The following is a 57,671-nucleotide window of genomic DNA, read 5'->3' on the forward strand; positions in this document are numbered from 1 at the left end:
GACATGACTGAGGGATTAATCCTCTAATTTAGCGATTTCTTCGCCAAACTCTCGAATGTCTTCAAAGCTGCGGTAAACAGAAGCAAAACGGATGTACGCAACTTTGTCTAATTCTTTTAATTGGCTCATGACTAGGTTGCCAATCATTTCGCTTGGAACTTCACGCTCACCTGTTGCACGGAGTTGTGACTTAATATTACTGATAGCAAGTTCAATCGCATCAGCACTCACAGGGCGTTTTTCCAGAGCACGTTGCACACCACCAACCATCTTATCTTCATTAAACGGTTCGCGGTTTCCATTCGACTTAATGACTTTCGGCATCACGAGTTCTGCCGATTCGAACGTAGTGAAACGCTCGCTACATGCAAGGCATTGACGGCGACGACGAACCTGATGGCCATCAGCAACCAGTCTTGAATCGATTACTTTAGTGTCGTTCTCTGAACAAAAAGGACAATGCATATCACCTCCAAATAATTGATTGTCAGTGTAACGGAATTGCCAAACGTTAGGAAAGAAAAAGGGCCAATTAAGGCCCTTTTGTGTGCTGATTCATTGATTATTGCTACGCGATAGCAATTTTTAAAATGAGCTGCAGAGTAAAGCTAACGAGAAACGTTAACCGCGAACGAGATAATTCGCTTTGCCCACCCACTTGTAGCTGGTCAGCTCTTCTAAGCCCATAGGACCACGAGCGTGCAGTTTCTGAGTAGAGACTGCTACTTCGGCGCCTAGACCAAACTGTGCGCCATCAGTAAAGCGAGTTGATGCATTAACATACACTGCTGCAGAGCCTACCGAGTTAATGAAACGCTCAGAGCTTTCTAAACTATTAGTCATGATCGCATCTGAATGGCTCGCGTTATGTACGCGCATGTGGTCAATCGCTTCCGCAACATCCGCAACCACTTTTACGCCTAGTGTGTAGCTTAGCCATTCGGTGTCAAAGTCGCCTTCAACCGCATCACGTTGGTCTTCAAAACCCGCTAGCAGCGTTTTTGCACTGGTATCAGCAACCAAGGTTACCTTGCCTGTTAAACGCTGTTTCAGCTTAGTTAGGAAAGCTTCAGCAACCGCTTCATGCACTAGCAGTGTATCTAACGAGTTACACGCTGATGGACGTTGAACTTTTGAGTTTTCAACCACATCGACAGATTTCTCAAGATCAGCGCTTTCATCAACGAAGATATGGCTGATACCAAAGCCGCCGATGATAACTGGAATGGTACTGTTCTCTTTACACATCTTGTGCAAGCCAGCGCCGCCACGAGGAATGATCATATCCACGTAGTCATCCAGTTTAAGCAGTTGAGAAACGAGTTCACGATCAGGCTTCTCGATGTACTGAACAGAAGCTGCAGGAAGCTCTGCTTTCTCTAATGCAGACTGGATAACTTTAACCAGTTCCATGTTCGAGAAAAACGTCTCTTTACCGCCACGCAGGATACTTGCGTTACCTGTTTTCAGACACAGTGCAGCAATATCAATGGTTACGTTCGGACGCGCTTCATAGATAACACCCACCACACCAAGCGGTACGCGGCGGCGAGACAATGACATACCGTTTTCCAGTACCTTACTGTCGATTTCGCTGCCCACAGGGTCATTCAGGCTAATCACGTTACGAACGTCATTAGCAATGGCTGTTAAGCGCTCTTCGTTGAGCAACAGACGATCTAATAGTGCATCAGTTAGACCGGCTTCACGGCCAAGTTCTATATCTTTTGCGTTCGCTTCTAGAATCGTTGCAGCGTTTGCTTCTAGCTCATCAGCGATGATCGCCAATGCTTTATTCTTTTGCGCCGTAGATGCGGTCGCTAGGTGGAAAGCAGCGTCTTTTGCTGCGATACCCATGTTAGTTAAATCCACGTTTAACTCTCCCTAAATTCTGTCTGTCTTTGGATGCAAAAAGGCGATTCGCCTTATCATCACGAGCTACTCTTGAATCACAACTAGGTCGTCACGGTGAATGACTTCTGACCCATAATCGTATCCAAGGATGTCGCCAATATCTTTACTGTGCTTGCCTGCAATTTTTGCTAGGTCTTGGCTTGAATAACTGGCGATACCACGCGCAATTACTTTGCCTTTGCTGTCGGTGACTTGGGTAACTTCACCACGAGAGAATTCGCCTTTAACTCGAACAACCCCTTTCGCCAACAAGCTACTGCCTTTAGTGTTAACTGCGTTTACTGCGCCGTCGTCAACCACTATGTCACCTGCTGAAGCAGGGCCCGCTAAAATCCAGCGTTTACGGTTTTCAAGCGCTTCCGCTAAAGGCAAGAAACGTGTGCCTTGTGGGTTGTCACTGAGTGAATCAAACACCACATTTTCAGCACTGCCCGCAGCAATAATCACTTCGATGCCTGCGCGACGAGCAATGTCAGCCGCCTGCAGTTTTGTCGCCATGCCGCCGGTACCTAATGTCGTACCACTGCCGCCTGCGATCTTGCGCAGTGTGTCATCAATGGTTTTCACTTCTTTGATGAGCTCAGCATTTGGGTCTTTACGAGGGTCAGCCGTAAACAGGCCTTTTTGGTCTGTTAGTAGCAAAAGCTTATCAGCGCCGCACAAAATACCCACTAAGGCCGACAAGTTATCATTGTCGCCCACTTTAATTTCGTTGGTTGCTACTGCGTCGTTTTCGTTTACTACTGGAATAATATCGTGCTCAACCAGTGCGTTGATCGTGTCACGTGCATTAAGAAAACGCTCGCGATCATCGAGATCAGCACGAGTCAGTAGCATCTGGCCAATCTTAAGGCCATAGATAGCAAACAAAGACTCCCAAACTTGAATCAACTGGCTTTGCCCAACTGCCGCAAGCAACTGTTTGCTCGCCATTGAGTTGGGAAGTGCGGGGTAACCAAGGTGCTCACGTCCTGCTGCAATTGCGCCAGACGAAACCATAACCACAGAGTGGCCTTGTTTTTTTAATTCAGCACATTGACGAACCAGCTCAACCATATGAGCGCGGTCTAATGCCAATGTTCCACCAGTTAAGACACTGGTACCCAGTTTAACAACGACAGTTTTACGCTGTGTTGTTGTCCCGCTTTGATGATTTGTTGTCATGAAGTCTTTTATGGATAAAACAAATAAGAGGTGATGTTTTAGCAATCAAAAGGGGAATTCACAAGCAGAAAAGGTGCGAAATCGCACCTTTTTGCTTTATATAGAAGAGTAACCTTTAAAATTAGACGAATTCGACAGACTCTTCGTCTAATTGGATACTGATTTCAAACTTACTTTGAAGTTCATCAACCAGTTTCTTGTGGAAGGCTTCTTGAGTTCGAGAGACCTCAGCGACCGCCTTTTTAGGTAACGGCAAAGAATCCCAGTTACCATCAATGTTGTACTTACCGATATTGTACTTCGCCGAATATCCCTCTTCCGACTTATCCAATTCCAGCCACCAGCCCCAGAACTCGCGTTCTTCTGGTGATTTTTTATCGTTCACACATACAGACAAGCAATCAAAGATGTAGTGGCCTTCTTCTGATTGCGGTTCCCTTAAGTAAGGCCCGATCGCCTTTAAAACATTCAACAAGCGGTAATGCGTAGGTTGTTGTGTCACTTCTGACATATTGAATCTCCATTTTCAATGTTAAGAATGACGTTACTCAGACTGTTATACGTAGAAACTACGCATTTGGATTTTATAAATTATCCCTGAGTATCAGATACTTAGTTTGTACACTTTTCATGCTTAACTAATTTAGGAGAAATGTCATCTAAATAATTCATCCTCAAGCCACTTTATCGCTAATTCGAGGGATTGCTCATAACCTTGTGTAATTGATTTAGATTTGATTTTCTTTGCCTTGCCGTAATCACTGTAAATAGCAACCAGTTGATTATCCATTGGCGGTGACACAGGATCCCCTTCTAAGGCTAACGCTAAGATAGGAACGCTGGTTTTACTGTTCGCTAACAGACCTTGGACCTTCAAAGACCACGCCATCAACTGACCAGAAAGACTATTGATATCAACAGCACCTTTACCTAAACGAGAAGCCAGTACATCTAAATGCATCTTCGGCATCTGCTTTAGTTTATCGGCATGCACAAAAATATCGTGAATTGGCGCACCAAGAGAGATACACGCTTTGACCTTCTGTTGCTCGATAAACGACAGCCTCACCATCGCATTGCCGCCAAAACGGAAACCAAACAAGCCCACTTTATGATGATCAACCCATGGGATATTTGGCAGCTCGTTCAATACCGCTTGGTGCAGGCACGAAGAATCTTCGGTTAACGGCCAATGAGAGCTGTGACCTATCGATGGCATATCGACGGTAAGCATCGCAATGTTCTTTGGCGCCAGATAATCCCTAAACAAACGCCACATGTCCGTTTGCAAGCTATCCAAACCTGCACTCACGATCACAACTGGTTGCGGTTTGTCGGTTTTCGCTAGGTGTAGGTTGGCTTTGATTTTCTTGTTCTGATACGGCACCTCAATCTGCTTAACAATCAGCTTGGTATGCTTAATTGCTTCAGAATAGGCTGCGTTTGCTAATACTTGGGCCTGAGCCGCCAAATTGTCATTCTTTAGGTGCGGGTAACCTGCAATGCTGAAACATAAAGACGCCGAGAACAACTCTTCAGCCACCTCTTCACCGCTTTTGTCGTTGGAACGGTTCTGATGCAACATGCCCAACTTGGTCCACTCATAGGCCCAGTTACCACTGCGGTATCCCATCACGGTATCTAGCCACTCATCGGTAGTTCGAGAGTTGTCTGACGACGCAATACGAGCTAATACAGCTTCTTGCTCAATAGGGTTCACGCCTTGCCATACCCACTGAAGACGCCTTAAGTTTCGGTACCACGATGAGTTTTGCTGTTCACGCTTCTCATCCAATAACGCTTCAGAGCTTGGCATGTATTGTGTCAGCATTGAGGTCTCTTTGGCCTGCTTGTGTTTTACAAACAAGGTTTCCGAAAGGTTCGAGCTCGTTTCTTCTGATTCAGACATTGGGACACTTAATAAGAAATGATTTTGACTAATAATATAAAAAAAAATGACCCTATAAAGGGTCATTTCTCAAAAAACTAAGTTTACGCTTATTTTGACTTACGATTTACTGGCTCAACGTAGCTTAGGCTTGTATCCCAAGGCTGCTCGATCCATGTGTCTTGAGCGATATCAACAATGTACTCGTCTAGTAGGTGCGCGCCTGAAGGCTTAGCACATACCGCGATCAGTTTTGCTTTAGGGTACATTTCACGAAGCTTACGTGCAGTGTCACCACTATCAACAAGATCTTCAACGATTAGGAAACCTTCGCCGTCACCTTCAGGTGCTTTAACGACAGTCATATCACGTTGGTGATCGTGGTCGTAGCTAGAAATACAAATCGTATCTACGTGACGAATACCCAGTTCACGAGCCAAGATTGCACCAGGAACCAAACCACCACGGCTTACAGCCCAGATACCTTTCCACTGCTCTGCTGGCATTTGCTTTTCTGCTAGTTGACGGCAGTAAGTCTGCATGTTGTCCCAAGTGATAACGAATTTGTTGCTCATAGTATAAAACCTAATAATTTTTCATGTTATTAGAGGCTATGCCAAACATAGCCTCTTCAGCGTTTAAGCAGAAATCTAGACGATTAAGCGAAAATGTATTTAAGAATAAAGATTACCGACATGATCCACACAGCAGGTGAAACGTCGCGACCTTTACCACTTAGCAGCTTAATTGCAGCGTAAGCGATGAAACCTAGTGAGATACCCTCAGCAATAGAGTACGTCAGCGGCATAAGTAGACATGTTACCACGACTGGTGCTGCTTCCGTAAGATCACGCCAATCAATGCCAACTAGGCCTGACATCATCAGAATTGCTACATAGAAAAGCGCGCCTGATGTTGCGTACGCCGGAATCATACCTGCAAGTGGTGAGAAGAAAAGAGCAAGAAGGAAAAGTACGCCCACGACAACAGCCGTTAGACCAGTACGACCACCTTCAGCAACACCTGAAACACTCTCTACATATGAAGTCGTGTTCGATGTACCTAGAAGAGCACCAATAGACGTTGCTGTTGAGTCAGCAAGCAGTGCTTTGTTCAGGCGAGGTAGTTTGCCATCTTCTTTAATTAGGTTCGCTTTTGTAGCAACACCCACTAGCGTACCCGCTGTATCGAATAAGTCGACGAATAGGAAAGCAAATACAACAGAGATCATACCGATTTCAAATACTGCAGAGAAATCAAGCTGCATGAAAGTAGGAGCAAGACTTGGTGGTGTAGACATGATACCGCCGTACTGAACGTCACCAATGATAATGCCAAGAGCTGTAATAGCTAGAATTGCAATCATTACTGCGCCTTTCACACCGCGGTGTACAAGGGCAATAGTAAGGAAGAAACCAAGAGCACCAAGGATAGGAGCAATAGCAGTAATGTCGCCAAGTGATACTTTAGTTGCAGGGTTAGAAACCACGATGCCAGCATTGCTAAGTGCGATAAACGCTAGGAAAAGACCGATACCCGCAGAGATACCTACACGCAAAGACATAGGAATCGAGTTGATAATCCACTCACGGATCTTAAAGATGCTCAAGAAAATGAAGATCACACCCGAAACAAACACTGCCGCTAGCGCAACTTGCCACGTGTAACCCATGCCCATTACAACCGCGTAGGTAAAGAAGGCATTCAGGCCCATACCTGGAGCTTGAGCAATTGGGTAGTTAGCAACAAAGCCCATGATGAAACAGCCAATAGCAGCCGCTAAACAGGTTGCTACAAATACAGCGCCGTGGTCCATACCAGCATCAGCTAGGATCATTGGGTTTACAAAAATGATGTAAGCCATTGTTAGGAAGGTTGTTAGACCTGCGATGATTTCAGTGCGCACATTGGTGCCGTTTTCACTGAGTTTGAATAGCTTTTCGAACATTATCGAATCCTATAAGGGTAAAAAGTAAACGGTTGCGTAATCGATTGGCTGTGGATTATAAAGTTATCAAATAACAAATTCCAGATAGAATTAAGGCTCTAAATAATATTTATCAGAATGGCGTATGAAACCAAGCGATTAAAAATCACATCAAAAAAGAAAAATACACATTAAAAACAATAGACTAAAAACAATTTAACGGTCGTATTTATTTGATTACTTTTTCAACCATCAATTATTTTCATTAAGAATCTGGCGCTAAATTTGCCAATTCAAACCCACAAGAGTTGTCCGATTTTCAACAGGATCGGTAATAAGGCTCAAATTGATATTTTGCTGTTTAAAAAACAACCGAGCATAGTTGTAGATAGATGACGAATCACAGCTGGGGATAAAGTAGCAGGCAAAAAAAACGCCACTCAAAACTGAGTGGCGGTAGAATCTGTCAACCAAGAGGGTTGTAAGAGAATTCCAATATATAGGGGTGAACAAAACTGTTCGAGTTACATGCTTATAGTATTAGTAACCAAAGCTTGTAGGGTATGCAAAGTTGCTAGTGTAAACAGAGTTGTTAAGCCAGAACATTGCAGATGGTAAACCTTTCATAACTATCACCTTAATAAATCAATAAAAAACGAATTTGATTTCTCGGTTCCTTGGAGGCGATAAACGGACTCATCCTTTGAGCATTTACTCTTCACTTCAGAAGTTGGTTATAAATATACCCTAAAGAAAAAAGATTACAAGTATTTTTTGCTTCAGGTCACACTTTTGACCAATAACGGTTATTTTGCAAACTTAATTTCGTAATAAAATTACAAAACAGACTTAAACAAACGTTTGCTTACATCTTTATAAGCATCAGAGCACTTATAAAAGATCAAATGAACAAGATGGCGTTCAAAATTTGAAGCATTTCAGGTTTAGAAGCGCTACTCGTCAAAACACTCTAATGGTATGCTGTCGGCATCAAAACAGACCTATATTTTAGGTTTTTGCTCTATGTTTACACCCATAGAGAGCCTAAATATATGGTTATCAAATAAAAAAGGAGTCATCCGTGTCTGAATTCCATTCTGAGATCAGTAAATTATCCCCTGCCCCTATTTGGCAGTTCTTCGATAAGATTTGCTCAATCCCACACCCTTCTAAGCATGAAGAAGAGCTTGCTCAATACATTATTGCTTGGGCAACAGAGCAAGGGCTAGATGTACGCCGTGACCCAACGGGCAACGTATTCATCAAAAAGCCTGCGACGCCGGGCATGGAAAACAAAAAAGGTGTTGTGCTACAAGCTCACATCGATATGGTTCCACAAAAGAACGAAGATACGGTTCATGACTTCACTAAAGACCCAATCCAACCGTACATCGACGGTGAGTGGGTTACTGCAAAAGGCACAACGCTTGGCGCAGATAACGGCATGGGTATGGCATCATGCTTAGCGGTTCTTGCATCAAACGAAATCAAGCACGGCCCAATCGAAGTTCTACTAACTGTAGACGAAGAAGCAGGTATGACAGGTGCATTCGGTCTTGAAGCGGGTTGGTTAGAAGGCGACATCCTTCTTAACACCGATTCAGAGCAAGAAGGCGAAGTGTACATGGGTTGTGCTGGCGGTATCGACGGCGCAATGACATTTGATGTTGCTCGTACTGCAATCCCAGCAGATTTCGTGACTCGCAAGCTTACGCTTAAAGGTCTAAAAGGCGGTCACTCAGGTTGTGACATCCACACTGGTCGTGCGAACGCGAATAAACTACTTGCTCGCTTCCTGGCTGGTCACGCAAAAGAGCTAGACCTACGCATCGTAGAATTCAAAGGTGGTAGCCTACGTAACGCGATTCCTCGTGAAGGTTTCGTTACTGTTGCTGTTCCAGCGGCAAACCAAGAAAAACTGGCTTCGCTATACAACTACTACACAGAGCTACTTTCAACAGAGCTAGGTAAAGTAGAAGACAGCATCGTGACTTTCAACGAAGAAGCTTCAGTTGAAATAGGTGCACTTGCAGCTGCTGACCAAGCTCGCTTCATCGCAGCACTTAACGCGGCGCCAAACGGCGTGATTCGTATGAGTGATGAGATTGAAGGTGTTGTTGAGACATCTCTAAACGTGGGTGTTATCACGACAGAAGAGAACTCAATCACTGTACTTTGCCTAATCCGCTCTCTGATCGACTCTGGCCGTAGCCAAGTTGAAAGCATGCTTCACTCTGTAGCAGAGCTTGCGGGTGCGAGCATCGAGTTCTCTGGCGCTTACCCAGGTTGGAAGCCAGATGCAGATTCAGAAATCATGCACATCTTCCGCGACATGTACGAAGGCATCTACGGTCACAAGCCAAACATCATGGTTATCCATGCTGGCCTTGAGTGTGGTCTATTCAAAGAACCTTACCCGAACATGGACATGGTTTCTTTCGGCCCTACTATCAAGTTCCCTCACTCTCCAGATGAGAAAGTGAAGATTGATACGGTTGAGCTATTCTGGAACCAAATGGTTGCGCTACTAGAAGCAATCCCAGAAAAAGCTTAATTAGATAAGCTACGTTTGTTCAATAAATGGTGTTTACAGTAAACACCATTTATTCAGACAAAATAAAACAGGTACTCAATGAGTACCTGTTTTTGTATCTAATCTTTGCAACCAGCTAAGACATTAAGCGCGTGACGCTGCGTAGCTCTCTAGCTCATCAATTGACGTTTGTGCAACGACTTCGCCATCGATGAAGTACGTTACCATCTCGCCATCACGAACACCGATTAGTGTCGCTCGCTCACCAGACTGGTAAGTGATATCCATTTGGATAGTGTTTTCATCAATCTGCTGCATCTGACCTTTTTCGATCATATTTACATTAGTGATTGGACCTACAGGCGCTTCCGTTAGAGACGGATCTAGCTGATGGTTGATATCAATGTAAGTATCCACCTTAGTATCAAAGATATGCGGCGCACCCGTTAGTGGGTTGCTACCAGTCCAGAACTCTAGTGAGTTGAATACCAAGTAATCCGCTGCAACCGTTAGACCGTATGCCGGTGCCAACAGTAAGTTTAAGCCACCACGTGCGTAACGGTTATCAACGGCTTTAAGGTTGAACTTCATTAGGTAACCCGTTACTGCGTTGCTACCAACACAGCCAGATAAAGCAACAGATACCACTGCAAGTGCTACAACTTTTGAAATTGTTTTTTTCATTTTCATCTCGATATTTGAAATTGGCCGCCAGAAAATGGCGATGGATAATAGCAAGTGCGAGAAACACAATTATCAGAGTTAAATCAATAAATTGTCAGAAACCTTACAAATAAAAAGCGTATTCCAAAGGGGGCGCCATACATGGAATACCGTTCCCGATACGCCTCCACAAAAAAGTTTTGTCGTTACCGTAAACCGATTGATTCGTACTAAAAATCAACGATTGCTACATTCCGTGTTAACGAATTATCACCATGTTGAGAACAACCTAAATGGCAAGACTAAAACCTAATCAACCATTCGAATTACTTGGTTCTACTGTTCAGCCAGGACAGCGAATGGAGATTGAACTGCAAGCAGCTCAGCTTTACACGCACTCTCCACTTTCAATCCCGATTGAAATCATTCACGGTCGCCAAGCAGGTCCAACACTGATGGTAAACGCAGCGATTCACGGTGATGAGTTAAATGGTGTTGAGATTGCTCGACAACTGACGAACGCTATCGATCCAAAGAAACTGAAAGGTACCTTGATTGTCGTGCCGATCGTTAACGTGTTCGGCTTCATCCATAAGTCTCGTTACCTACCAGACCGTCGCGATCTAAACCGTTGCTTCCCAGGTAGTGAGAAAGGATCGCTAACATCACGTATCGCTTACACTTTCTTCGAGAACGTGGCTAAGCACTGTGATTTCATTCTGGATCTACACACGGGTGCGATTCACCGTACGAACTTGCCACAAATTCGTGCGAACCTTTCGAACCCAGAAACCATGCGCATCGCAAAAGCATTCGCGACCCCAGTGATCATCGACTCACCTCTACGTGATGGTTCACTACGAAGTGAAGCGGAAAAGTTGGGGATTCCAGTACTGACATACGAAGGTGGTGAGGCACTGCGCTTTGATCACCTAGCGATTCGTGCAGGCTACCTTGGCATTCACCAAGTAATGAAAGAAATCGGCATGCTGCGTCCGAACCGTAAGAAGCTGCCAGAACCAGTATTGAGCAAATCCACCAGCTGGATTCGTGCAGAATCAGACGGTATCTTGCGTAACATGGTGAGACTGGGCGAACAAGTTGAAGCAGGACAAACTCTTGCCTACATCAGTTCTCCACTGGGTCATCAAGAGAGCCAAGTTATCACGACTAAAGGCGGTATCGTGATTGGCCAACAAACGCTACCTTTGGTGAACGAAGGTGATGCTGTGTTCCACATCGCTTACTTCAAGCAAGACGATGAAGAAGTGGGACAAACAGTAGAAAGCTACATTGAAGAAGTAGCAGAAGATGATTGGCTAACTGCGCTGAATAACTGATTAAAGCTTAGGAGATCGGCGTTAAAAGCAGAAGCCAAAACCGTCGGTCTTAAGCAAAATAGAAACGAACTCCACAAACGAAAAAGCCCCAACATAGGTGACTATATTGGGGCTTTTTTTTATGGTCCCTTATCTTAAATTAAGGGACCTATAAATTAACCGTGCACCGAATTACTCAGCGTCTTCTTGCTCTTCTGCACGAGCTTTAGCGCGTGCTTCACGTGCTTGCTCAGCTTTAAGCTCTTTAGCGTGACGTAGTTCGTCGCGCTCTTTACGTTGTTCCGCTTTACGCTCGTTACGTTCAGCTTGGTTTGCGATGAAAGATGCTAGCTCTTTCTCAGCCCACTCTTGTGCAAGCGCTTCTGTTTCAAAACCAGACTCACGCTTAGATACTGTTGTGCTGCGAGACGTTACTTGACGAGTAATCTCTGCACACCAGCCGTTGCGTTTTTCTGTAAGGCGGATATCAAATTTTTTGTTCTTAGACATGTTCTATTTTTTCCTAAGGGAGATCATTAAGGGATCGGTCAACTTTGATAACTCCATCTAAGTGAGCATCTTTTAACACCATCCCTTGGTAAGCGCGGTATTAGAGCACAAATCAACGAATATTGCTGCAAATATTTGCAGCGGATCACACTCCAGTGCTGCAAATCGTTTGCGGATCATTTCAAAGCCCTCAACAGCCTCTAATCTCTAACAATTTCAACCTCATTTCATCGACAACCATCAAATGAACTATGCTCAAACAGAGATAAATGAGTCGTCTAACCCGTAACCTTGGTTGGCGCTAATTATCTCCCTTACTCCGCCCATAATTAAAATAGCTAAGGAGTTGCTATGGATAGCTTCATCAAAAATTTACCGAAGGTTGAGCTGCACTTACATATTGAGGGCACACTAGAGCCCGAACTGATGTTCGAACTGGCCAAGCGCAATAACGTGTCGATTCCCTTTGAGAACCCAGAGCAAGTACGAGATGCCTACCAATTCCACAATCTTCAGTCCTTTCTCGACATCTATTATCAAGGCGCCAATGTACTGATTCATGAACAAGACTTTTACGACCTCACTTGGGCCTACCTATTAAAATGCCAACAAGACAATGTGGTTCACACTGAGATTTTCTTCGACCCACAAACCCACACCGAGCGCGGCATCGCCTTTGACACTATTATCACTGGCATCACTCGTGCACTCGACCAAGCTACAAATGAACTTGGGATAAGCAGCCAACTGATCATGTGCTTTCTACGCCACCTTGATGAAGACAGCGCGTTCGAGACACTCAAACAGGCTCTGCCTTACAAAAATAAAATCATTGCGGTTGGTTTAGATTCATCGGAACAAGGTAACCCACCCGAGAAGTTTAAGCATGTATTCCAAGAAGCGCTCAACCAAGGCTTCCTGACTGTCGCACACGCCGGAGAAGAAGGCCCTGCGCAAAACATTATCGATGCATTGAGTTTGTTAGGTATTACACGAATTGATCATGGCGTTCGCTGTGTTGAAGATAAAGAACTGATGGAGCAACTAATAGCCAAACGTACTCCACTGACGGTTTGTCCACTATCGAATACCAAGCTAAAAGTCTTCGATACCATGCAACAACACAACATTGTCGAACTGCTGAGAAAAGGACTCTGTGTCACCATCAATTCCGATGACCCAGCTTACTTTGGTGGCTACATGAATGACAATTTCCTCGCGGTTGCCAATGCCCACCCAGTCACCCATCAAGAGTTAGCCCAGTTCAGTATTAATGCCGTGGAAGCGAGTTTCATCTCCCCTAACTCCAAAGAGGACCTGATTACGCAGGTACGTCAATACTTGATAGCGAACAGTCAATAAGTTGATAAGCGTTAATTTCAATCAAAAAAGGGAAGCTCAATGCTTCCCTTTATAATCAAGATACTGAAATCAATTTACCCCGGATGACCATCCACTCGTGGGGTAAGTAACATCATGCCGAATTTCCAAATAAACAGACCAAACGCCAACGTCCATAAGCCCGCGCTTAGGTTCACCATCTCAAACAAGTAAGCAGGGAAGAAGGTGACACCTAAGCTCCGTACTAGCGCTGCCACAAAAATTGCAGAGAATGCGAGCGCCATGCTTGGTCCTTTGTAAATCGCACGACCAGTGTGTCCCATTGTCACTCGGGTTATCATCGCCAGAATCAAACCGCTCAAGCCACCAATTGCGAACAAGTGCAGCATGTTATGACTGGCAAATGGGTTATCTAACAGGCCACGTAACAACAAGCTTAGAGGAATACACAAGTAAGCCGCATGCAGTGACCACACCAAAGGCTCAGACAAGGTTGTCCAAGGCTTCCAACGGATAAAGCGTACCAGTTGAGCAACACCGGCAAAAACCATTAATCCGCTGCCCATTTGAGCAAAGGCCAGAGGGAAGAAGCTCAAGATAAACAGTCCAACCAAAGGTAGATTCGCTAACCATTCCAACCACACTAATGGCTGCGCTTTTTCAAAGTTAAAGCGACGAGCGGTAAAGAATGGAATTACTCGTCCACCCATTACAGATAGCAGTAAAGTGAACCACCACAGCATGGCTTGCCATACCGCTGACGAAGGAAACGGCGGCATACCCTTAATGGTCGCGTAACTCGCAAAGTTCGCCACAATCGCCAGTATAAACAGTGGAACGAAGAATAGATTTTTCCATCCTTTCGACTGCACGACTCGAAAGCCAATCTCGTAAGCAGAAAAAGCCAAAAATAGCGCTTCAATCGACGAAATTAGCCATAGCGGTGCCGGTGTCCAAAACAGAAGACGAGGTGCTAACCATAAACCGACTAGCGCGGTTAATCGATAATGCTTGGTGCCATTGACGCCTGTCCAGGTTTGCACTGCAGTGAGCACAAAGCCGACAACAATCGCCATCGAAAAACCAAACAGCATCTCATGCACGTGCCACCACAATGCGGGAACGTTTAAAATCTCTGGCTGACCGTTTTGGAACATGATGACCCAAGCCACAATCGCAATCACGGCATAGAGACTGCCTAAAAAGAAGAAAGGTCGAAAGCCTAAACGCAGGTAGGCTGGAATCGCGTCTTCTACACTTTTATCTGTGATATTTAACAAACTCGCTCCTAATTCTCAGATAAGCGGTCAAGGTATTACCTAAACCAAATTTGGTGTGCATCAAATTCGATGCAATATAAAGCTCACATTGCATGAAACGCGCCAATTAGATAAAGTCAGTAAAAACAGTGACTCACGAGATCAACAAGCCAGTAAACAAGTCAAAAAAACACAACCCAAAGAGTCATAAAGACATATAGATGTGTAAATAGAAACTTACTGACTTTTGCCATCTCGCCACATATAGTAAGACTAGTCTCAAATACAAAAGAACAGACAAGGAACGCGATGTATATTTTTGGTTATGGCAGCTTGATCAACTCATCTTCACGTCAACTCACAGGTCAAACAGGTCAAGCAATCCCAGCGATTGTTCATGGCTTAGTGCGCCATTGGAGTAAGATCGATGACAGTTACGTGTTATCCCCTTTGATCGTCAACCTTGGTGAAGGGCAAGTGAATGGTGTTTTGCTTGAAGTCGACGAGATAGCGCTTGCTGAGTTTGATCATCGTGAACGTGGCTATCACCGAATCGAACTCAAACCCGAGCAGATAGAGAGCCAAACTGACTTTAAAACAGATCAATCGATCTGGGTATACATCAAAGACGAGATTGAAGCGCCTTGTGAGAACAGCCCTATCGTTCAAACCTATGTCGATACCGTTATAGCTGGGTGTTTAGAGGTGTCTGAAAGCTTTGCGGCACACTTTGTAAAACATACACAAGGTTGGCACCACCCATTAGAAAATGATCGCCACCAACCTAAATATGGCAACCTTGCGGGAGTGTCTGAGCACCACCACAGTGTAATTGATGGTTTGATATTGAGTGCGCGCGGCTAACCTTTAAATACTTAGGTGATGTTGAAGCTGCAATCATTTGGATCTTTGGTCATTTTGGAGCTTTGAGAACATAGAGGTCGGTGAGCTTATAACAAATAAGCTCACCGACTAAGTAGACCGCTTAAACTACTCGAATACCCGCTGGCATCGCGCGTTCTGGTGTCAGCAATACGCTTTCAGATTCGTCATCGGTTTCTGCACACAGCAGCATGCATTCAGAAGTGTGGCCTCTCATTTTGGCTTTCGCTAAGTTACATAGCACCACGACCTGTTTACCCATTAACTCCTCTTCTGTGTAGTAAGGCACTAGGCTAGTCACTGTTTGCAGCGTCTTTTCACCCACATCGACTTGCACGATGTAAAGCTTGTCCGCATTTTCATGACGTACAACCTCGATGATCTTACCCACTCGCATTTCTAACTTAGCAAAGTCACCATAAGAGATAGTATCCATTTCTCACTTCCTATATTGATTGATTTTTTACCTACCAACATTTACTAAAATTAAGTAAAATGTAAATGTTTACACTAGCACTAAGTTCAATAATTACAAGCGGTAAAGATCTCAATAATAGAAGTAAAATAAGAGTTTCATTGCCTTGCTCTCATTGTCGGTGTTAAATAAGCACAGCAATCAAATGAGGTTAAAAATGGCGACAATCAAAGATGTAGCAAAGGAAGCTGGTGTTTCTGTTGCAACCGTATCTCGAGTGATCAATAAATCCCCTAAGGCGAGTGCTAGCTCTATTGAGTCAGTAACTAAAGCGATGTCTAAGCTTGGCTACCGTCCCAACGCCAATGCTCGCGCCCTGGTAAGCCAAAGCACCAATACCATTGGCGTACTCGTGGGTGATATTTCGGATCCTTTCTTTGGCACGCTCGTTAAATCGGTCGACAACGTGGCAAGAGAAAACGGCAAACACATCTTAGTGGGCAACGGCTCTCATGACCGTGAAGAAGAGAAGCAAGCCATTGAACTGCTGATCAATAACCGCTGCGATTCACTTGTGATTCACTCAAAAGGTCTAACCGATGAAGAGCTGATTGGCTACGCCAAAGAAGTGAAAGGCTTGGTACTGATCAACCGCTATATCGAAGAGATTGCCGAACGTTGCATCTTCCTTGATAACAAGAAAGGCGCCTTCCTCGCGACTGAATATTTGATTCGTCATGACCATAAAAACATTGCCTGTATCGCCTCTTCTTCAAGCATTGAAGATGCAAATGAACGTGTTGAGGGCTACCAAGCCGCTCTGAAAGAGTACGGCATTGAGCTATCTGAAAGTTATATTGAGCACGCCCAGCCAACCAGTGATGGTGGCGAGTATGCGATGACCAACCTGCTGACCAAATCCCTACCGATCACCGGTATTGTGGCCTACAACGACTACATGGCCGCGGGTGCTTTGTCTGTGCTTGACGAGAACGGTATTCAAGCACCGGATAACATGTCGATCATCGGCTTTGATGATGGCTTAATTGCCCGCTATGTTCACCCGAAACTAACGACCATTCGTTACCCTATTCAAATGATGGCTGAGAAGGCAACACGACTCGCTTTGAGCTTGGCAAAAGAGGAAACAACTTCGGCAGAGCCTATGATGTTCTCTCCTACTTTGGTTCGCCGTAACTCGGTAGAAAAAGCCTAAGCGACCGATTGACAAAACGCACTAAAAAACAAAAAAAAAGCCCTAACAGAATCACTTCTGCTAGGGCTTTCTTACCTTACTCAAGTACCCAACACTCACTTCCTATTTAGACAAAATGATTGCTAGGTGCCGCTTTGGTTCATCTCCCCCAGAGGCACATGACAAGTCACATATCTCTATTCATCAATAAACAAAAGCAATGGCATCACCGCTTTGAGCTAGAGCGTACTAGTTTGAAGAATCCCCCGAAAATTCAAACTGGTAACAGGTACGGTAGCGGTATTCTTGTTCCGGCTGGAGAATACAACTGTCCTGCTTCCACTCTGGGTGGTTAGGAGAGTCAGGTAAGAACTGGGTTTCTAATGCCAACCCTGCGTAATCTTCATAGCTACCACCACTGCGGTTTGGTGTACCACCAAGCCAGTTTCCGGTGTATAGCTGCATCGCAGGTTTAGTTGAAAATACTTTTAAAGTGACGAGCGCATCTGGCGAAGTCACGGTCGCAGCACATTGAGTCCCCTTGCAACCGTCAGCCAACAAGAAGGAGTGATCGTACCCCTTGGCGGCTTTCTGCTGCTCATCCCCCAATAGACGCTCGGAGATCATCATAGGCTGATTGAAATCGAAGCTGGTTGATTTCACCGACTTTAGGTTACCTAATGGAATGCCTACCGAGTTAGTCGGCAAGAACTGAGACGCGTTGATACTCACAATATGTGACAAGCAATCGTGCCCAGCTTCTGCACCCAGTAGATTGAAGTACGCATGGTTGGTCAGATTAACTGGCGTTGCTTTATCTGTAGTTGCTTTGTATTCAATAGAAACTCGATTGTCTTCGGTGAGCTCATATCGAACCGACACGTTCAACTTCCCCGGAAAGCCTTGGTCGCCATCAACTGACGCTAAGCTAAACGCAACCGAAGCTTCAGTCTGCTCTGTAATACTCCAACGACGTTTATCAAAGCCATTCGGACCACCATGTAAGGTGTTGCCCGCTTGGTTTGTTTCCAGCTTATAAGTCTTGCCATCAATCTTGAAACGACCATTAGCAATGCGGTTAGCATAACGACCAACTGTCGCCCCCAAATAGCTGGCTTGCTTGTCGAAATTCTCCATTGAGTTCACACCCAATAGCACTTCTCGTCTGTTTCCTTTTACTGGCAAAATACAGCTCAACCATGTGGCACCAATATCCATGAATGTCACTTCCATGCCATGTACATTCGACAGCGTGACAAGCTGAGCGGGCTGGCCATCATAGGCTTGCGTTGCTGTCATGGATTGATGCAGGCTCTGCGCTTGTGTCATTCTAAATTCCTTGTGCTGCCAGTAATAAAGCCCTTACCTTAAGGTAAAGGCATTAGTATTTGGCCTACCATGAACTTTTTGCCTGATAAGCCTTTTCTCTGTCGGTTAGATTACTTCAACTAGACCAGCGCCGTCTTTCGCTTGGCACACATAAATCGATTCTTTTAGTCCGGTCGCTGCTTGATATTTTTGCTCTACTGTTGCTTTGATTTCATCGACTAAAGCAGGTGGAGCCAACGCCACAATACAGCCACCGAAACCGCCGCCCGTCATACGCACGCCACCTTGATCGCCAATCACTTCTTTAACCATATCCACTAGCGTATCGATCTCTTTGACTGTGATTTCAAAATCATCACGCATTGATGCATGTGATTCAGCCATCAACTCACCCATGCGTTTCATGTCATGAGTACGCAGAGCTTGAGCCGCTTCAACTGTACGATCATTTTCGGTAATCACGTGGCGAGCACGCTTAGCGACCATCTCATCCAGCTCAGACTCTTTCGCTTTGAACTGCTCAATCGTTACATCACGCAAAGCTGGAACACCGAACAAGCGAGCCGCTTCTTCACACTGCTCACGGCGCGTGTTGTATTCACTGTCGACCAAACCACGTTTCTTGTTTGAGTTGATGATCACCACCGCCATGTCTTCTGGCATTGAAACTGCTTGAGTTTCTAGACTACGGCAATCCAAAAGCATCGCGTGATTCGCTTGCCCTTCCGCCGAGATCATTTGGTCCATGATGCCACAGTTACAACCAACAAATTCGTTCTCGGCTTGCTGGCCGTTTAGTGCGATTTCTGCCTGTGGGATCTCTAGGTTGTAAAGCACCTTGAACGTTTGACCAATCACCACTTCTAGCGCCGCCGATGAACTCAAACCAGCACCTTGAGGTACATTGCCTGATACTGAAATATCTGCGCCGTTGAATTGGTAACCGCGAGCCAGTAAACACTTAACTACGCCACGAATGTAGTTCGCCCACATCTTGTCTTGTTGGAAGGTAATCTCTTGCGTGATATCGAATTCGTCTACCGCATTATCGTAGTCAACAGACACAACTCGTACCATGTTGTCGTCACGCTTTGCGGCTGCAACAACGGTTTGGTAGTTAATGGCACACGGTAGGACAAAACCATCATTGTAGTCAGTATGCTCACCAATTAGGTTCACACGACCTGGCGCTTGAACGATGTGAGTCGCTTGGTAACCAAGGACTTGCTCAAAAGATGTTTTCACGTTTTGGATTAGATCAGACATAAGTAAACTCTCTGCTTAAACTCTTTGTTCAAATAGTTGTGGCCCCTTCTCGGCACCACTTTATTTCTTTGAGATTCCCTATCTCGTTCGCCTCTCACGGTAGGGAATGACAACATCGGCTGCTAAGCTTCTAAACTCGAAGGCCCAAAGCTCGAACTTCTGGGCTTCTCATCTGCCGTCATTCCAGAATCGAGGGACGAGATATCAGGAATCTCATTTGTTACCTAAGAAGCTGCGTATTACTGCTCTTTGTAGTGAACGTCGCTCAAATCACGAAGACGTTGCGCCGCTTGCTCCGCCGTCAGGTCACGTTGCGATTCTGCCAACATTTCGTAGCCCACCATAAACTTACGAACTGATGCGCTGCGCAGTAGCGGCGGGTAGAAAAGCGCATGCAGTTGCCAATGGTCGATGTCGGTGCCCTCTTCAAAGAACGGCGCATAGTGCCAACCCATCGAGTATGGGAATGAACATTGGAACAAGTTGTCGTAACGGCTAGTCAGTTTCTTGATCGCAAGTGCCAAGTCATCACGTTGTTCGTCAGTCAGTTCACTCATTCGGCGAATGTGTGTTTTTGGCAGCAACATGGTTTCGAACGGCCATGCAGCCCAGTAAGGCACTACAGCAATCCAGTGCTCGGTTTCAACCACAGTACGTGAGCCGTCTTTCATTTCTGCTTCAACGTAATCCACTAATAGGTTTGAGCCTTGTTGTTTGAAGTACTCTTTTAACAGCTTCTCTTTACGCTCAATCTCATTTGGCAGAAAGCTGTTCGCCCAGATTTGACCGTGCGGGTGTGGCTGAGAGCAGCCCATGGTCTCGCCCTTATTTTCAAACGCTTGAACCCATAGGTAATCTTTTCCTAGCTCTTCTATCTGCTCATTCCAGGTATCAATCACACAACGAATTTTGTTCACCGGTAGTTCCGGCAATGTTTTGCTGTGATCTGGCGAGAAGCAGATAACGCGGCTCAGCCCTCGAACACCTTGAGTCTTAAATAGAGGATTGTCAGACTCTGGAGCGTCAGGCGAATCAGGCATCAACGCCGCGAAATCGTTACTGAACACGTAAGTTCCGTCGTAGTCTGGGTTCTCATCACCCGAGATACGCGTGTTAGTTGGACAAAGGAAGCACTCTTTGTCGTACGCTGGCAGTTGCTCAGTGGATGGCTTTTCATCTTGGCCACTCCACGGGCGTTTCGCACGATGCGGCGAGACTAAGATCCACTGACCCGTTAGTGGGTTATAACGACGGTGTGGGTGGTCTACTGGGTTAAATTCAACTTTTGACATACTTACATTGCTCTTAATTTTTGTGTCTTGGCACTTTCACCAAGATAAGTAATTCTTCTGCGAGGAGATTCCCTATCACGCTCGTCCCTCGAATCTGGAATGACGTTTGATAAAACTCAGTGTCTAAACCTCTATGTTTAGACGTTTTTCCAGAGCTCTATAGCTCGGTGCATCAGCTAATAGCCTATAGCGCTCAAGAACCTTTAACTCACCCGTCATTCCAGAATCGAGGTACGAGATATCTGGAATCTCTCTTTTCTAATCTCTTACCGCTGCATTCCCCAAAGAAGTTGGAGTTACAGCTTTCAATTACATCAAGTTAATAGCCATTAGGGTTATTCGACTGCCAATTCCACGTATCCGCCGTCATCTCCATCACGCTGCGAGTCGCCTTCCAGCCAAGTTCACGTTCCGCCTTTTCCGTGCTTGCCCAACATTCCGCAATATCACCAGCACGGCGTGGACAGATTTCATAAGGAACCGGCTTACCTGATGCTTCAGCAAAAGCTTGCAGCATTTCTAGAACACTCGATCCCTTACCTGTCCCTAGGTTGTAAATGTGCAAACCTGCCTTTTCGCCGACCGCTTTTAGTGCTGCGACATGGCCATCGGCCAAATCCATCACGTGGATGTAGTCACGAACGCCAGTTCCATCCGGTGTTGGGTAATCGTTTCCAAAAATAGAAAGCTTCTCTCTACGACCGACAGCAACCTGCGCAATGAATGGCATTAAGTTGTTTGGAATACCTTGTGGGTCTTCGCCCATAGTGCCTGAGGGGTGCGCGCCAACCGGGTTGAAATAACGCAGTAACGTCACGCTCCAATCATTTTCAGCGTTGAATAAATCACTCAAACACTCTTCAACCATGTACTTACTTCGACCATAAGGATTAGTCGTTGCACTTGTTGGAGAGCTTTCGGTGATTGGCACAATCTCAGGGTCACCGTAGACAGTCGCTGAAGAACTAAACACGATACTTTTCACGCCCGCTTTTTTCATACAGCGAGCAAGAACCAATGAGCCATTAACGTTGTTATCGTAGTATTCCAAAGGCTTAGCGACCGATTCACCCACCGCTTTTAGGCCTGCAAAATGAATCACAGCTTGGATATCATGCTTGGCAAACACGCCATCTAAAAACGACTCATCACGGATATCACCTAAATAAAATGTTGGTGTTTGACCGGTTAGCGCATTGATTCGCTCCAGTACTAGCTCTTTGCTATTGCAAAGGTTGTCTACAATGATTGGCTCCATACCTGCCTGCATCATTTGGATGCATGTATGGCTCCCGATGTAACCCATACCGCCTGTAACCAGTACTTTCACAATCAACCTCTCTTCGCTGTCATTCACGATTTAATCTGCCCCAATACGCTGCGTATTGGTTCGTTGTTGCGGAAATAGTAGCAGCCAATTTGGCAATATTTCTGTGATCAGAACCACGAAGTGTAAACGTTTACACAAAGTTACACACAGCTCGTCGATTAAGTTATAGAAAAAATAAATCGATATAGACATCTAATTCATTGAATTTAAATGAGATATTTATAGATAGTTAGATTTGAGACATCACAGAGGAGTTGAGCATTTATTTTACTAAAAGTTAATGCAATGACTTTCAGTTTGATTACAATAGGTCTGTACAATAAAGAGGTGCATTGCTTTTTTTACTAAAGACAAATTTCAAAGCAGCGCAATGTTCCAAGAACAGGAAGTGAGTATGGCAACGTTAAAAGATATCGCGACTGAAGCTAATGTTTCATTAGCTACCGTTTCTCGGGTTCTCAATGAAGATCCTACATTAAGCGTCAAGGAAGAGACCAAAAGGCGTATCTTTGAAATTGCAGAGAAGCTGGAGTACAAAACGAGCAGCTCACGTAAAACGGTTAGCAGCAAAAAGCAGCACCACCACTTCCTTGCACTGTATAACTACAAGCAAGAAGCGGAAGTTAACGACCCTTACTACCTATCAATTCGTCACGGTATTGAAACCCAGTGCGAAAAGATGGATGTCGACCTAACCAACTGTTATGAAAGTAAAATACAGACCAACTCAAGCCAAGTTACTGGCATTTTGCTCGTAGGAAGAATGACTCAAGAAGTTATCGAGCAAGCGAAAAAGCTTACGGATAACATCTGTTACGTTGACTTCACTGATCACTCAGAACCTTATGATTCTGTTGATATCGATCTCGCTCGTATCAGCAAAGAAATCACCAATTTCTTCATCAACCAAGGTTATGAGCGCATTGGTTTCATCGGCGGCCAGGACGATATCAACACCTCTGATATTCGTGAGATCGCCTTCGCAGAATACGGCGGTTTAAAGAACGTTGTGAGCGAACAAGACATCTACCGAGGCGACTTCTCTAGCTCTTCGGGCTACAAACTAGCGAAGAAGATGTTAGAAAGTGGCGACTACCCAAAAGCGATGTTTATTGCATCAGATTCAATTGCAATCGGTGTTTTACGTGCAGTTCATGAGCATGGATTAAGCATTCCTGATGATATTGCGCTCATCAGTGTAAACGACATCCCAACAGCTAAATTTACCTTCCCATCTTTATCAACCGTTCGTATTCACTCTGAACTGATGGGAATTCAAGGTGTTAACTTATTGATTGAGAAATCTCGTGACGGCAGAACCATCCCATTACGAGTGTATGTACCGAGCAAACTCAAACTAAGAGACACAACAAAATAACTATAACTTTCAATTAGATAACTAAAGGCCACCAATATGTCGGGTGGCCTTTTTTATGCATACCACATCACTTTTCATTCGCATTCTCCCTTGTAAAATCCGCCGCCTAAAGCACCCAATAGCATTATTTTAAGTGGATCACACAGCACTGTAAAAAGCCCCTAAAAAACGTGATGGAGTTAAAGTAAAACGTTTTCACCAATTTCATTTAGTAAAACTTTTACCAATAATTACCTCAGTCCAAAAAATACTCGTATTCACTACGACCCAATTACGCATAAGAACGTCGGCTAGCATTCAAATAGGCCGAGAGAGAGGCAACGTGAACAACTGGGAAAACTTCCTGAACTTACATGAGAACCGTATGGCACCACGTGCTTACTTCTTCTCATACGCATCAGAAAAAACCGCTAAAACATTTCAACGTGAACTAAGCAGCCACTTCCAACTACTAAGTGGTCAATGGAATTTCAGCTACTTCACTAACCCGCTCTTGGTTCCTGAAGAGTTTTACTCTCAAGAGATGAGCGATTGGGGCCACATTACGGTGCCAAACATGTGGCAAATGGAAGGCCACGGCGATCTTCAATACACAGATGAAGGTTTCCCATTCCCGATTGATGTACCTTTCGTACCGTCAGATAACCCGACAGGTGCATACCAACGTTCGTTCTTCCTTGGCGACAGCTGGAACGAGAAACAAACCATTATTAAATTCGATGGCGTAGAGACCTACTTCGAAGTTTACGTAAATGGTGAGTACGTTGGTTTCAGCAAGGGCAGCCGCCTCACCGCTGAATTCGATATCTCTAGCCACGTAAAAGCGGGCAACAACCTACTTTCTATTCGCGTGATGCAATGGGCAGACTCCACCTACATTGAAGACCAAGACATGTGGTGGACAGGCGGCATCTTCCGTGATGTTTACCTTGTTGGTAAAGAACAACTTCACGTTCAAGACCTAACGGTTCGTACTGATTTTGACGACGCTTACCAAAGCGCGACCCTTTCGTGCAACGTTGCTCTAGAAAACCTAGCAGCAGCGACTAACGCAACTATTGAGTACGCATTGCTTGATGGCAGCCAAGTTATCTCCCAAGGCTCAGTAGATAACTTAACTGTTCCTAACCAACAGACTGGCGGCAATGCGAACACTCAATTCTCTATCGATGTCGTGAACCCTGTTCAATGGAATGCTGAAAACCCATACCTTTACCAACTGTTGCTGACGCTAAAAGACACAGACGGCAAAGTGCTAGAAGTGATTCCACAGCGCGTTGGTTTCCGAGACATTAAAGTTCGCGATGGTCTGTTCTACATCAACAACAAATACGTGATGCTGCATGGTGTAAACCGTCACGACAACGACCACCTGAAAGGTCGCGCTGTCGGCATGGATCGCGTTGAGAAAGACTTGGTGTTGATGAAGCAACACAACATCAACTCAGTACGTACTGCGCACTACCCGAATGACCCACGTTTCTACGAACTGTGTGACATCTACGGCCTGTTCGTGATGGGTGAAACCGATGTCGAAACTCACGGCTTTGCTAACGTTGGCGACCTAAGCCGCATCACTAACGATCCAGCATGGGAAGCGGTGTTTGTTGAACGTATCGAACGTCATATCCACGCTCAAAAGAACCACCCTTCTATCATCATGTGGTCTTTAGGTAACGAATCAGGCTACGGCTGCAACATCCGCTCTATGTACGATGCGGCAAAAGCAATTGATGACACCCGCTTGGTTCACTATGAAGAAGACCGCGATGCTGAAGTGGTCGACATCATTTCAACCATGTACTCACGCGCTCAACTGATGAATGCCTTCGGTGAATTCCCACACGAAAAACCACGCATTATCTGTGAATACGCACACGCAATGGGTAACGGCCCAGGTGGCTTGACCGAATACCAAAACGTGTTCTACAAGCACGATGCAATTCAAGGCCACTATGTTTGGGAATGGTGTGATCATGGCATTCTAGCGCGTGATGAAGCGGGTACTGAGTTCTATAAGTACGGCGGTGACTACGGTGACTACCCGAACAACTACAACTTCTGCATGGACGGTTTGATCTACCCAGACCAAACACCAGGCCCAGGCTTAAAAGAGTACAAGCAGGTTATCGCCCCAGTGAAGATCCGTGACTTCAATACTGAAGACGGCACCTTCACCGTTGATAACAAACTTTGGTTCTCAAACATCGATGACTACACCATCACTGCGGAAATCCGTGCTGAAGGTGAAACCATCGCTGTGCAACACATCAAGATTGAAGAACTGGCAGAAAACTCGAGCCGTGAACTGACACTTAACTTGCCACAACTTGATGAGCGCGAAGTGTTTGTGAACTTTACCGTGCGCAAGGATTCTCGTACGCCTTACAGCGAAGCGAACCACGACATCGCGGTGTATCAATTCCAAGTGAAAGAGAACACAGCACAGCTAGAAGCCTTCACTAACAACAATGCGACAGCACTGAATGTGGAAGAGTCTCGTTTAGCTTACCTAATCAAAGGCCACAACTTCGCACTGAACTTCTCGAAAGTGAACGGCAAGCTGACGTCATGGTTGGTCAATGGCGAAGAGATGATTAAGTCAGAACCACGAATCAACTTCTTCAAGCCAATGATCGATAACCATAAACAAGAGCACGATGGTTACTGGGAGCCTGCACACTTGCAAATTATGCAGGAGCACTTCCGTAGCATTGACCTTGAATGCGTTAACGTTGAACAGGTAAACGGCAAGGTAGAGATCACCACCACCAGCATCATTGCTCCACCAGTATTCGATTTCGGCATGCGTTGTGAATATCGCTACCAAGTTAATGCTGAAGGCCAATTGAACGTTGAGCTAAGCGGCGAACGTTACGGTGAGTACCCTCATGTAATTCCTGTGATTGGTTTTGATATGGGCATTAATGGCGACTTCGACCAAGTTCAATACTACGGTCGCGGCCCTGAAGAGAACTACCAAGACAGCAAGCAAGCCAACATGATTGATGTGTACCAATCAACCGTTGCAGACATGTTCGAGAACTACCCGTTCCCACAGAACAACGGCAACCGCCAACACGTTCGTTGGGCTGCGCTTTCAAGCCGCGCGGGTAATGGTATTGCAGTAAAACCACAGCAAGAAATCAACTTCAGCGCGTGGTTCTACACCAACCAAAACCTGCACCAAGCACAACACACCATTGAGCTAGAGAAAAGCGGTTACATCACGTTAAACCTAGATCACCAAGTGATGGGCTTAGGCTCTAACTCTTGGGGCAGCGAAGTGCTCGATTCTTACCGCGTTTACATGGACGAGTTCCGCTACGGTTTAACTCTGATTCCATTCCAAGCAGGCGATTGCGATGCGCAGCACCTAATCAATCACAACTTTGGCGATGAGTTTTTTACGGTGGATGCACCAAAAGCTCAACCACAACTGAACGAGGCATAAGCGATGATCGTTTTAGAGAACTTAGAACAATTTAAAGTCGTCTACCGCGATGGTCGTAAATGGCAACGCTGTGTAGAAGCGATTGAAAACATCGGCAACATCAAAGATGGCGTGATGTATTCCATTGGTGATTCACTGGCTTACATGATTGAAGACGGTGTGGCTCGGAACACAGAAAACTTCACAGGTAATCGTCGTTACTTCGACGTGCACTACTACCTAGAAGGCCGTGAAAAGGTTGAATTCGCAGCGAAATCAGAGCTAGAGCAGATCCAAGCTTATAGCGATGAAACCGACCGCGAACACCTAATGGGGAACGGTGAAACTCGTGAGCTAGCTGAAGGCCAAGTGGCGATCTTTGACAACAATCAGGCTTACCGTTTCCACGGTGATAACCGAGTTCGAAAAGTGGTACTGAAAGTGACCATTGAAGACGGTTACTTCCTCAATAAATAAACAATAACGCTATCTATTCACAGTATGTATCGAGCCTTGCCGTTCAAGGCTCCAACATGCTGAACAAAGCCTCAATGCTTCCTCCCTACAAGGAAGCATTGAGAAATAACGACTATAATTACGTGATTCCTCGGAGGACACTATGTCTGAATCTGTACGCGGTAAGTTAGGCAAATTTGCCCTGCTTTCCATGACATTTGCAGCGGTATTTAACGTTCGCAACATCGTAAACAACAACATCGAATTGGGATTAAGTTCTGCTCCTATCTTTTTGCTTGCGACCCTTATTTACTTCATTCCGTTCGTATTCATTATTGCTGAATTCGTATCAGCAAATAAAAATTCTGAGTCAGGCATGTACGACTGGCTCAAAAAACCACTCGGCTCTAAAGCTGCTTATTTAGGCTCATTTTTATACTGGTTCGTAAACCTGTTCTGGTTTGTATCTCTGCTACCAAACGTCATTGCTTACGCCTCTTACGCAATGCTGGGCTACGAATACGCTTTCTCTCCGCTAGTGACTTCGGTGATCTCAATTGTTCTGTTTGCTGCTGCAACGCACATTTCAACTAAGGGTGCGAGCTGGCTAGGCAAGATCTCTGAAATCGTGGCTTACGGTGTATTCGCACTATTCGCTATCTACGTTATCGGTGCACTAATGGCGCTAGGCGGCGACCACGTACCAGCTGAGCCAATCACGCTTCAAGCTATGTCTCCGACCATTAACTGGGCAACGCTAGGCATTATGTGTTGGATCTTCCAAGCTGCTGGCGGTGCTGAAACAGCAGCAGCTTATCTAAACGATGTAAAGGGTGGCCACAAGTCTTTCATTAAAGTAATCATCGGTGCAGGTATTGCTATCGGTTCAATGTACGCCATTGGCTCACTACTGGTAAACGTGTTCGTTGCTCGTGAAGACCTAACGTATGCAGGTGGTATGGTTGAAATCTTCACTGGTATGGCTCAGTTCTTCAACATCTCTGAATCTATGACGGGTCGCTTCGTTGGTATCGTTCTGTTCGTTGCTATGTTTGGCTCAATGATGATGTGGACAGCAGCACCTGTGAAAATCCACTTCTCTGAAATTCCGAAAGGCGTTTACGGTGAAAAAACAACAGAGCTAAACGAACATGGTGTGCCAGTTCGTGCAGCATGGTGGCAGTTTGCGTTCGTATTCGTGATGCTTGTGGTTAACGGCTTCGGCTCTGAATCAGTACAAGACATGATGAACACAGCAATCAACCTAACAGCTGGTACCGCAATGCTACCGCCTATCTTTATCATGGTGGCGTACTTTGTGTTCCGCTTGAAGCATGACGATACACCGCGTGATTTCCGTATGGGTACTCGAGTTCAAGGTATGGCAGTAGTATCAGTACTTATTGGTATCTTCGTTGTGAGCATGACAGCTTCAGCCTTCCCAACAGGTGTAGACCTAGTTCAAGCCTTCTTCATCAACGTATTTATGACAGCGGTATTCTCTGGCATTGCATGGTGGTGGATCTCTCGCTTTGAAAAGAAGCAAGCAGGTAAAGAAGCTAAGCTAGAAACGGCTAAGCAGTCGTAACCTTAGTTAACCTTCAGTATTTATAAAAAAGCGCCCAATACGGCGCTTTTTCTATTTAAATCAATAAATTAAAATAGAAAAAACAATAATAAAAACGCCATTCCGTCAAGTGTAAACCTCTCATAAACACCGATAAATCGCCAAATAAAACAGCTACAAAAACCAAGGTAAAATATTAACTAAATATATTTACTCAAGGTCACATATTTGATCAATTTCGATTAACTTCCCGCCGCTTAATCTTTAATCTTCTTGCTGAAGAGACAAACTGATTCATATAAAGAAAGTGACATATAGCCCCTACAAGCTCCATAAAAACGTCGCCTATGAAACAAGTAATCTCTTTGTAGAACACATTAGTATCTGCCTCTTGATGTCGGTAATAAATTTACTGAAATCAATAAAAACCAATGCTTATGTGTCCGATCGTACATCGAATAAAAATAACAACGAGCCAACCCTGACAAAACAAAGCAGGTGTTTGCCAAACCAACATAACAATAAAAGTGCGGCCTAGATTCACCCTGTCTAGGACCAAGTTATAACGATCATCAACGTGATTCACCGGAGAACATCATGTCCGATAATAAACGCAGTACGATAGGCAAGTTTGCCCTACTGTCTATGACCTTCGCGGCGGTATATAGCTTCAATAACATCATTAATAACAACATCGAAATCGGCCTCTCCTCGGCTCCGATGTTCTTTTTAGCAACCATCTTTTATTTTGTTCCTTTCTGTCTGATTGTTGCTGAGTTCGTATCCCTGAATAAAGACTCAGAAGCGGGTGTTTATTCATGGGTTAAAAGCTCTCTAGGCGGTCGCTGGGCGTTTATTTCAGCTTACACATACTGGTTTGTTAACCTATTCTTCTTCACGTCTCTACTGCCTAGAATTATCGCTTACGCGTCTTATGCGTTCTTAGGTTTCGAGTACATCTTCACGCCAATGACCACCGCGATATTGAGTACCATTTTGTTTGCGGTCGCGACGCATATTTCTAACAACGGCGCGAAACTATTAGGCCCTATCACTTCATTAACTTCGTCATTGATGCTGCTTCTGACCATGTCTTACATTCTGCTGTCAGGCGGTGCCTTGATCGGTGGTATCGAACCGGCGGACCCAATCACCATTGAAGCAATGACTCCAAGCTTTAACTGGGCATTCCTAGGCGTCATCACTTGGATCTTCATGGCCGCTGGCGGCGCAGAGTCGGTCGCAGTTTACGTAAACGACATCAAAGGCGGTCACAAGTCTTTCGTTAAAGTGATCATCATTGCGGGTATCTTCATTGGTGCGCTGTACTCGGTGGGTTCAATCCTGGCTAACGTATTCGTATCTCGCGAAGAGCTTAAATTCACTGGTGGTTCAGTACAGGTTTTTGAAGGCTTAGCACTCTACTTCGGCTTACCTGAAATTCTTATGAATCGCTTTGTGGGCATCGTTTCTTTCACTGCGATGTTAGGCTCTCTACTGATGTGGACAGCAACACCGGTTAAGATTTTCTTCTCTGAAATCCCTAAAGGTATCTTTGGTGAGAAGACAGTCGCCCTGAACAAACAAGGCGTACCGGAGCGTGCAGCCTGGGTTCAGTTCTTCATCGTGATTCCGTTGATGTTCATCCCGACGCTAGCGTCTGACACGGTGCAAGATTTGATGAGCACCATCATCAACATGACTGCAGCAGCTTCAATGCTACCGCCACTGTTCATCATGATCGCGTACCTACACTTGCGCCTGAAACTCGATCACCTACCACGTGATTTCCGCATGGGCTCTCGCCCTGTTGGTATCGCTGCGGTATCGATTCTTATCAGCATATTTACCGTGGGTTTCTTCGCATCGACCTTCCCAACAGGTGCTGACATCATGACTATCATCTTCTATAACGTCGGCGGCATCGTGATCTTCTTGGGTTACGCATGGTGGAAGTACGGTCAATACGAAAAAAGCTTGTCTCCAGAAGAGAAAAAACTAGAAGCAAAACCAGAGCCTGCGAACGCTTAAGTTAGCCTTGCACTCTCGTTAAACCCCTCAGGCACTCTCGTTAAAGCCCTAAGGCACTCCCCCATTTGGTGAGTGCCTTTTTATTTACCCATCCAATTCTTCCATCAGATTTCAATTCACAAACCAAATATATCCATCACCAGCCATCAGCGTACAAATTCAACTAAAAACCAAATTTACGCCAAGGTAAATATTTACTAAAAACAGATCACACTTTTAGAGTGATTTAATTTTAAACACGAAAATAATCATTAATATCGGTTTTGCGATCGTAAGTGAGCTGACCGTATACGCCTTGAAGAGCACCCCATATTAGAAGTCAGAACAACCTACGAAGCTTCATTTATCAACCCGAAACAGAAGTGAATAAAATGAAACGTAGTTTTACTAAAACCACTCTTATTACAAGTTGTATTCTTGCTGCTCTAACGGCGAATGCCCACGCTAATGAAACCGCTGCTAACCACAGCGACACTCAGCCCCCTAAAACAGAATCCGAAACGCTTTTTAACTTCTATGGTGAGCTTGGCCTTGGTGGTCATGTTGCTCTAGAAGGTGACGACAAAGGCCGCTACGCCGACGGCACTTACATTGAAGCTGGCTTGGCTATCGAGCATGGTAATTGGTTTGGTCTTGCTTACATGGAAGGCTGGACAGTTCAAGCCGATGACGAAGGCAATGCATGGGCTACTGGCCACGGTTGGGGCGGCTTCGAAGGTGGTTTTAACCGCTTCTACGCTGGTTACCGCACTGATGCAAAAACAGAATTTATTGTCGGTCGTATGGACTCGTCTCTGGATGACGTTCAATGGTGGGGTGACCCAACGGTAGAGTACGGCTACGCGATCTCAAACACTCGCGACGTACACGTTGGTGTGAAGATCCAAAACCTAGAAGGCAAGCTGCGCTACAGCGTTTCCTTCGCTCCTGAATCTGATTTCTCTGAAGACGATGCGCTGATTCACTTTGGTAAATACGACAACTTCGCAGATCAATGGAAAGACAAAAACGCCATGGTCAACGGTTATGTCCAATATGACCTGACTGACGACCTAACCCTAATGGGTGGCGGTGAAGTTCGTAATAACGACGGTGGCGAACTTGTACTACTAGGTGCTGAATACAAGAACTTCGCTACGCGTGTGTGGCACGACACCGATAAAGGTAACCAAGAGTCTTTCGGCAGTGAGTCTGGTATTCAAACTAGCGCTTGGTACGAAGCCGCACAAGGCGTTTACCTGTCAGCAGCCTACAACTACGCCAACTTTGATGGCGATAACGGTGAAAAAGAGATCACCTCTTACATCAACGCCGGTGTTTGGTACGAATACGGAAACGGTGCATTTGCGACCGCTTTCGATAGCCGCTTTGGCGTAGGTAGCGACACTGAAATTGGCGACGCACAAGTGTTCGCAATGCAATACTTCTACTGGTAATAACAGGAACTCACTATGAAACTGAACAAATCATTCGCAGCTATCGCTATTGGCGCAGCACTTGTTGTTACTGGTTGCGCATCAAATACAGGCTCTGAAGAGCTTCAAGCAAACCAATTTAAAAACGTTATCGACCGCACTGGCTCACCAGAATACATGCGTGACTACGACTTCGATGACCATCAACGCTTTAACCCGTTCTTCGACCTAGGTGCATGGCACGGTCACTTGTTACCAGACACAGCTGAAGGCATGGGTGGCTTCCCGGGAACAGCGCTGCTTACTGAAGAATACATTAACTTCATGGCTGATAACTTTGACCGCCTAAGCGTTTATAAAGATGGCAAAAAAGTTGAATTCACAATGGAAGCTTACAGCCTACCGGGTGCATTGATTCAGACGCTAAAGTCTGACGATGTAACGGTAGAGATGACAATGCGTTTTGCTTCTAACCGTACTTCTCTGCTAGAGACTAAAATCACCACTGACTCGCCAGTTGAGTTAGTGTGGGACGGTGAACTGCTTGAAAAAACACACGCGAAAGAAGGCGTAGCGCAAACCGATAAAACCATCGCCGAGACTTACCCTGACTACAACCGCCAAATCGTTGCAACCGAAGACGGTCTAAAGGTCACTTTCGGTAAAGTGCGTTCAACCTGGGATCTACTGACTTCAGGCGAGTCTGAGTACCAAGTTCATAAATCGATCCCAACCCAAATCAAGGTCGATGGCCTAACGTTTACTTCAACGGCAAGCATTGAAGAATCAACCATCATCTACACCACATACTCGCACGTGCTAACGGCAGAAGAAGCGAAAGCGGAACAGCCAGAGATCAAAAAGATCATGGCAAACCCTACCGACTTCTTAGCCGCATCTGAAGCTCGCTGGGAAGGTTACCTAGAGATGGGCTTAACCAACCCGAATGCGACGCCTGAGCAAGAGCGTGTTGCAGTAAAAGCGATGGAAACCCTAAACGGTAACTGGCGTGGCGCAGCAGGTGCGATGGAGTTTGACTCTGTGACTCCTTCGGTTACGGCTCGCTGGTTCTCAGGCAACCAAACATGGCCGTGGGATACATGGAAGCAAGCTTACGCGATGGCGCACTTCAACCCAGACGTAGCGAAAGACAATATCCGCGCAATGTTTGCCTACCAAATTCAAGCTGACGATCCTGTTCGCCCTTGGGATGAAGGTTACGTGCCAGATCTATTGGCTTACAACCTAAACCCAGAACGTGGCGGCGACGGTGGTAACTGGAACGAACGTAACACCAAGCCAAGCCTAGCGGCGTGGGCGGTAATGGAAGTTTACAAGACCACCAGCGATGAAGCTTGGCTAGAAGAGATGTATCCAAAGCTAGTGGCTTACCACGACTGGTGGCTGCGTAACCGTGATAACAACGGCAATGGAGTTCCAGAATACGGCGCAGCGCGTGATAAAGCACACAACACTCCTGAAGGCGAAATGTACTTCACTGTGGTTCGTGGTGACAAACACGAAACCGTCGTTGGCCAAGCAGCGCTGGATAAAGTGATTGCGCAAGGTAACTATGACTACATCGAGAGCCCAGCTCAAACCGCTGCGTCTTGGGAGTCAGGTCGTGATGATGCTGCAGCCTTTGGTTTCATCGATAAAGACCAGCTAGACGCCTACGTTGCCAACGGCGGCAAACGCAGTGATTGGGATGTTGAATTCGCTCAAAACCGCGCGGAAGACGGCACTCTGTTAGGCTACTCACTGCTACAAGAGTCGGTTGACCAAGCAAGCTACATGTACAGCGATAACAAGTACCTAGCGGAAATGGCTGACATTCTGGGCAAAGAAGCGGAAGCGAAAGAATTCCGTGAAAAGGCTGAACACCTATCGAACTACATCAACACCTGTATGTTCGATGAAGGCACGAACTTCTACTACGACATTCGTATTGAAGATAAACCGTTAGCCAATGGCTGTGCAGGTAAACCGATTGTCGAACGTGGCAAAGGCCCTGAAGGTTGGTCACCACTATTCAATGGCGCAGCAACCCAAGCACACGCCGATGCGGTGGTTTCTGTGATGAAAGATACCTCAGAGTTCAACACCTACGTTCCACTGGGTACGGCAGCGCTTTCTAGCCCAGCATTTGGCCCAGATATTTACTGGCGTGGACGCGTATGGGTAGACCAGTTCTACTTTGGCCTTAAAGGTATGGACAGCTACGGCTACCGTGATGATGCGATTGAAATGGCAGGCGCTTTCTTCGACCACGCCGATGGCTTGGTGCAAGACGGCCCTATCCGTGAGAACTACAATCCATTGACCGGTGAGCAACAAGGTGCGCCAAACTTCTCTTGGAGTGCAGCTCACTTGTACATGCTTTACAACGATTTCTTTACTGACGCAGAGTAAATTAAACCTATACCTGTCTTCTGGAATTCAATGAAAAGATAACCTCATAAATTTCAGGCTTTGGCACTCAGTATCTCGCTGAGTGCCTTTTTTTACTTCTCACTCAGCATGAAAAAGGAAGATATAGGAGTATTTGGCCTACCATGATCCTTTTACTCTCATTCCTGCACATTAAGCTCTTGTTGTTATTTTTCAGTGGCTAAAATCCGATCGAATCACACCATGAAACACGCGAATAAGTTTCACCACAAAGAGCAAGAGTGTGGACAACACTGGTTTATTCAAAATATCTTTACCCTTATTCGTAATCCGGACATTAATTTGATAGTCGTTTACCCAATAACCACTAAACTATAGTCTCGCCTTCCTTTTTTTTTGAGAAAAACTAAATGCCTAATGCTGATTCCACCCTAAACAAACGCATGGGAATCGTTGCGCTCACTTGGCCAATTTTTATCGAAGTGCTGCTTCGAACTGCACTCAACACCAGCGATGTATTCATGTTATCGGGATACTCAGACAAAGCCGTGTCTGCCGTTGGTGTTATCTCTCAGATATCCTTTTTCCTAATCATCGTATCGACCATGGTCAGCAGTGGTACTGGTATTCTCATTGCCCAATACAATGGCGCCTCACGCGATCAAGAAAGCGCGCAAGTCGGCGTTGCCAGCATCATATTGGCGATAATTACGGGTGTATTGCTGAGTATTTTCGCCGTGCTGGGGGCAGAGTACTTTATTCCGCTCTATCAGCTTGAAGCTCAGGTTGAACAGTACGCACAGGAGTACTTGTTCATCAGTGGCGCACTCACTTTCAACGTCACGATAGGTGTGGTACTCACCACTATCCTCCGCAGCCATGGTTACTCTAAATCTCCAATGATCATCAACATGATTGCTGGTGTGATTAATATTTTCGGTAACTACTGCGCGCTCTACCAACCTTTTGGCTTACCGGTATACGGCGTTCAAGGGGTAGCCATTGCAACCGTGACTAGCCAAGTGATTGGCATGCTTATCTTGATTGGTGTGGTCAGAAATAAAGGCATAGAGCTCCCCGTGAAACAATTTAAATCGGTACCGAAATCTATCTATCAGAAGATAATGAAGATCGGCTCGATGAACGCGGGTGAAGTGCTCTCTTACAACATGGCACAGATCAGCATTACCTTCTTTGTCGTTCAGATGGGCACATCGTCACTGGCGGCCTTTACCTATGCTCAGAACATCGCACGTCTCTCGTTCGCATTTGCTTTAGCCATTGGTCAAGGTAGCCAAATTCAAACCGGTTATTACATTGGTAAGGGATGGATCGATGAAATAACGTCACGCGTACAGCGTTACTTTGTGGTGGGCTTCATCGCCTCAACCACGATCACCTGTGTGGTTTACCTATTCCGCTATGAAATTCTCGATCTGTTCACACAAAATCCTGAGATCATCGCATTAGCGGCAGTGCTGATTGCAGGGTCAATCATTCTCGAAGCGGGTCGAGTATTTAACCTGATCTTCATCTCATGCTTGAAAGCCGCTGGCGATATTAAGTTCCCAGTAAAAATGGGTATCCTCAGCATGTGGGGCATTGGCGTCGCGATGAGCTATTTGCTTGGCGTACACTGGGGGTATGGTGTGCTTGGTGCTTGGATGGCGATCGCGATGGATGAATGGTTCCGAGGCATCATAATGGCGTATCGCTGGAGAGCAAAAAAATGGACTCGTTTCTCACTTTAAGTGATTGAAGATACATTGGTAAATCTGACTGATGCAAAAGAAAAAGCGCTAGGGGGAGCTAGCGCTTTTTAGACCAACTAAATCCGTTTAGCCTGGTAGGTTTTTGAGCTATATAATGAGGATATAACCAATTTTTTTACTTAGGTAAATCAAAAAGCCTATTCTTTCCGACTGCTTTGAGTCGTAAATTAAGTATAGTCGGATTCTTATTATTAACCTGATTTTTCCTTAAATAATTAGAAAAAGTGTGGTTATCCCCCAATACAAAAAATTACTCAGTAATCACAGACGACACAGCTTCAGTAATCAACCTTCTAAGTAACTTATTTTTATCATCTAAATGCTTCGCTTTCCGATAGACAAGCTGTATATCGAAATCCGGTACATCTATCGGTGGCTTGACAGCCAACAGTGCTTCTTCACCCTCAATGTCATTACGAGCCACCAGCTTAGGCACTATACAGAGCAGTTCTCTGCCACGAATTAAGCGCTTTACCGTTAAAAAGTTACTCGAAGCAATAACCACTTTTCGACTTAAGCCAAGTTCAGCTAGGCGACTGTCGACTCCCGTTTTTATCACTCCTGCAGGAGAAACCAAAGCATGCCCAACAGATGCAAATTGTACTAAAGACATGGGCTCTTCGATCGACAACACTGAATTGTCGAGCAAGCAGACGTGCTGTTCTGTGTACAAGTGCTTGGTTCTGTATAGCTTAGACACTTCACCGAAGCTACCGATCGCCATATCAAGCTTAGAATCTTCAAATACTCGCTGATAGTTAGCTCGATTTACGTTGAACAACGCAATTTGAGAATCAGGAGAGGACTGTTTAATGAGATCAAACAACACTGGAGCAAACATCTGCTCGGCATAATCGGTAAGACCAATCTTCCAACTGCCTTGGTAAGTTGTTGCATCAAATGATTTAGAGAGTAGTACTTCAGATTGAATGGTATTGAGCAAGGCATCGACAGTACTGGATAATTCAATCGCTCTATCCGTTGCTTCCATTTTGCTACCTACTCGCTCAAACAGAGGGTCATCAAACAACTTTCGAAGTCGTTGAAGGCTATGACTCATTGCAGACTGACTGACATAACAGCGCTCAGCCGCTTTACTTACACTGTTCGTTTTGTATAACGCTTGCAAAGCTATCAATAAGTTAAGATCGATACCTTTCCAGTTAAAATCAGCCATCCAACAGAACCTATTTCATTAATAGTTATAATTAAAACAATTAATTTGAATCATAGTGCAAGTCACCATAAATTACGCTAAACATTTATCTGGAATCGATCATGCTTTCAATTTTTAAAACCTTTTTCTGGCTTGGCTGGATTAGCTTTGGTGGACCAGCTGCGCACATTGGCTACTTCCGTAAAACCTTTGTTGAGAAACTTAACTGGCTATCTGATGAAGAATACGGGCAAATTGTCGCGCTTAGTCAATTTCTACCCGGCCCAGGTTCAAGCCAAGTTGGCTTTGCGGTTGGCTACAAAAGAGGTGGCTTAACGGGTGCGATTGCTGCGTTTATCGGCTTTACTTCCCCATCTGTCATCTTAATGTTGATATTAGCTTTGGTGAGCAATCAGCTATTGGAAGCACCTCTGTTTAATTCAATTATTCACGGTTTGAAGCTACTCGCAGTGGTGGTGGTTGCTGATGCCACATTTGGCATGTACAAAAACTTTTGCCAATCGAAAGTCGCGACCGCTTTATGTGTCATGACTGCCGTGGTTCTCCTGTTGCTTCCTGGGATCTGGCCACAAATCTTGGTACTTCTATTTGCCGCAATCATTGGCAGCAAGTTTTTGACCTCACAAGACATCAAAACGGTTCCATCAACACACAAGATCTCCATAACACCGCTCGTTATTTTTGTTGCGCTGTTGGTTGGCCTTCCTCTGTTCAGTGCATACTCTCAAGGTATTGAGGTATTTGGTCTGTTTTATCAAGCTGGCAGCTTAGTATTCGGTGGCGGTCATGTGGTACTTCCATTGTTGCAGAATGGTATTGGTGACCAACTATCCCAAGATGCGTTCCTAACGGGCTATGCTGCAGCACAGGCTGTACCTGGTCCTATGTTTACCTTAGCGACATACCTAGGCTATGTATTAATGCCATCGGCACCAATTACTGGCGCTTTGTTAGCGACAATCGCCGTGTTCTTACCGGGCTTCTTATTACTACTGGGGGTATTGAAAAACTGGCAGGCAATCGCAAGTAAACCATTGGTTGCTGGTGCACTTACCGGTGTGAATGCAGCGGTAGTCGGGTTACTACTTGCGGCTCTGTATCAGCCAATCTTCACAAGTGCGGTGAGTGGCGGTTTAGACTTCGCTCTGATCATCATAGGTGTGTGGCTATTGAAAACGGTCAAGATGCCAATCGTAGGGCTTGTCGGCATGTTTATGCTATTCGGCGCTCTTACTGGCTTTGTTAACTAAAGATCTAACCGAAGCAAGAAGTTAGTGAATACTTAACTTCTTGCTTACGACTGAACGATAGGAGCCATCGAACCTTTAACTAGCAGGCTTGATTCCATGGAAGTTAAAAAACAAATTGCAATCAATGAGCGGGATTGGGCTTAATGGCCAAAAAGAGTGTTTATTATCAGGGAGATAGTACTTTAAAAAGGCGATCAAATTATTGCAGGGATTAACATGTTCTCTCGCCATAATGTAATCGTAGTTCCACCCCTTTTTCACTCCAAGTTTTCTTGTCGTCATATAGCGACCAACTTTCCATGCAATACCTGGGTCTGTGGGAATCAAAATGGACAAAGTGCCGCCCGGCTTTAATACCCTAAGCCATTCTTTAATCACAAGGTGAGGCTCATAAAGGTGTTCCAATATATGTGTCGCAATAACACGATCAAAGCAGTTACTTTCAAAGTCTAACGCTCGTGCATTCGTTACATTAAAAACGAGCTTGTCATAAGTACTGGTGTTACTGAGTTGCCTTTTTGCCACTTCAAGTGCGGCAGAATCGCCATCACTGACCGTATACTCGTCAAAACTATGCTGAACATGTCTCAAGTGTTCACCCGTTCCTGAACCCACTTCTAGCACCTTCGAGAAATGCTCTCTGTTACTGAAAGGCTTCTCACACGCTATATGACCCGCCCTCATCACATAGCCTGTTGTACTGCTTTCGTAGACTCGCTCGTCATATTCATCACTGAAACGGGACAAATAATCGAGCCACTCCTTGTCTTCATCCTTGTTTATTCTCATTCCTGAATCCTATTGAGATGGCTTGTGATCGTGACTTCTTAATATTGAAAGGATCCTCATCTCTCGTCTGCCGCGCGACACGTTGTCGAGTATCAAGCCGCAAAAGAAAGACATCACCGCGATAAGTGCAATTGAACTAGACAGAATAGCTGTTGGGACTCTTTCAACGAGCCCGGTATCAATAAAATCGATAATAACGGGAACCCCTAATCCCAATGAGATAAAGCAAAGCAACACCGACATAGCACCGAAAAAAAACATCGGCTTTACGTCTCGTAGCAGGAACAAAATAAAGTTGAGGATTTTGATCCCATCACTCAAAGTATTCAGCTTACTCGCCGTGCCTTCAGGCCTTGAGTGATAATGAGTGGGTACTTCTTTGATCGACATATTATGGTGCAATGCATGCACGGTTAGTTCCGTCTCAATTTGAAAGCCATCACTGAAAATAGGAACCGTTTTTACAAACCGGCGACTCATCACTCGATAGCCAGAGAAAACATCATTCAATTGAGCATTGAACCCTTTATTTATCAGAGTCGAAAACATCTTATTACCTAAAATATGTCCTGCAGGATAAGCCTCGGAAGAGCGCTCTCGACTGCCAATGATCATATCGAGCTGTTCAGTAACCAGTTGTTCAATCAGTGTAGGGCTAATGGAGGCGTCGTAGGTATCATCACCATCAGCCATAATATAAATGTCAGCATCAATATCTGAGAACATCCGTCGCACGACTTCACCTTTGCCCTGACGATACTCATGGCGAACAACAGCACCAGCTTGCAGCGCCTCTTCGACCGTGCCATCAGTGGAGTTATTGTCGTACACATAAATCGTCGCACTTGGTAGTGCACGTTGAAAGTCAGCCACCGTTTTTCCAACCGCTCCGGCTTCGTTATAGCACGGGAGTAACACCGCTATGGTTTGATTCTTCATGAACTCTCCCTGACTCGAAACACTCGGTACCCATTTTCAATATTGTCGTACACAACATCTAACCAAGTTGGCGTATCTGAGCTGTACAGCTTATTGATAAATGCCTCCTCGCTCGCCGAGTCCTTTAAAATCAACAAATGCGGGTCATTGCCAATAACAATGATATCGATGCTTTTCTCTATGATTTTCCTTTCGGCTAAGCTCAGATCTTCCTCTAGCATCACTTCAATAAGAAATTGGTTCCCAACAATATTTCGATGGTAAGGAGCAGCAATAATTCGATTATCCGTTTTTGCCAACACTGGAGCCCCCGTTTCAATCCCTGAAAGTATGGTGTGCGAATTTATATCGTTATCTTTTAACACCTTATGAATCTTCAGCGATTGCTCCTTTTGATCAAGAGTAGTTGTAATTTCTTCGGTTGGCGACAACGCGAGAATGACAAAGGCGACCGCTAGTGGTGCTCCAGAAGTAATAACCGTCGCTTTTATGATGGAGGAACGAATGTAATCTGCTAACTGAAGAATCACGTATGCTTGGAGGGGAGCCGCTAGCACAAAACACAACCTCATGACTCTAATCTGCCAAAAGATCGCAAGGGCTAAATTGAACATAAAGATGAGATACAAAATTGTGCAGTGGTGATTTTTACGCTTAAAAAGTGGATACAAAGTGGCAGGAATCACCAGCAAAGCGTAATTCTCTATCGAGAAAAAACCATGACTTGCGACATATCTAACGACCGACTTCGCTTCTGTCACTTGGTCTAACCAATAGACTTTAAGTATCGGAGGGTAATCAATTAACAACGCACTGCTGAGTGATGGATAAAGCACTGCCACTGGGATTAAAAATAGAACAGCTAGAAATACGAACAGAAAAACCTTTTGCAGTAGACTGTTATCTTCATTCATAAACCGATGATAAACATTAACGAAAAGCCAACCACAGAAGAAAAGGATGATGAGAACAAATGATATTTCGTCGTACTTAAAAACAAAAAACTCATCGTAAGGCCGATTTAATAAAACCGCACAAATCCCAAACAGAGCGGAACTCGCATACAACTTAGAGATATAGCCAAACCACTCATGGCGAACAAGACCGCAATACACGGTGTAAATCGCGAAAAAAAACATGAATAGCAAAACATTATCAAGCCCCGTCCATAAAGATAGAGACAGCAAGATAGATTGCGCATAAACACGCCACGCATGGCGCAACTGCTCATGATTCAATGGCGTTAAAGCTAGAAATAGGACCGCGAAGACCAGCTGAATATTATGATGATCAATAGAACCGGGTAAAAAATGGATAATTGAAGGCGAAGAAATCGCAAACATCATACTAATAAAGCGATACTTGGCACCGAAGAGGTGGTCAGCTAGGTAAAAGCATGACAGAGAAAAAAGTAGCAAGTAAAGCAGAGGGACAAGCGAAATTGATATTGTATAAGCAAGATTATCATCGACGATAAACAACAATGGAAAAGCTACGAGCGATAAGATTAAATCAGGAAAGCGAGACCAATGAATAACAATGCCGTCAGCGGCATTAAAATTATTCATTGGCTCTAGGTACCAATGTCCAGTTGCCATCCAATCCTGAAATTGAACGAAACGCATATAGTCGTCATTGTCATTCAGGTTAAGAGCTGAAACACTCTCCCACTTGTAAATAAAGATCAGTGTGGCACAAACTAGCCAGATCACAGAGATAACAATGATATCTTTATTAAAACTCTCACTTTTAGGCGACATGAATATCCTTTTCACTGAGCCAAAATTTAAACGACTATTGCTCCATCTCTCTCACTTCCGCTAATGCTCTGTTTAAGTTTTCGTTCGCAACTCTGTAATACGATGGTTTCTTGTCTATTGCTTGCTGAAGGTAAGGAACGGCTTCATCCGGCTTACCTTGTAATATTAGGAAATACCCTACATTATTCAACGCTTCAGGCGTATCCATATGTCGCATAAACATATTAGTGGCTTTCTTAACATCACCGGAAGCCAGATAAATGAGGGCTAGATTGTTTTGGGCCTTCTCACTATTTGGCTCTAACTCTAGAGCTGAACGCGTGTACTGATACGCTTCCTTGTAATTGCCGTACATGTAATGGGAGTAGCCCATATTCAACAGAGCTTTGAATGAGTTTTTGTCTATCTGCAGCGACTTTTTGAAGTACTCTTGAGCTATCTGATGCTTTCCGTCGACATCTTCCAACACACCAATCCCCATATATGCTGATGCAGGAGACATACTGTCGACCTTCAAGCTAGCGACTTCACTTTGGCTTAACGCTTGGTGGTTTTTAATCGTTTCACTGCTTTTCAAACGAACTTGGTCGGCATTAATCGCTTTAAAGAAATAACTTCGACCTTCATCCGTTCGTCGCTGCTTCGTATACAAAACGCCTAATTCCTCCAGTACCTCGGTATGTGCTGGATTGAAATCTAAGGCCGCCAGATACGCTTTCTCGGCAAGCGCCGCGTTGCCACGAGATGAATGGATTTTACCTATAGTAAACAGCGTTTTGTCGTGAAACTCTTGCTCAGGAAAAGACAGTGAGCGAATGTATTCATACAAGGCTAGATCGATGTTGTTGTCCCTTAATGCTACGTCACCACGCATGATCGCTTCCTTCTCACTCAAAGGAGGGTCATCATTCGTTAACGTATCTATCGGTTTACCGGAATACAGTTCTGCATCAAATTGATTCGTTGGTTCATCAGATGATGCACAACCGAGTAGTAGTATTGGTAGGAAAAGTAGAAGGAACTTATTGTATAACATCATAAACTTGCTCCCGGCGCACTCAATGCGTCCATTACGATAAGTAGTCCTGGGCCAAGTGCAACAATGAAAAAACAAGGCCAAATAAAAATCAGCATAGGAAATAACATTTTAGTCGGTATTTTCGCAGCCACCTCTTCTGCCGCTTGCTGGCGTTTATCTCGAAAATCTTCCGTATAATCACGCAGTGTTTGCGCTAAACTTCCCCCCATTCTGGAGGCATGAGAAAGCAAAGATACCAAGCCTTCTAGTTCAACAAGGCCAGTTCGTTCGATGAATTGTCTAAGCGCATCGGGCATGGTTACCCCAGCTTGTATCTTGGCAAAAACCGTATCCAATTCATCTGCAAGCTCAGGTTGAGAGACGTATAGCTCAGACGCGACACGCCCAAGGGCCGCATTAAAGCCCAATCCGGACTCGGTACATACAACGAGAAGATCGAGTGCATCAGGCACTCCGTTTCTGATTTTTTTCTGACGTTCTTTTTGCAGCTTGCTCAGTACAATATTAGGTGTAAAAGTCCCTAGAAAAACACACGTCATAATCAATAAATTGTTGTAACTACCACCTAATGAGATGTAATAAACCATGAAAGCAGCGATAACACCGACTAAGCTCGACAGCACTTTTAACGCATAGAAAACGGACAAAGCATTCTTCTCATGAAACCCTGCGTGCATGAGCTTTTCTGAGTAGGTTTCATTGTCTTTTTTATTCCCTTTACTAAGAAAAGGGCTTAATGACTCTAGCGTATTAGAGAAGTCATACGGTTTTTTACCTCTCACCTGTCCGTCTTCAGAAATCTGTCTAAGCTTCTTGTCTAAGGGGGAACGAGCACCCAAAAATAGGAACCCTAGCGTTAATGTTAATAAAACAGTAGTAAGCAGAATCATCGCATAGATAACCATCTGAGAGCTCACTCCAAAGTCAGCTAACATCTGCTCCCACACTTCAATATTTAATAGGTCCATGGCTTATATCTCTATGCTAATGATCTTTTTGATCCATAAGGCTCCGACAGCCAACAGCACTATACCCACACTAACCATTGATAGACCTCGGGGATCTTGGTAAAGCGGTTCTATGTATTCTGGGCTGGCAACTCTTAAAGCAAAAAACAACCCAAATGGAGATAGTGTTAATATCCATGCCGATAATCGACTTTCAGCCGAGAGCGTCTTCACTTTTCTTTCTAACTTAAAGCGAGCTCTGAGTACTTCAGATACTTTTTGGAGGTTCTCAGACAAGTTACCCCCAGTCTCTTTTTGCAACATCACGGCACTAGAGAAAGCCAACATAGAAACCGTTGGTACACGTTCAGCCATCTGTAAAATAGCCAGGCGCAAGTCATAACCGTAGTTAAGCAGGTTATACGTGTTCTTAAACTCAGTGCCTATCGGATCTGGTAGCTCTTCACCCACTTCATTAAAAGACTGCACAAGAGGCTGCCCAGCTTGTAATGCTCGGCGAATGATGTCTAAAGCTTCTGGGAGTTGCTCTTCAAATCGAGCCATTCGATAAGTCACTCGATTCTGCACATATAGGTAAGCGATAACCCAAACAAGGATGAAGGCTGCGACACAGATAAACCACACTTGATTTGTCATGATGGCTATCAATGTCAGCGCAAGCCCGCAAAGAGTCACAGTCGACAGAAAGCGACTTAACGCGACTCTAATACCTGCCAACTCCAACATTTTTTTCAAGCTAGCAAAATAAGGAACCACAATGAGCTTACGATCGATGGGGGATAAGTCTTTGTTATAATGCTCTTTTAACAAAGACAAACTCTCTTCATCAATATTACGCTGCGTCTCTTTTAAGCGACGAGATAACTCTTTATGCTTTGCTTTTTTCCCCGCAGCAGGTAGCAATAGTGCTTGGGAGATAAAAAGTACCGCGATAAACAATAGTGCTAATGAAACACTTACGTTATCCATAATCTCTCCTTAACTGTGAGTTTCAGTAAAGAGTTCGAAAGGCAGGTCAAGACCACGTTTAACTAGTTGGTCGTGATACTGAGGCACCACACCCGTTGCGGTGTAGTAACCGAGGATATTGCCCTCTTCATCAATACCTTTACGTTGGAATCGGAAAATTTCCGACATCGTAATTACCTCACCTTCCATGCCGTTGATTTCCTGAATACTCACCATACGGCGTTTACCATCTTCTTGACGCTCCATTTGAACGACTAAGTGGATAGCTGAAGCAATTTGAGCTCTTAAGTTTTTGGTTGAGATATTCCAACCAGCCATAGAAAACATGTTTTCTACACGGCTTAAGGCGTCACGAGGGGTGTTGGCATGGATTGTCGCGAGAGAGCCGTCATGGCCAGTATTCATCGCAGCTAACATATCAACCGCTTCGCTACCACGAACCTCACCAACCACGATTCTATCGGGTCGCATACGTAGGGTGTTTTTCACGAGTTCCCGCTGACTTATCTCCCCTTTACCTTCTAGGTTTGCAGGGCGAGTCTCTAAACGAATAACATGAGGTTGTTGAAGTTGAAGCTCCGCAGAGTCCTCTATTGTAATGATTCGCTGGTCACGTGGAATAAAGCCGGAGAAGATATTTAACGTGGTCGTTTTTCCCGAACCAGTACCACCTGAAATCAATATGTTGAGTTCACCTTTAACCGCAGCTTCAACAAATTTAGCCATTTGCGGCGAAACTGAGTTGTAGTCAATCAGGTTATCCATCGTTAAACGATCAACCGCAAAACGACGAATAGAAACAGAAGGGCCATCAAGCGCAAGAGGAGGGATAATTGCGTTCACACGAGATCCATCAACTAAACGGGCATCTACCATAGGTGATGCTTCATCGATTCGGCGACCAACCTGGCTTACGATACGGTCAATGATATTTCTTAAATGGCGATCATCAAGAAAAGTATACGGCGTCTTTTCAAGCTTACCTCTTCGCTCGACATAAACGCTCTTAGGACCATTCACCAAGATATCTGAAACGGTTTGGTCAGCGAGTAAAGGCTCCAACGGCCCAAGACCAAACACCTCATCTTCTATCTGCTTTATAACCCGCTTTCGCCCTTCAGCACTCAGCGCATGACTACCATCGTCAGCCATCAACTGTAAAATGGCTTCATGCAAGTCAACCTTAGCCCGCTCTTTTTCCAAACTTGAAAGTAATCCTAAATCTAGGGTCTCAAGCAGTTGCTTATGAAAAAAGTGTTTGATTGATAACTCTTGCTCTAACACTTTTCGAGCTTCATCAATCGCTTTTTCCTTTTCTACATTCGCTTCAGAACTGCGAGATTGACTAGACGTATCAACACTGGATAAACGCTCAACAGGGTTGGTATCTTCTGAGTCATGCGAAATCTGTTCTACTCTTTTTTCAAACTCTGGATTTACATTTTTTCGTTTAAAGAACATCACAATCCCTCGTGTTCACTATTCATCTACCCGTTATGAAAACCACTTTTTCAACCAGCCTTTTTCTTCTTGCTCTGGTGGTGAAAGAACGTGAGACAAATCGATGATAGAACGAGTAATTGAGCTTTTCTTTCTCGACTGAACTAACGGCTGCCCCAAGTTGGCACTCTCTAGTGCCACTTTAAAGTCATTAGGCATCAAGTGGATATCGTGGTTACCCACCGCCTGCTCAATGTCCTTTAACTTAATAGAATGTCGTTTTTCGTAACGGTTAAGGATCACCTCTATTGAGTCGCTTTGTAAGCCGTACTCAAACTTCAGAGACTTAATTAATCTACTTGTGTTTTTTACTGACACTAAACTCTGCTGTAAAACCAGAAGCACTTTCGTTGCTGGTGATATAGCAGATGCAAATACATGATCTAACCCTCTAGATAGGTCGATCACCACATAAGGGTAAAAACGGCGCAATATAGGCAGCAGCCTGCCTATTTTTTGTGCCTGCTCGAAATCATCAGCATTGTTTTCATGCTTAAAGCTTAGAACATGAAGACCAGATTCATGTTTATTGACCAAAGTACCTAAGGAGATTTCATCCAGGTCATTCGCGCTATTTATTGCATCAGAAACGCTGTAGGTGGGAATAATATTTAAGTAATCAGGAATTACTCCAAATTGGAGATCAATATCGAGCAAAAGCACTTCATTAGGATGCTGACTGGCCATCTCAATAGCGGTATTCAAAGCCAGAGTTGTCGCCCCCATCCCCCCTTTCGTATTCAAAAACAAAATAAACTCACCATAGTTCGAGTTCTCAAGTTTTTCGGCCGCTGTTTTTTTCAACAGAGGGAGTAAATCAGAGAGCATGACATTGTGCGACAAGAAGTCTGATGCTCCCAAGCGAAGTGCTATCTTTAACGCCCCATTATCACTTTCATCTCCCAGCACAACCAAAGATAGGTTCTCGTCCTCAAGCGACAGATCATACCCTTGCAGTTCAACCATTTTTTGAGCCCAATTTCCATTGGCCTCGACAAAAATGAGTTCTGGAACATCAGCACTTTTTAGGTATTCCTCGCTCATTGCCGAGAGTGAAAAAGCCGTCACATGTACGTTTCGGCATTTCTTCAATTCGTGGCTCATATGCGAATGAAAAGCCTCAGTATTGTATATTAACCAGACCTTTAAATTAGTTCTCAAACGCGTAATGTCACCCTCATTAGGCGTCATTTGAATTGCTTCCCCCATACATCAAACTCCTGTACTAGATAACTTCGGGACATCGATTCTTAATGTCAGAATCTGCCCTAACAACCCCTAAACTTTCAGCCGGTAAAATTGTTTCGAATGCAGGGGCAGCAAGAAACCCATTGTTACCTAAGAAACTTAGGTTACTAATCAACTGAATGCCGTAGCCAGTCGCTCTGGCACGTACAAACTTAATATCATCGAAGTTATCTTCGAAATCTGATGCTATCTCCCCTCCACTCGCATCAAGGTAAGCCACCTCTAAATTAGCACCAGAAAACCCAACCAGCGGGATCTCATCCACCACCATTGCACCAATATTATCTCTATCTAAGACATAGCATACTGTCGCCAGTCTAGCCGCCTTCCTTGTCGCTTCACTGACCATTTGTAGTGAAAATATATAAGCACCAAATGCCAAGATTAAAAAAATCAAAAGAAAAATCAGCCATGACACTAATGTAAATTCAACGATGGCAAGTCCTTTAATACGCCCTTTTAGCCTTTTCATCACAGCACCCTCATAACCGAAGTCACACTTAATGGAATGGCAAAGCTCTCCGACGAAAAGGGAATAGACAAGAAATGTGGAACATAATCATAGGTAACACTTACTCGCACATAGCTATCACCAGATGGCTGAGTGACAGTGACATCTGCTGTCGTCAATGAAGAGAGTACCGCCGTGCCCACACTATTTTGACCATAGACCACTACATTCTGAATTTCTGACGTAGGGGCTATTGTGCCGCCAACAGTCCCATACACTTCACTAACCGCATAACGCGCTCCATTTTGCACTGACTTTGAAATGACATTGTAATGAATCAATATATTTCCGAATTCAAGCACCAATACCATAAAGAACAATAATACGGGTGTGGCCAGTACCACCTCGATAGCTGCAAAACCGCTTTGTCGTTTTCTCAACCGTTTCATAATCAAGACTCCCCACTATCAGGGTCCTTATACAAAACAATCCTATAAGTCCCTTCTGTTGTAGAGGTCGTACTACCCGCCCCACCTGTCACACTGCAGGAGTGAATAAATTCACCAAATACGGCAGGAGTACCTGAATTATTTGTCGGTGCTTTTTGCAACAAAAAGAAGCAACCAATTTTGTTCACTGTAAAGTCAGTGGTACCACCGCTTTTACCTGAACAATCCACCATAGGTATGGCTAAAATACGACGCCATGCGACACCATTAGACGCACAACCACTACCACCACTAGCAATACATGCATTGGTATCAGCTTCATATTGTGCGTAACTGTAAGTGCCATCAAAATCGATCTCACCTGTACTCGCATCAATTGTTATTTCGTCTGTAGGTTCCGTTGTTACATAATCTGAAGGGTAATCGGAGGCTGATAAACCGCCGCCATAATCACCAAAACGAGTATTTAGACCATCACCAGTCGGACCTACCGTGCCACCCGGCTTCGTTGTAATGTCTTCGCCAATTTTAACCGGATAATCATAACTGCCGCCTAAACCTTCTTTCACCGTTTTACCACCAGATCCAAAATCAAGAAGGTGGTAATTACCATTCCCCATTTCAGATAAGCTCTTGTCGCCGACCTTTAACGCATGAACGGTGCCAACTTCATAACCAAAAACACTGGTTATTTCCTCACCAGTCACATCATGGTACCCATCTTCTGGTGAGACATCATTATCCGACGTGCCATCACCAATACACACACCAATTGGCACAACATTATTAACAACGACCTGACCAGAACTAGGGCCAGCAACCGCACTCGCCGAAACGGTTTTTTCTAGTCCAAACATTTGAATGAAAAACTCATCCATATCCAAGGAATCGACACGAACACGCACATAGACATCATCATCTGCACCGAACGTTGCTGTTCCTGTAAAATCCTTAGGATCATTTGAATAATCAATGTTTACAGAAGCCGTACTAAAATCAAATTCATGATTACCTGTGGCGGCTGCCATAGCATTTAATGCGGTGCCAACCTCTGCATCTACGGCATCTTTATCCTTACTATTGTCTAAAATAGTTGCGGCAGCTAGCGCAGCAGAATCGACTGCATTTTGTAACCGCGTTTTATTCACAACCATATGGTTGATATCGACAGCTAACGCTGAGACAGCTAAAAAAACCAACAAAGCGGCTGTAATCATGACTACGACTAAGCCTTGTTGCTTTTTGGGGCTTTGTGATACTCGATACAACATGTGAGTACCTCCAGATTTAGTTAAACTCTTCTAGGATCTGGCTACTACTGCTTCCGGACAGATCATTTTCACCTCTGCCAACATATCGGTCGTAACCAGCCTGCATCCGCTCCCCTGTACCGTCCGGTACTTCGAGTAGATTCTCTTGGGTCGCATTAGGGTTATATGTTTGTTCTGTTTTCACTAGTGCTACTGAATGCCCCAAACGGGCATCATTAGCACAGCCAACTAGCACCATCACGAGAAAGACCATCATTATTCTAATCATATCTATCTCCTTATAAATCATGACCAAATGAGCCTTCACTACCGCCGTCGGTTGGCGATACGGCCTGTGCTGATTGAGATTGCTCTGAAGTGGATTCAGACGGTTCAGCAATGTAAGCGCTTCGGCCTAACAAATAATATTCCAAGTCATTAGGGTCGACGAAAGCATCTGTTGGTAATGTCACTTTCGTGCGGTCGATTGGCTTGGCAAGCCTTGGAGTCACAAGAATAACCAGTTCGGTTTCGCCAGATACATACTCTTGGCTGTTGAAAAGCTGCCCTAAAATCGGCACATCACCAAAGCCTGGCATCTTGTTGCTGATATCTCTCACATTCTCACTCAGTAAACCTGCAATACCGATAGTCTGGCCATCTGCTAACTCAAGTGTTGAAGATGCACTACGACGCGTAATAGGTGGAATGAAGTAAGTCGCGTTGGTAGTACCAGGATCAATCGTTAGCGAGCTACTATTCGCAATTTCACTCACATCAACAGCCAAGTTCAGGTTGATTTTTTTATCACTAAGAACCGTTGGGATGAATTTCAGCCCTACACCATATTCTTTGTATTCAATGGTGATGCCGTCTTCATCAGGCACAGGGATTGGGAACTCACCGCCCGCTAAAAATTCAGCTTTTGAACCACTTAACGCGGTTAGATTCGGCTCAGCCAAAACTTTGGCTACACCATTCTGCTTTGCAACATCCAGAGCAAAGGTAAACAATGTATTGCTATCGATAAAAGAACCTAAAATCCCATAATCTGTTGAGGTGGGAATATCAAAAATCGGCGTTGCACCCAATACACCAGCAGGCACAGAAGACGCTCCCCATGAAAAATCAGAACCACTGGTTTGGAAGAAATGGAAGTTAGCATCGAATTTTCGAACTAAGCTTCTTTGCACTTCAGCGACAGTGACCTCTAGCATGACTTGCTGAGCACCACCAATCGACATTAAGTTGATGACCCCAGTCGCCGCAGCTTGCTCACTACCACTCTCTTTTGACTCATCTGCGGTTTGCCCGGAGGAGTAAGTTTCTGCAATTCTCATCGCGACATTCATCTGCTGTTGGTTGCTCACCTGACCGCTCAGCAGCAAACGGTTTTGCGCACTATGTACCTCAATCGTTTCATCAGGAAGGAACTCATATAACTTAGCCTTTAAACTATTAAGATCATGAGTAACCTCAATATTGATAGACTCAATCAACTGCCCTCGAGCGTCCCAAGCCATTAGGTTGGTAGCACCTAATTTATTACCTATCAAAAATAACTCGTTAGATTTAAGCATCACAATATCAAGGACATCAGGGTCACCAAGTGACACCTTGCTAGCCTTACCCGATAAAACGACATGCGTTGATTTGTGATGAGGAACCGTGACGGTTTTCCCAGTTTGAAGAGCGGCAAAGCTCAATGTAGAAAAACAAACTAGGCTCAAAACACACGTTAATATTATTTTCATATCTCACCTCAATCCTTGACGCGAACACTAGATGCTTGAGTACCTTTGATGATGGTTACACTTGGTCTAGGTACATATCGACGAGCCACTTTTTTCTCGACTTCGTGTGGGTTTCTCAAAGTTAGTTGAATACTCCCCTTACTCTTTGCCGTCAGTAATTTTTCAGCATCTTGAGGGGAAACCTCTAACGTCACAGCTCTCACGATAATCGGACTGTTTTCTTTCGTTTTAGCTGTTTGGTCTACAGCCAAGACCTTAATGTCTTTCAATACTGTTCGAGTCGACGCTGAATTTTGGCTATAAGAAACGGTGTTAAGAATATCGACCTTATTCCCAGGTAATAGGAACCCAGCGACACCTATGACGTCATCAACTCGGATCGTTACCGCTCTCTTATTCTCAGGGATCAATGCCGCTAATGTTGAACCTTCACCAGGAACAGTAAAACGCATTTTGTGGAGAACCTCTCCGGCATAAATGGTATTTGCAACCACCTTGCCAACGAGTTCTGAAACATCGGAGTAGTTATTCTCGTTAATCCAATCGACTTCCATTAACTTCGTGGTTAGGAACTGCTCTTCAATTATCGTTCCAGCTTCAATCTCTTGTGAGGCCACAACTACTGGATGACGCTCCACAGTTTCAACTTCGACTGTTGGCTGTACTTGATTTTCCATCCATTGTTTAGCGAAAAAAACAGCAGCTAAACCAAATACTACGGACAGTAAAAATAGTAGGAAAACTTGACTCTTATTCATGTGTTATTCCTCATGTCCATCAGAGGTAAAATAAACTTCCCAAGCCATGGAAAGAATATCGAATGTGATAACAGGCGGGAGTTGCTCGAACGAAAGAATATCTTTACTTATACCTACCAGATCTTTCGGCAAGCAGGGGAAAAATGGCACTTTGTATAAAGTGTGCATTTGGGATAAACGCTCAAAGAAACCGTCTTGAAGTTCAACCTCTTTCTCTGCGGCAACATTCATCCACAACGCTTCGTAATCACGCTGCATAAGAGGCTTAAATTCAATTTTGTAACCTAAACGACGCAAAAATGCGGGATCACTGATTTTCTTTGGATTTAAGTTGGTAGAGAAGGCGAGAGTTAAAACAAACGGCATCGTAATTTGCTGACCGTTGGGCAGCGATAGATAATCAAAAGCGTACTCCATCGGCACTATCCATCGATTCAGCAATGTGTCTACAGGCATAGGTTGACGGCCAAGATCGTCTATCACGAAAATTCCATTGTTTGCCATCATCTGTACCGGGGCTAACCAGACTCGACTGTTTTCTGAGTGATTCACCTCAAGCATATCCATGGTGAGCTCACCACCGACCTGGATATTCGGTCTCTCACAGTTAAGCCAGCGCTTATCGTATTGATCTTTTAGCGAGATAGCTTTGGTACTGCCGTTTCTATCTAAAGGTTTATGGTGTTGTGCAGAGAAAACCTTGATAATATTGCCAAGCGCATAGACGGCATAAGGAATAAACACCGAAGTGTGCAAAGCGTTGACAATACGGCTAGCAACAAAGGTTTTACCAGTACCAGCATGCCCATATAACAAAAGGGCTCGCCCTGAGTTTATTGCCGGCCCTAGGACGGAAATCATTTTATCGATGCCATAGACATCACTTAACGCCGCCTCGACATGTGGACGAGTCACGAGCTCAGCCCTAAGGTCTTGCTGCTTGACCACCTCACTATATTGCTCAAGAGAAACTGGGGCTGGACCTAAATAAGCATCACGCTTGAAAGCTAAATCGGCTTCTTCTAGCCCTTTCTCTGAGAGAGAGTAACGAACGTGACTATGTGATGCAGATGAGAGAGAAAGATCTGAGGTAGGTTGAAAAACCTCAATTAGAGATTTTTTCCTCAATACCGCCAAAGCACTTTCCACAATATGAGTCACAACACATATATGATTGGAAAGTTCTAAAACGTCCGATTTAGGGTATGCAGACAAATGCTTAAGTACGAGATTTTCAATCACGACTTCAGGAATTCCCAACGTATCAAGTGATGTTGGGACAACAGGAGCTGATATTTGCGGTTTTAATGTTGTTGAAGCCGTATGCCCTATAATATCCATTATATTATTCCTCTCCACAAAGCTTACCAACAACAGCTTTAATTAAAATAGCTATACATCGCTAATCCTATGACAACAGAGGGGGCAAAAGGCATTGTCACTTTATTTAAGTATCGATTATGAAAATTAGTACGCTCATCTTTGACTGGTGAAACACCACTCAATAAAATAAGTTTATTTTGGAAATAACCTTTAATGCTGACACTACTTGAGTTAGCGTAGTTATAAAGTAAATAAAAGGATCCGATCATCCCAGAAGCAAGTAAGATAAAGTACGATGCATCAAGTATTTGTCCCCACCCAAGATACATTCCAACAACGCCCAATAACTTCACATCACCTGCAGACATTGCTCTCATAAAATACAAAAGCAAACCAAACCCAAAAAGTACTGCAAACCCTGCTAATGAAGACAAGAAAAAGCCCAACGTATAATTGCTATCAAACATTGACAAAAAATAAACAAACAAAAGAAGTATCAATATTTTATTAGGTATACGATGCTTTTCAACATCGTATACCGAAACTGCAATTAGCAGTGCCCAAAAAGCAGAAGGCTCATTAATCATATGTTCTATTTATACACTCGATATAATGCTCTGAAACTTACTAAGTAAGGCTGTTGCCATCCCAGAGAAAACTAACCCAACAGCAAGGACAAGCGAGGCCGCACCAATCACGTATTCGACCGTAGTTAACCCCGATTGCCGTCTCAGTTTATTATTGTTCATAGCTTCAACCACTAACCTACATTGGCAACAATAGCGTTTAATTTATTTGCCAGAGTATTACCTAGGCCAGAAAATACAGTTGTTAAGCCTAAAACCAATAATGCTGCACCGATTACATACTCGATTACAGTCAACCCTTCTTCATCTTTCATGAATTCTTTGCAATTATTCAAAAACTTACCCATGACAACCTCTCCTTGATTTTCATAACAGGCTTCGGTTACCTGTAAAGTAAATCTAGAGGTGAGTCACACATTCGGTTAGGATTTTTTTGCCATTTACTTGCACTTTTTTGTTGTACTTCTAATCTCTGTAATAATTTCCTTATTTCTGAATTTTCACATCTGGCCATTTATATATGATACAGGTTTAGTAGAAATGAAATTAATAACACCACTGCTATCAGATATAGATAGCGAGTTTAATTCAATTATTATAAATAAAGTTAGTCGTTACTTCCCTGTGGAAAATTTTCAACAAGATATATCAGTTATCAGTAACTTAGATGTAAGAATTGTATTTTTCATTTTAAATAGAGAAAGTGAAATTCAATTACTTACCATGGCATTATCTATTTGTGAAAACCTAAACAAGCGGATAGTTTTAATTTCACCATTTGAGATACCTAATATCATTCGAAATCATAAGAATATATTTTTCATTATAGAAACGAGTAACAATCATCTGACCAGTGCCTTCGAAGAACTAAAGAGTAAAACACAGCATATCTTTGACCCTCACTTCGATCTTGACCGAAAAACGAATAACAACAACCAGCTGTCAGCAAAGCTGTTCACGTCTGAAGTCGTAAACTTTGTAATGGATAATATTAACAAGGAGATAAGAGAAACGGAGATTGCAGAGAAATGTCACTGTTCCACCACCTACTTTTCTAAGAAGTTTCATCTACACTTTGGGGTAAGCTTTCGTGACTTCGTGTGTGATAAACGAATCTTATTAGCCAAGAAGCTAATCGAGGCCGATACCGAATCAAAAATAGCGGTTATCTCTTATCAATGTGGATACAAGGATGTGTCATATTTCTCAAGAATCTTCAAGAAAAGAACTGGCGTAACGCCTGCAAGTTACAGACGAGCCTGCATGGATAACAGAAAACGCTAATTTTACTCCCTAAAAGAAAAAATCATGGTACATTTAACATGATTTTAACAAAAATAACTTAGCGAAAAACATGGAGTTAGACAATGATTCAGCCTAACGAGTTTAGCCAAGAACAAGCAACAGCTCTCCCTACACCTAATGATATGATTCTTAAATGGGCAGAAGAACGTCCAAATGAGGTCTATTTAAAACAAATTATTAACCGCCAGTTTGTCGAGTTCACGTACAAAGAAGTGGCTGATAAAGCACTAAAACTGGCGTCTGCACTAGAGGCACTCGGTGCCGAGCCCGGCGATCGAGTCGCGCTTATTTCTAAAAACTGTGCGGAATGGTTTATCTGTGATCTTGCCATGATGTTAGGAGATTTTGTCAGCGTCCCAATTTTTCCTACCGCAGGTGCAGATACCATCCAATACTGTATCGAGCACAGTGAAAGTAAAATTGTGATTGCAGGTAAACTGGATGACCCTAAGGCAACACAACAAGTACTAGATGACAACACAAGTTTGATTAGTATCTCGCTACCCTACGATACCGCGCCAAAGTGCCAACATACATTTGAACAGCTCATCGAAGCACATGAACCAACCACCAAACGTCCTCAGCATTACGATGATAAGCTTATGTCTCTTGTTTACACATCGGGGACTTCTGGCCTACCAAAAGGCGCAATGCTCACATACGGTGCCTTTACGTGGTCAGTTCAGAGACTGATCGATCATATCGGTATCCAAAAAGATGACCGTCTGTTCTCTTACCTACCACTGGCTCATATTACAGAGCGAGTCTACATCTTTGGTTCTTCAGTCATGGGCGGGGTGGTAACGGCGTTCCCAGAATCTTTAGACACCTTCATTGATGATGTGAAGATGCAGCGTCCTACTCTGTTTATTTCTGTCCCTCGTTTATGGACCCTGTTCCAACAGCGCATCCAAGATAAGCTGCCGCAGAAAAAACTGAACATTCTGCTGAAGATCCCGTTCATTAATAACATCATTAAGAAGAAGCTTGCTGATGGCTTAGGCCTAGATCAAGCTCGCGTTCTAGGCTGTGGCTCCGCACCAGTATCACCAGCGCTACTTGCATGGTATGAAAGCGTTGGTTTACACATTACCGAAGCGTGGGGGATGACTGAGTCTTTTGCTTACAGCACATTAAATTATCCGTTCAGAGCAGATAAGATTGGTACCGTTGGTAATGCTGGTCCTGGCATTGAACTTAAGATTGCCGAAGATGAAGAGATTTTAGTTCGTGGTAAAGGCCTATTCTCTGGTTACTACAAAAATGACATTGCAACGCAAGAGTCATTTAATTCTGAAGGCTGGCTGCACACCGGTGATATTGGTGATATTGATAGCGAAGGCTACCTCACCATTCGAGGGCGTAAAAAAGACACCTTTAAAACTGCGAAAGGTAAGTTTGTCGCGCCAGTGCCAATCGAGAACAAACTCTTTGAGTACAGCCGCGTAGAGATGATGTGTCTGATTGGCCTTGGCTTACCTGGTC

Annotated in this window: 49 protein-coding genes (1 of these 49 cut by a window edge); 16 read left to right on the top strand and 33 right to left on the bottom strand. The window is 44.3% G+C overall.

Translation table 11 applies throughout. The features are described from left to right. Window positions 1-15 precede the first annotated feature (15 nt). The 7 genes from nrdR to OH460_RS06405 all read right to left on the bottom strand — a co-directional run bounded on the left by nrdR (window position 16) and on the right by OH460_RS06405 (window position 6,914). On the bottom strand, window positions 16-465 hold the full coding sequence (gene nrdR, locus OH460_RS06375) for a transcriptional regulator NrdR (RefSeq protein ID WP_008218648.1): 450 nt from the start codon (window positions 463-465) through the stop codon (window positions 16-18). A 156-nt stretch (window positions 466-621) separates the two neighbouring features. Next, window positions 622-1,872: a glutamate-5-semialdehyde dehydrogenase gene (locus OH460_RS06380; protein WP_269995971.1), complete on the bottom strand. Its 1,251-nt coding sequence runs from the start codon at window positions 1,870-1,872 to the stop codon at window positions 622-624. A gap of 66 nt (window positions 1,873-1,938) precedes the next feature. Continuing rightward, window positions 1,939-3,123 (bottom strand): glutamate 5-kinase, encoded by a 1,185-nt coding sequence (gene proB / locus OH460_RS06385; RefSeq protein ID WP_012604650.1) that lies wholly within the window; start codon window positions 3,121-3,123, stop codon window positions 1,939-1,941. A gap of 76 nt (window positions 3,124-3,199) precedes the next feature. Next, window positions 3,200-3,589 (bottom strand): sigma factor-binding protein Crl, encoded by a 390-nt coding sequence (gene crl / locus OH460_RS06390; protein ID WP_017060787.1) that lies wholly within the window; start codon window positions 3,587-3,589, stop codon window positions 3,200-3,202. Window positions 3,590-3,733: 144 nt separating this feature from the next. Continuing rightward, entirely contained in the window at window positions 3,734-4,987 is a 1,254-nt protein-coding gene (gene frsA / locus OH460_RS06395) for an esterase FrsA (protein ID WP_269995974.1), read from the bottom strand. Window positions 4,988-5,076: 89 nt separating this feature from the next. Further along, window positions 5,077-5,541, bottom strand: coding sequence for an oxytetracycline resistance phosphoribosyltransferase domain-containing protein Tet(34) (gene tet(34) / locus OH460_RS06400; protein WP_004741499.1), 465 nt, complete (start codon window positions 5,539-5,541; stop codon window positions 5,077-5,079). Window positions 5,542-5,624: 83 nt separating this feature from the next. Continuing rightward, a complete protein-coding gene (locus OH460_RS06405; protein ID WP_008218658.1) occupies window positions 5,625-6,914 on the bottom strand; it encodes an NCS2 family permease in 1,290 nt (429 codons plus the stop codon). Between the two features lie 1,060 nt (window positions 6,915-7,974). Between OH460_RS06405 and OH460_RS06410 the strand changes: the two genes are divergently transcribed. Further along, window positions 7,975-9,447: an aminoacyl-histidine dipeptidase gene (locus tag OH460_RS06410; protein WP_269995975.1), complete on the top strand. Its 1,473-nt coding sequence runs from the start codon at window positions 7,975-7,977 to the stop codon at window positions 9,445-9,447. A gap of 123 nt (window positions 9,448-9,570) precedes the next feature. Here OH460_RS06410 and OH460_RS06415 read toward each other — a convergent pair whose 3' ends face one another. After that, a complete protein-coding gene (locus OH460_RS06415; protein WP_004741496.1) occupies window positions 9,571-10,110 on the bottom strand; it encodes a DUF3332 domain-containing protein in 540 nt (179 codons plus the stop codon). 272 nt (window positions 10,111-10,382) lie between these two features. Between OH460_RS06415 and OH460_RS06420 the strand changes: the two genes are divergently transcribed. Further along, entirely contained in the window at window positions 10,383-11,429 is a 1,047-nt protein-coding gene (locus OH460_RS06420; RefSeq protein WP_019824906.1) for a succinylglutamate desuccinylase/aspartoacylase family protein, read from the top strand. Window positions 11,430-11,600: 171 nt separating this feature from the next. Here the strand turns inward: OH460_RS06420 and OH460_RS06425 are convergent, their stop codons facing one another. After that, window positions 11,601-11,918 (bottom strand): DUF3622 domain-containing protein, encoded by a 318-nt coding sequence (locus OH460_RS06425; RefSeq protein ID WP_004741494.1) that lies wholly within the window; start codon window positions 11,916-11,918, stop codon window positions 11,601-11,603. A gap of 351 nt (window positions 11,919-12,269) precedes the next feature. Between OH460_RS06425 and OH460_RS06430 the strand changes: the two genes are divergently transcribed. Further along, complete coding sequence (locus OH460_RS06430; RefSeq protein ID WP_269996002.1) at window positions 12,270-13,280, top strand: adenosine deaminase; 1,011 nt, start codon at window positions 12,270-12,272, stop codon at window positions 13,278-13,280. A gap of 74 nt (window positions 13,281-13,354) precedes the next feature. Here OH460_RS06430 and OH460_RS06435 read toward each other — a convergent pair whose 3' ends face one another. Then, complete coding sequence (locus OH460_RS06435; RefSeq protein ID WP_269996004.1) at window positions 13,355-14,539, bottom strand: NnrS family protein; 1,185 nt, start codon at window positions 14,537-14,539, stop codon at window positions 13,355-13,357. A gap of 288 nt (window positions 14,540-14,827) precedes the next feature. On the opposite strand from OH460_RS06435, the gene OH460_RS06440 reads away from it, so the two are divergent. Beyond that, window positions 14,828-15,382, top strand: a complete 555-nt coding sequence (locus tag OH460_RS06440; protein WP_269996006.1) for a gamma-glutamylcyclotransferase family protein — start codon at window positions 14,828-14,830, stop codon at window positions 15,380-15,382. A gap of 121 nt (window positions 15,383-15,503) precedes the next feature. Here OH460_RS06440 and OH460_RS06445 read toward each other — a convergent pair whose 3' ends face one another. Beyond that, a complete protein-coding gene (locus tag OH460_RS06445) occupies window positions 15,504-15,836 on the bottom strand; it encodes a tRNA-binding protein (protein ID WP_008218676.1) in 333 nt (110 codons plus the stop codon). Window positions 15,837-16,032: 196 nt separating this feature from the next. Between OH460_RS06445 and OH460_RS06450 the strand changes: the two genes are divergently transcribed. Continuing rightward, a complete protein-coding gene (locus OH460_RS06450; RefSeq protein WP_269996009.1) occupies window positions 16,033-17,031 on the top strand; it encodes a substrate-binding domain-containing protein in 999 nt (332 codons plus the stop codon). 228 nt (window positions 17,032-17,259) lie between these two features. Here the strand turns inward: OH460_RS06450 and galM are convergent, their stop codons facing one another. From galM to galE, 4 genes are all read right to left on the bottom strand, one after another. Continuing rightward, window positions 17,260-18,339, bottom strand: a complete 1,080-nt coding sequence (gene galM, locus OH460_RS06455) for a galactose-1-epimerase (RefSeq protein WP_269996011.1) — start codon at window positions 18,337-18,339, stop codon at window positions 17,260-17,262. A gap of 105 nt (window positions 18,340-18,444) precedes the next feature. Further along, window positions 18,445-19,605, bottom strand: coding sequence for a galactokinase (galK, locus tag OH460_RS06460; RefSeq protein WP_269996013.1), 1,161 nt, complete (start codon window positions 19,603-19,605; stop codon window positions 18,445-18,447). A 239-nt stretch (window positions 19,606-19,844) separates the two neighbouring features. Next, a complete protein-coding gene (locus tag OH460_RS06465; RefSeq protein ID WP_269996015.1) occupies window positions 19,845-20,897 on the bottom strand; it encodes a UDP-glucose--hexose-1-phosphate uridylyltransferase in 1,053 nt (350 codons plus the stop codon). A 319-nt stretch (window positions 20,898-21,216) separates the two neighbouring features. Further along, a complete protein-coding gene (gene galE, locus OH460_RS06470; protein WP_019824889.1) occupies window positions 21,217-22,227 on the bottom strand; it encodes a UDP-glucose 4-epimerase GalE in 1,011 nt (336 codons plus the stop codon). 394 nt (window positions 22,228-22,621) lie between these two features. Here galE and ebgR point away from each other — a divergent pair, with 394 nt between their 5' ends. The 8 genes from ebgR to OH460_RS06510 all read left to right on the top strand — a co-directional run bounded on the left by ebgR (window position 22,622) and on the right by OH460_RS06510 (window position 36,649). Beyond that, window positions 22,622-23,605, top strand: a complete 984-nt coding sequence (ebgR, locus tag OH460_RS06475) for a transcriptional regulator EbgR (RefSeq protein ID WP_019824887.1) — start codon at window positions 22,622-22,624, stop codon at window positions 23,603-23,605. A 322-nt stretch (window positions 23,606-23,927) separates the two neighbouring features. Continuing rightward, window positions 23,928-27,059 carry a beta-galactosidase subunit alpha gene (ebgA, locus tag OH460_RS06480; RefSeq protein ID WP_019824885.1) on the top strand — a complete coding sequence of 1,044 codons (3,132 nt, stop codon included), beginning with the start codon at window positions 23,928-23,930 and terminating at the stop codon, window positions 27,057-27,059. A gap of 3 nt (window positions 27,060-27,062) precedes the next feature. Next, window positions 27,063-27,515 carry a beta-galactosidase subunit beta gene (locus OH460_RS06485; RefSeq protein ID WP_019824884.1) on the top strand — a complete coding sequence of 151 codons (453 nt, stop codon included), beginning with the start codon at window positions 27,063-27,065 and terminating at the stop codon, window positions 27,513-27,515. A 142-nt stretch (window positions 27,516-27,657) separates the two neighbouring features. Continuing rightward, the gene (locus tag OH460_RS06490; protein ID WP_061032555.1) at window positions 27,658-29,082 is read left to right on the top strand and encodes an amino acid permease; all 1,425 of its coding nucleotides are present in this window, start codon (window positions 27,658-27,660) and stop codon (window positions 29,080-29,082) included. A gap of 576 nt (window positions 29,083-29,658) precedes the next feature. After that, window positions 29,659-31,092 (top strand): amino acid permease, encoded by a 1,434-nt coding sequence (locus OH460_RS06495; protein ID WP_061032554.1) that lies wholly within the window; start codon window positions 29,659-29,661, stop codon window positions 31,090-31,092. Window positions 31,093-31,463: 371 nt separating this feature from the next. Further along, on the top strand, window positions 31,464-32,528 hold the full coding sequence (ygjJ, locus tag OH460_RS06500; RefSeq protein ID WP_061032553.1) for a protein YgjJ: 1,065 nt from the start codon (window positions 31,464-31,466) through the stop codon (window positions 32,526-32,528). A 15-nt stretch (window positions 32,529-32,543) separates the two neighbouring features. Then, window positions 32,544-34,919 (top strand): alpha-glucosidase, encoded by a 2,376-nt coding sequence (ygjK, locus tag OH460_RS06505; RefSeq protein ID WP_269996026.1) that lies wholly within the window; start codon window positions 32,544-32,546, stop codon window positions 34,917-34,919. Between the two features lie 389 nt (window positions 34,920-35,308). Beyond that, complete coding sequence (locus tag OH460_RS06510; RefSeq protein ID WP_269996028.1) at window positions 35,309-36,649, top strand: MATE family efflux transporter; 1,341 nt, start codon at window positions 35,309-35,311, stop codon at window positions 36,647-36,649. Window positions 36,650-36,920: 271 nt separating this feature from the next. On the opposite strand, the gene OH460_RS06515 is transcribed toward OH460_RS06510, so the two are convergent. Beyond that, the gene (locus tag OH460_RS06515; protein ID WP_116871718.1) at window positions 36,921-37,847 is read right to left on the bottom strand and encodes a LysR family transcriptional regulator; all 927 of its coding nucleotides are present in this window, start codon (window positions 37,845-37,847) and stop codon (window positions 36,921-36,923) included. A gap of 101 nt (window positions 37,848-37,948) precedes the next feature. Here OH460_RS06515 and chrA point away from each other — a divergent pair, with 101 nt between their 5' ends. Next, a complete protein-coding gene (gene chrA / locus OH460_RS06520; protein WP_061032549.1) occupies window positions 37,949-39,097 on the top strand; it encodes a chromate efflux transporter in 1,149 nt (382 codons plus the stop codon). A gap of 75 nt (window positions 39,098-39,172) precedes the next feature. Here chrA and OH460_RS06525 read toward each other — a convergent pair whose 3' ends face one another. The 17 genes from OH460_RS06525 to OH460_RS06605 form a co-directional block, all read right to left on the bottom strand. Next, on the bottom strand, window positions 39,173-39,886 hold the full coding sequence (locus OH460_RS06525) for a class I SAM-dependent methyltransferase (RefSeq protein ID WP_017065822.1): 714 nt from the start codon (window positions 39,884-39,886) through the stop codon (window positions 39,173-39,175). A 9-nt stretch (window positions 39,887-39,895) separates the two neighbouring features. After that, window positions 39,896-40,825 carry a glycosyltransferase family 2 protein gene (locus OH460_RS06530; protein ID WP_116871716.1) on the bottom strand — a complete coding sequence of 310 codons (930 nt, stop codon included), beginning with the start codon at window positions 40,823-40,825 and terminating at the stop codon, window positions 39,896-39,898. Continuing rightward, window positions 40,822-42,585 (bottom strand): hypothetical protein, encoded by a 1,764-nt coding sequence (locus OH460_RS06535; RefSeq protein ID WP_269996034.1) that lies wholly within the window; start codon window positions 42,583-42,585, stop codon window positions 40,822-40,824. The genes OH460_RS06530 and OH460_RS06535 overlap by 4 nt, the downstream gene beginning before the upstream one ends. Before the next feature lie 34 nt (window positions 42,586-42,619). After that, window positions 42,620-43,624: a tetratricopeptide repeat protein gene (locus tag OH460_RS06540; RefSeq protein ID WP_061032546.1), complete on the bottom strand. Its 1,005-nt coding sequence runs from the start codon at window positions 43,622-43,624 to the stop codon at window positions 42,620-42,622. Then, a complete protein-coding gene (locus OH460_RS06545) occupies window positions 43,621-44,592 on the bottom strand; it encodes a type II secretion system F family protein (protein WP_105057537.1) in 972 nt (323 codons plus the stop codon). The genes OH460_RS06540 and OH460_RS06545 overlap by 4 nt, the downstream gene beginning before the upstream one ends. A gap of 3 nt (window positions 44,593-44,595) precedes the next feature. Further along, entirely contained in the window at window positions 44,596-45,561 is a 966-nt protein-coding gene (locus OH460_RS06550) for a type II secretion system F family protein (protein WP_061032544.1), read from the bottom strand. 9 nt (window positions 45,562-45,570) lie between these two features. Further along, a complete protein-coding gene (locus OH460_RS06555) occupies window positions 45,571-47,022 on the bottom strand; it encodes a CpaF family protein (protein ID WP_061032543.1) in 1,452 nt (483 codons plus the stop codon). Between the two features lie 33 nt (window positions 47,023-47,055). Next, complete coding sequence (locus tag OH460_RS06560) at window positions 47,056-48,270, bottom strand: AAA family ATPase (protein WP_239939542.1); 1,215 nt, start codon at window positions 48,268-48,270, stop codon at window positions 47,056-47,058. 16 nt (window positions 48,271-48,286) lie between these two features. After that, window positions 48,287-48,781, bottom strand: a complete 495-nt coding sequence (locus OH460_RS06565) for a TadE/TadG family type IV pilus assembly protein (RefSeq protein ID WP_061032541.1) — start codon at window positions 48,779-48,781, stop codon at window positions 48,287-48,289. Beyond that, the gene (locus OH460_RS06570; RefSeq protein ID WP_105057538.1) at window positions 48,781-49,209 is read right to left on the bottom strand and encodes a TadE/TadG family type IV pilus assembly protein; all 429 of its coding nucleotides are present in this window, start codon (window positions 49,207-49,209) and stop codon (window positions 48,781-48,783) included. Before OH460_RS06570 ends, OH460_RS06565 begins: the two co-directional genes overlap by 1 nt. A 2-nt stretch (window positions 49,210-49,211) precedes the next feature. Beyond that, entirely contained in the window at window positions 49,212-50,480 is a 1,269-nt protein-coding gene (locus OH460_RS06575; protein ID WP_061032539.1) for a Tad domain-containing protein, read from the bottom strand. Window positions 50,481-50,496: 16 nt separating this feature from the next. Beyond that, a complete protein-coding gene (locus tag OH460_RS06580) occupies window positions 50,497-50,769 on the bottom strand; it encodes a hypothetical protein (protein WP_061032538.1) in 273 nt (90 codons plus the stop codon). After that, window positions 50,759-52,213 carry a type II and III secretion system protein family protein gene (locus OH460_RS06585; RefSeq protein ID WP_061032537.1) on the bottom strand — a complete coding sequence of 485 codons (1,455 nt, stop codon included), beginning with the start codon at window positions 52,211-52,213 and terminating at the stop codon, window positions 50,759-50,761. The genes OH460_RS06580 and OH460_RS06585 overlap by 11 nt, the downstream gene beginning before the upstream one ends. 8 nt (window positions 52,214-52,221) lie before the next feature. Continuing rightward, complete coding sequence (cpaB, locus tag OH460_RS06590) at window positions 52,222-52,971, bottom strand: Flp pilus assembly protein CpaB (RefSeq protein WP_061032536.1); 750 nt, start codon at window positions 52,969-52,971, stop codon at window positions 52,222-52,224. Window positions 52,972-52,974: 3 nt separating this feature from the next. Further along, window positions 52,975-54,312, bottom strand: a complete 1,338-nt coding sequence (locus OH460_RS06595; RefSeq protein WP_061032535.1) for a hypothetical protein — start codon at window positions 54,310-54,312, stop codon at window positions 52,975-52,977. Between the two features lie 38 nt (window positions 54,313-54,350). After that, complete coding sequence (locus tag OH460_RS06600; RefSeq protein WP_061032534.1) at window positions 54,351-54,881, bottom strand: A24 family peptidase; 531 nt, start codon at window positions 54,879-54,881, stop codon at window positions 54,351-54,353. A gap of 173 nt (window positions 54,882-55,054) precedes the next feature. After that, window positions 55,055-55,228, bottom strand: a complete 174-nt coding sequence (locus tag OH460_RS06605; RefSeq protein WP_061032533.1) for a Flp family type IVb pilin — start codon at window positions 55,226-55,228, stop codon at window positions 55,055-55,057. Window positions 55,229-55,421: 193 nt separating this feature from the next. Here OH460_RS06605 and OH460_RS06610 point away from each other — a divergent pair, with 193 nt between their 5' ends. Both OH460_RS06610 and OH460_RS06615 read left to right on the top strand, forming a co-directional pair. Further along, window positions 55,422-56,165, top strand: a complete 744-nt coding sequence (locus tag OH460_RS06610; protein WP_105057542.1) for a helix-turn-helix domain-containing protein — start codon at window positions 55,422-55,424, stop codon at window positions 56,163-56,165. Window positions 56,166-56,248: 83 nt separating this feature from the next. Next, a protein-coding gene (locus OH460_RS06615; protein ID WP_061032531.1) for an AMP-binding protein crosses the window boundary here: on the top strand, window positions 56,249-57,671 show its 5' portion. The gene runs 266 nt beyond the window's last position; only the first 1,423 of its 1,689 coding nucleotides appear in the window; its start codon is at window positions 56,249-56,251; its stop codon lies off the right edge, out of view.

Origin of the sequence: Vibrio sp. Makdt, assembly GCF_027587015.1 — a bacterium.
GTDB lineage: Bacteria > Pseudomonadota > Gammaproteobacteria > Enterobacterales > Vibrionaceae > Vibrio > Vibrio chagasii_B.

Excerpts from the sequence above, each read along its gene's own strand:
- nrdR (WP_008218648.1), bottom strand. The coding sequence starts at position 465 with ATGCATTGTCCTTTTTGTTCAGAGAACGACACTAAAGTAATCGATTCA.
- crl (WP_017060787.1), bottom strand. The coding sequence starts at position 3,589 with ATGTCAGAAGTGACACAACAACCTACGCATTACCGCTTGTTGAATGTT.
- frsA (WP_269995974.1), bottom strand. The coding sequence starts at position 4,987 with ATGTCTGAATCAGAAGAAACGAGCTCGAACCTTTCGGAAACCTTGTTT.
- OH460_RS06405 (WP_008218658.1), bottom strand. The coding sequence starts at position 6,914 with ATGTTCGAAAAGCTATTCAAACTCAGTGAAAACGGCACCAATGTGCGC.
- OH460_RS06415 (WP_004741496.1), bottom strand. The coding sequence starts at position 10,110 with ATGAAAAAAACAATTTCAAAAGTTGTAGCACTTGCAGTGGTATCTGTT.
- OH460_RS06420 (WP_019824906.1), top strand. The coding sequence starts at position 10,383 with ATGGCAAGACTAAAACCTAATCAACCATTCGAATTACTTGGTTCTACT.
- OH460_RS06425 (WP_004741494.1), bottom strand. The coding sequence starts at position 11,918 with ATGTCTAAGAACAAAAAATTTGATATCCGCCTTACAGAAAAACGCAAC.
- OH460_RS06430 (WP_269996002.1), top strand. The coding sequence starts at position 12,270 with ATGGATAGCTTCATCAAAAATTTACCGAAGGTTGAGCTGCACTTACAT.
- OH460_RS06440 (WP_269996006.1), top strand. The coding sequence starts at position 14,828 with ATGTATATTTTTGGTTATGGCAGCTTGATCAACTCATCTTCACGTCAA.
- OH460_RS06445 (WP_008218676.1), bottom strand. The coding sequence starts at position 15,836 with ATGGATACTATCTCTTATGGTGACTTTGCTAAGTTAGAAATGCGAGTG.
- OH460_RS06450 (WP_269996009.1), top strand. The coding sequence starts at position 16,033 with ATGGCGACAATCAAAGATGTAGCAAAGGAAGCTGGTGTTTCTGTTGCA.
- galM (WP_269996011.1), bottom strand. The coding sequence starts at position 18,339 with ATGACACAAGCGCAGAGCCTGCATCAATCCATGACAGCAACGCAAGCC.
- galK (WP_269996013.1), bottom strand. The coding sequence starts at position 19,605 with ATGTCTGATCTAATCCAAAACGTGAAAACATCTTTTGAGCAAGTCCTT.
- OH460_RS06465 (WP_269996015.1), bottom strand. The coding sequence starts at position 20,897 with ATGTCAAAAGTTGAATTTAACCCAGTAGACCACCCACACCGTCGTTAT.
- ebgR (WP_019824887.1), top strand. The coding sequence starts at position 22,622 with ATGGCAACGTTAAAAGATATCGCGACTGAAGCTAATGTTTCATTAGCT.
- OH460_RS06485 (WP_019824884.1), top strand. The coding sequence starts at position 27,063 with ATGATCGTTTTAGAGAACTTAGAACAATTTAAAGTCGTCTACCGCGAT.
- OH460_RS06490 (WP_061032555.1), top strand. The coding sequence starts at position 27,658 with ATGTCTGAATCTGTACGCGGTAAGTTAGGCAAATTTGCCCTGCTTTCC.
- OH460_RS06495 (WP_061032554.1), top strand. The coding sequence starts at position 29,659 with ATGTCCGATAATAAACGCAGTACGATAGGCAAGTTTGCCCTACTGTCT.
- ygjJ (WP_061032553.1), top strand. The coding sequence starts at position 31,464 with ATGAAACGTAGTTTTACTAAAACCACTCTTATTACAAGTTGTATTCTT.
- ygjK (WP_269996026.1), top strand. The coding sequence starts at position 32,544 with ATGAAACTGAACAAATCATTCGCAGCTATCGCTATTGGCGCAGCACTT.
- OH460_RS06510 (WP_269996028.1), top strand. The coding sequence starts at position 35,309 with ATGCCTAATGCTGATTCCACCCTAAACAAACGCATGGGAATCGTTGCG.
- OH460_RS06515 (WP_116871718.1), bottom strand. The coding sequence starts at position 37,847 with ATGGCTGATTTTAACTGGAAAGGTATCGATCTTAACTTATTGATAGCT.
- chrA (WP_061032549.1), top strand. The coding sequence starts at position 37,949 with ATGCTTTCAATTTTTAAAACCTTTTTCTGGCTTGGCTGGATTAGCTTT.
- OH460_RS06525 (WP_017065822.1), bottom strand. The coding sequence starts at position 39,886 with ATGAGAATAAACAAGGATGAAGACAAGGAGTGGCTCGATTATTTGTCC.
- OH460_RS06530 (WP_116871716.1), bottom strand. The coding sequence starts at position 40,825 with ATGAAGAATCAAACCATAGCGGTGTTACTCCCGTGCTATAACGAAGCC.
- OH460_RS06535 (WP_269996034.1), bottom strand. The coding sequence starts at position 42,585 with ATGTCGCCTAAAAGTGAGAGTTTTAATAAAGATATCATTGTTATCTCT.
- OH460_RS06540 (WP_061032546.1), bottom strand. The coding sequence starts at position 43,624 with ATGATGTTATACAATAAGTTCCTTCTACTTTTCCTACCAATACTACTA.
- OH460_RS06545 (WP_105057537.1), bottom strand. The coding sequence starts at position 44,592 with ATGGACCTATTAAATATTGAAGTGTGGGAGCAGATGTTAGCTGACTTT.
- OH460_RS06550 (WP_061032544.1), bottom strand. The coding sequence starts at position 45,561 with ATGGATAACGTAAGTGTTTCATTAGCACTATTGTTTATCGCGGTACTT.
- OH460_RS06555 (WP_061032543.1), bottom strand. The coding sequence starts at position 47,022 with ATGTTCTTTAAACGAAAAAATGTAAATCCAGAGTTTGAAAAAAGAGTA.
- OH460_RS06560 (WP_239939542.1), bottom strand. The coding sequence starts at position 48,270 with ATGGGGGAAGCAATTCAAATGACGCCTAATGAGGGTGACATTACGCGT.
- OH460_RS06565 (WP_061032541.1), bottom strand. The coding sequence starts at position 48,781 with ATGAAAAGGCTAAAAGGGCGTATTAAAGGACTTGCCATCGTTGAATTT.
- OH460_RS06570 (WP_105057538.1), bottom strand. The coding sequence starts at position 49,209 with ATGAAACGGTTGAGAAAACGACAAAGCGGTTTTGCAGCTATCGAGGTG.
- OH460_RS06575 (WP_061032539.1), bottom strand. The coding sequence starts at position 50,480 with ATGTTGTATCGAGTATCACAAAGCCCCAAAAAGCAACAAGGCTTAGTC.
- OH460_RS06580 (WP_061032538.1), bottom strand. The coding sequence starts at position 50,769 with ATGATTTATAAGGAGATAGATATGATTAGAATAATGATGGTCTTTCTC.
- OH460_RS06585 (WP_061032537.1), bottom strand. The coding sequence starts at position 52,213 with ATGAAAATAATATTAACGTGTGTTTTGAGCCTAGTTTGTTTTTCTACA.
- cpaB (WP_061032536.1), bottom strand. The coding sequence starts at position 52,971 with ATGAATAAGAGTCAAGTTTTCCTACTATTTTTACTGTCCGTAGTATTT.
- OH460_RS06595 (WP_061032535.1), bottom strand. The coding sequence starts at position 54,312 with ATGGATATTATAGGGCATACGGCTTCAACAACATTAAAACCGCAAATA.
- OH460_RS06600 (WP_061032534.1), bottom strand. The coding sequence starts at position 54,881 with ATGATTAATGAGCCTTCTGCTTTTTGGGCACTGCTAATTGCAGTTTCG.
- OH460_RS06605 (WP_061032533.1), bottom strand. The coding sequence starts at position 55,228 with ATGGGTAAGTTTTTGAATAATTGCAAAGAATTCATGAAAGATGAAGAA.
- OH460_RS06610 (WP_105057542.1), top strand. The coding sequence starts at position 55,422 with ATGAAATTAATAACACCACTGCTATCAGATATAGATAGCGAGTTTAAT.